Origin of the sequence: Paraburkholderia sp. EG304 (assembly GCF_046543485.1) — a bacterium.
GTDB lineage: Bacteria > Pseudomonadota > Gammaproteobacteria > Burkholderiales > Burkholderiaceae > Paraburkholderia > Paraburkholderia youngii.
Genome location: NZ_JBKGUA010000005.1, coordinates 56,314 through 111,809 on the forward strand (window position 1 = coordinate 56,314; position 55,496 = coordinate 111,809).

The window sequence follows — 55,496 nt, forward strand, 5'->3', positions numbered from 1 at the left end:
GGTCCTAGCGGCGCGGTGTGTCCCAGCCGCGCGCTCGCGCCGCCCAAGCGTAGGAGGCCACGCCATGCCCAACGCGATCCAGATTCAGGTTGCCGACTCGCATCTTTATCCGGGCTGCGCGGTGCGCATCGCCGATCTTCCCGAACCGGCCGGCGCGCCGAACCTCGCCGAGGCGCGCGTCGAGTTCGCGGATGGCTCCGGGGCGCACGCCATTTGTCATCGGCGCGCGCATGACGAACTCGAATTGACCGTCGACCGTTACGCGACGCAAAAGCGTCATCCGATCGACGCACGGCACTGGCTACTATTGGCTGTCGATGCCACGCATCACAGCTGGCGCGTGAAGCGTCGGCTGCCGTAAAGCCGCGAGGCCTGCCGGCCTCGGCGGTTCCATAACCGGTGTCGCGCGCGCCGCCTGCAGCGGCGCCGAAGCGACCGTCACGTCTCCTTCGGAACTCACCGATGACCGACCACGATCCTCACCTGCCGCCGAAACTGGACAACCCCGATTCAATCGACAACACCAACGACGCCCCCGACGATCCCGAACGCCGGCGCGTCCTGACCGGTCTCGCGGCAGTCGGGCTCGGCCTCGCGCTGCCCGGCTGCAAAACGGGCGAGGAACTCGCGGGCAACGGCCCGCCGCGCAGCGCCGCCGACTTGCGGCTCGACGCTGCGCTGCACGATCAGGTGAAGAACATCGTGGTGATTTACGCGGAGAACCGCAGCTTCGCGAACCTGTACGGCAACTACCCGGGTGTCCAGCATCCGCTCGACGCGGTCACCGCCGAGCAGTACGTCCAGCTCGACCGCGATGGCAAGACGCCGCTGCCGCGGCTGCCTGCGATTTGGGGCGGGCTCGTGCCGCAGGCGCAGGAAGTGGACGGCAAGCGCTACATGATCGGCGAAAAAGATCTCGATCATCTGCGCAACCGGCCGTTCCAGATCGTCGATGCTCACGGCGCACCGTTGCCGACCGGCGTGATCACCCGCGATCTGATCCATCGCTTCTATCAGAATCAGATGCAGATCAACGCGGGGCGCAACAACCAGTTCGCCGCGTGGGGCGATTCGGGCGGCCTCGTGATGGGGCACTACCGCAATTCCGCCGACTCGCTGCGTCTCTGGAATCTGGCGCAGCAGTACACGCTGTGCGACAACTTCTTCATGGCCGCTTTCGGCGGCTCGTGGCTGAACCACATCTTCCTGATCTCGGCGCAAGCGCCGTACTACCCGGACATCCACAACAGCCCGGCCAGGAAGATGGTGTCGGTCGTGGAAGGCGACGATCCGACCGGCACCCGTTTGAAGCTCGCGCCCAATTCACCCGCGTCGGCGCTCGACGGTCCGCCGAAGTTCGTCAATGACGGCGCTTTCACCGCCGACGGCTATGCAGTCAACACGATGGCGCCGCCGTATCAGCCGAGCAGCGTGCGTCCGGCCGAAGGCGGCGACCCGGCCTTGGCTGATCCGTCCGACCCGCGCGTTATGCCGCCGCAGCACTACGCAACGATCGGCGACCGGCTGACCGCCAAGGGCATCGACTGGGCGTGGTACAGCGGCGCATGGCAATTCGCGCTCGATCATCGCGATACGGGATCGATGCCCGACTTTCAGTATCACCATCAGCCGTTTAACTACTTCGCCAATTACGCGCCGGGCACGGCCGCGCGCCGCCGCTATCTGCGCGACGGCGGGATGGGCAACGACGCGTCGACCAATCGCCTGATCGCCGAAATCGACGCGGGACGTTTGCCGACCGTCACGTTCTACAAACCGCAGGGCGACCTGAACATGCACGCGGGCTATGCCGACGTCGCCTCGGGCGACCGTCACATCGCGACGCTGATCGAGCATATTCAGCGTGGCCCGCAATGGCAGAACACGGTCGTGATCGTCACCGTCGACGAGAACGGCGGTTGGTGGGACCACGTCGCGCCACCGGTCGGCGATCGCTGGGGGCCGGGTTCGCGCGTCCCCGCGCTGGTGATCTCGCCGCTCGCGAAGAAGGGTTACGTCGATCACACGGTGTACGACACGAACTCAATCCTGCGTTTCATTAGTCGTGTGCATGGACTCGCTCCGCTCGATGGCGTGGTCGCGCGCGACAAGGCATTCGCCAGCAACGGACTCGCGCCGCTCGGCGATCTGACCGCTTCGCTCGATCTCGCTTGAACGCCTGTCGGCTGCGTTGATTTGCCGCGGCTCGCGATGTGCATGTGGTCGTTACAGCATGCATATCGCGTCCGCCGCGCCGCGGTGAGCATGCACCGTTCCTTCCCCACGGTTTGGAGAATTATTTTTCCATTCGCAAATCATGCCTTTGTCTTGCATAAAGCGCCGCGCCGCCTAGACTGGTAAAGCCCTTCGCAATTTATGAACGGAACTGCTATGCGACTGACCATCCTGATCAACGGTTCCGATCCCACCGTAAGCCATGATTACGCTGTGCTCTGGCTCGATACCGATGAACATCGGTGGTCGAGAGAAGCGCATCAAGGGATCGACTTGCCCCCTTGGGGTGAGCTGCGCGACGAGAACGGCGTGACCACGCTGTGCGCACCGAGCGCCGACGCGCCGCTCTGTACGTTGCGCGGTCTGCACGTCGATCGCAAGGAAAGAGTGAGCGCCGCACAGGGCGCCGCAGCATGGACCGCGCTGCGAACCCGCAAGGCGACTAGCGGCTTCTGGCGTTTGCAGGCGGTGGATCGTCAAAAAACTCGCGCTGAAAACAGCGTGTTCGGTAATTAATCTCTGGCGCGCTTCGCCGCGCTTCTCTTTTCCGGTCGAAACTTCCGGCTCGTTGCGCGAGCACTGCTCGAACTCGTAAATCTGTTCGTGCGCAAACGAACATAACGTACCGCCATATCGCGAGCCTTAAGACCTTCTTAAGCTTGCGTGAGTAGAGTCGGAAGTCCACGCATTCGGGTCGCTGCAAAGCGGCCCACTTTTTTGTGCGGCGCACGCCGCCTCTTCTGTTTCCCATCCCCTTTCTTTGATTCGCATGGTGCGGTCGCTCGATGCGGGCCGCGACGCTATACTTGCGTCCCCTTTCATCGAACCACCGACACATGAAGAAGTGGCTTGCCTGTCTGTTCGTCGCCGCTCATGCGGGCGCGGCGCCCCCCTGCACCAGTTTCACGCCGAATGCGCAATGGCCCGTCCTCACCAACCAGAAGATGGCGCCCAAAACGCGCATGCTTTGTTATAGCGATTTCGCGGTGCTGCATTCGGGTATCACGCACGGTCCGCTGTGGTCGGCCGAACATCTGACACGCGCGCACATCGAAGAAGCGAAGGACATGGTGCGTACCAACAAGTTCTTCGAAGACGCGCGTCTGCCCGAAGGCGAAGGCGCGACACTCGCCGACTACAAACGCAGCGGCTTCGATCGCGGTCATATGAGTCCGGCGGGCAATCGCTGGAACAATGAGGCGATGGCGCAATCGTTCTCGCTCGCGAACATCGTGCCGCAAGACCGTCAGAACAACCAACGATTGTGGGCGCGCATCGAAACCGCGGTGCGTAAGATCGCACTCGCCTACGACGACACGTACGTCGTCACCGGACCGCTATTCACCGGTCAGCAATTGCAGACGATCGGACCGACCCGCGTGTTCGTGCCGACCCAGTTGTACAAGGTCGTCTATGTGCCGTCGCGTCAACTGGCATTCGCAGTCGTGGTTGATAATGTAGCGACCAACCGCTACGACATGCGCACGATTCACGAACTCGAAGCGATGTCGGGCATCCGCTTTCCGGGCATTCCGGATAACCTGAAGGACCAGCGGCCAGGAGGACTAAAAGGTGTTTAAGCCCTACTCGAACGATGACGATGTGCTCAACATTCAGGGCGATGCGCTCACGCTCAGCAACGGCACGACGCGTGTCGTGCTGAACGGCACGCTCGAATTGACGCGCGATCAACGCGGATTGAAGGCGGCGCTCGCGCTGAAGGAAGCGCTCGATGCGATCGTCGCGAGTCTGCAGGCGCAGAAAGATCTGCCGGCGAAGGTGCAGGACGAGCCGGATGCCAAGCCGGGTGTCGTGCAGAATCCGTTTGAATAACTGGACCGTCGACGTTGCATTTGCGCAACCTCGCAACTCGCAAGTTTTACTGATGTCGGTCACGCAAACCTTTGCGTGACCACGCGTTTTCCAATCTCGCGCCAATCGGGCGGAGCGCCTCCGCTCTGTCACATAACGTACATAGAGAAACCTTAGCGTGCGAGGTTTCTTCATACATCGACTGGCGTCGCCATGCATCCAGCGTTCTCGAGGTTTCGCCGTTCTTCCGCACAGGGGAATCCGCGCACAGCCGGAGACTTGTGCCAGGAAGTTCCATCCGTAGACGTTGAAGATCCCAACTCCGTGGTCATGGAGATCTTCTCGGCGCGCCGCGACATGCAGAGTCTCGCTGTCATCAATCACCAGCGTCCCATCGGCCTGATCAATCGCGATATCTTCATGTCGCAGATGAGCAAGCCGTTCCATCGCGAGCTTTACGACAAGAAGAGTTGCATCGCGTTCATGGACAAGGACCCGCTCATCGTCGATGCCGGCGTGAGCATCGAGGCACTGACGTTCAGGACCGTCGAGGCCGGAGAAAAAGCACTGGTCGATGGTTTCATCGTGACGCGCGACGGACTCTTCTCAGGTCTCGGCAGCGGTTTGCAGCTGATCAGCGCGGTCGCTGAAATGCAGGCGGAGAAGAACCGCCAGATCATGCAGAGTATCGAGTACGCCAGCGTGATCCAGCGCGCCATGTTGCGCGCTTCCAGCGAGACGCTGTCGATGAAGCTGCGCGACGCGGCGATGGTCTGGGAACCTCGCGACGTGGTCGGCGGCGACTTCTATCATTTCGCGGCCTTTCCGAACGGCTGGTTCGGCGCCGTTGCCGATTGCACCGGACATGGCGTGCCCGGCGCCTTCATGACCTTGCTTGCTTCGGCGTCATTGTCGAAGGCGCTCGAACAGATCGGTCCGCGCGACCCCGCCGCGCTGCTGGCTGCCGTCAATCGCAACGTCAAGGCCTTGCTGGGGCAAGTGAACGGTGCCGACGAAGGAACCCAATCCAACGACGGCCTGGACACGGCACTCTTCTGGTTCGATGCCACCGAGAGCGTGCTGCATTTTGCTGGCGCGAGGATCGCGCTGCACATCCTGTCACCCGATGCCGGGGCGTTCGAAACGATCAGCGCCGACCGCATGGGTGTCGGCTACGTGGACAGTCGCGCCGACTATGCGTGGAGCTTGCGCTCGGTTCCGGTGACGGCGGGTAGCCTGCTGTTCGTCTATACCGACGGCCTCGCCGATCAGATCGGCGGCCCGCGCAACATTTCTTTCGGCCGGCGCCGTGCGCTCGACCTGATCCTCGAGAACCGCGCCGAAACCCCAGCGACGATTTGCGAGCGCGTCCGGCTCGCGCTCGCGGAGTGGCAAGGCAATCAACCGCGCCGTGACGACGTCACGCTTTTCTGTGCCCGCATTTAGTGAATTCCCAGAATGTCTCAACTACTAGAACAAGACAGCGCTTTTTTCGAACTCGCGCAGCGGCGCAACGTGCTCTTCTATCACAAGGGCTACTTCTCCCATAACATCGTCGCGTCGATGGGCGAAGTCGTGAAACTGCAACTCGAAGTCGCCGGCGTCAGCGGTCCTACCCGCCGCAAACTTTTCTCGTCTTTTATCGAGCTGGCACAGAACATCGTTCATTACTCGTCGAACGCGCTGGAGCCCGGCGGCGAACGGGCAGGCGCGATACGCGAGGGCGCGGTGTGCATCTCCAGGCACGGCGAGCATCATGTGATGCTGTGCGTCAATCCCATCGCGACCGCCGAGGTCGAGGGCCTGCGCAACCGGTTGGAGCCTCTGCGCAACATGTCGCTCGAAGAAATCAAGCAGGCGTACAAGGTGACATTGCGTGCCGACGCTCCGAAGGACAGCAAGGGCGCCGGCCTCGGCTTCCTGACGATGGCGCGCGACGCGAGCGCGCCCCTCGAATTCGCTTTTCATCCGCGTGCCGACGAACCCGGCACCACGCTGTTTTGCCTCATGGCCATCATCTGAGCAGGAAGGCACAAGAACAATGGAAAACCTACACATCCCCGCGACGACGACGTCGCCCGAAGTCGACTTTCGCTTCGACCAACACGCGTTGTCGATCAAGGGTGAGTCCTACCCGGAAAACGCAGCCGCTTTTTACGCGCCGATCATCGAGCAGATGCGTAAGTACCTCGCCGCGAACACCGGGGCCGAAATCACCATCGACGTCGCGCTAACGTACTTCAACAGCTCGAGCACCAAGATGCTGTTCAGCATCTTCGACGCGCTCGATCAGGCGGCGGAATCGGGAAGCCGCGTGTCGATGAACTGGTATCGCGACGAGGAAGACGAGACCATCGCCGAATTCGGCGAAGAACTGAAGGCCGATTTCCGCTCGATCGAGTTCACCGATCGTCCCATCGCGCAGCAGGGAAAATAAGGTGCGTTCGACCTCTTCCCGTGACGTGTCCTCGGGCGGCGCACCCGATCTGTTCCAGAACGAGAGCACGGCGCTGGCAAAGGCCCGCGCAATGCATTCGATCATCGATGCGGATGCCGCGGAATATCGCCAGTCGCTGGGCGAACTGATCGAGCACTTCCAGCGCCTGATGCGCGAAACACGGCGCCTGATCGGCCGCAGCGACCGGGCCGAACGCGAGATGCAGGTGCTGGCCCAGCAGTTGGCGTATCGCGCCTCGCACGACGCGTTGACGGGCGTACTGAACCGCAGCGCCGTAATCGAGCGGACCACCAAGGTTTTGCGCACCAGCAGCGCGGTGATGATCATCCTCGACATCGACGAATTCAAGCGGATCAACGACGACTACGGCCACCCCACTGGAGATGCGGTCATTTCGGGGGTCGTAGACTGTCTGCGCGGAATCGTCGGGGAACAAGGCTTCATCGGGCGAGTGGGCGGTGAGGAGTTCACCGTGCTGCTGCCCGGTCATGAACCGGCCAGTGGCGCCATTCTTGCCGAGCGCATGCGGGAAGCCATCAGTGACTCGCTGGTCGTTCCACCGGTCGAGCGCCGCATCACGGCCAGCTTTGGCGTCAGCATCAACGCAGTCGGAACCTGTTTCGACACCGCATACGGTCTCGCGGATGCGGCTCTGTACCGCGCCAAGCGAAGCGGACGCAACCGCGTGGAATTTGCCGATCAATAGGCGGATAAGCAGAGCCATAGCGCGCCATTACCGGGGTAGATCCCCAGCGCCCTAAGGCAAGTCATGCAGCCACCTGAACATTCACTATCCGGGCGGGCCGGTTTTCGCCCGCGCTGGGTTGACGCAAAGGAAGCGCCTTGGGACAGGAAGCAACGCGCAAAGCCGGTACTGTCATCGCCGTGCTTGCCATCCTCGCTGTCATTGCGACGAGTACCTTCCTCGCAATCCGCCAGAGCAGCGAGCAGGACAGTTCGCTTCGGACGATCCAGGCTTCCGGGCGGCTGCGCCACGACCTCGACCAGGTTCAGCATGCCATGCTCGATGAGCATGCGACGCTCTACACCTCGATAGCCACGGTGCCGCTCTACAACCGCGCGGCCTATACCTTTCCGATGCTGGAACTGCTCGCGTTGACGCGCGACGCGCGCGAGAGCTGCAGCGAGAATCAGGAATGCGTATCGCGGCTATCGGACCTGGACGACATGATCGGCAGACTCAGCGAGCTGAGCTTCGGTCTCGCGCGCACGATCGCGGAGCATCCCGGCAGCGTGGCAGTGGGCGACCCCAGACTCGAGGAAATCGACGCGTATTTCTATAGCGTCCTCGAACGGGTAGTCGACGTACGACTCGCGGCCGATGCCAAGGTCGCTTCAGTCGTCAGCAAATCCTCGCTCGACGGGAAGTGGTTTACGCGCGTGCTGTTGGGCTGCGGCGTCGCTTCGGCCTTGCTGCTGCTTTCGCTGATTCACTGGAACGGCCGCATCGGAGCGCATCTGCGCCGCTCGCTCAAAAGCCTCGAACATCAAGCCAGATACGATGCCCTGACCGAGCTGCCGAACCGGGTGCTGCTCGGCGAACACCTTTCGGAGTCGCTGGTGCGCGCGCAAGCGACTGGCCAGAACGTTTCCGTCCTTTTTCTCGATCTCGACCGTTTCAAGGACGTCAACGATTCGCTCGGACACCGCGTTGGCGATTTGCTGCTGCAAGCCGTGGCGCGAAGGCTTCAGCGCCTGCTGCGCGCGACGGATTTCGTCGCGCGCTACGGGGGCGATGAATTCGTCATCGTCGCGGAACGGGCCGACGCGACGCAACTCACCGAAATGCTGGAGACGCTGATTCACGAGATGAGCGAGCCGTATAGCATCGGCGAGCACGAGCTTTATCTCGAAGCAAGCATCGGCGTCAGTACGTTTCCACAAGACGGCGCGCAGCCTGAACTGCTCACGCGCAATGCCGATGCCGCGTTGTACGTGGCGAAATCGCGCGGGCGAAACGGCTATCAATTCTACGAACCGGAGCTGAGCCGGGCGGCCGCCGAGAAGTTGCGGCTCACGACGCGACTGCGGCGCGCGGCGAAAGCCAATGAGTTGTATCTCGCGTATCAGCCGCAGATCGATATGAAAACCGGATGCATCGTCGGTGCCGAGGCGCTGTTGCGCTGGCACGATGACGAACTCGGTGAGGTGTCGCCGGCCGTCTTCATTCCGCTTGCCGAAGAAACCGGTCTGATTCAGAGCATCGGCACATGGGTATTGCGGCAGGCGTGCCTGCAGGCGAGCGCGTGGGTACGCTCGGGGCTTCCGCCCGTGCGCATCTCGGTCAATGTTTCGCCACTTCAACTCGAACGGGCGGACCTTCCCGGCGTAGTGCGCTCGGCACTCGAGGAGGCCAACTGGCCCGCCGAACTGCTGGAACTCGAAGTCACCGAGGGCACGCTGATGCGCAACGCCGAAGAAGCGCAGCGGGCTTTTCGCGAGCTGCGCGAACTCGGTGTGTCCATCGCCATCGACGACTTCGGCACCGGCTATTCGAGCCTCAGCTATCTGAAACGCTTTAGCGTCGATCGCATCAAGATCGATCGCGCCTTCGTTTGCGAGATCGGCAGAGACAAGGAGCTCGAAGCGCTATCGCTTGCGATCATCGCGATTGCTGAAACGCTGAGCTTCGATGTGATCGCTGAAGGGGTCGAGCTCGAGGTCCAGCGCGAGTTTCTGGTCCGCCACGGATGCACGGTGGCCCAGGGTTTCCTGTTTAGCCGAGCGGTCTCGCCGGAAGCTTTAGCGCAATTGCTCGGCAAATCCCCGGTCGCGTCTTCATTGAGCGTGGCGACTTTCCGTGGATTCACTTTCTGAGCCGCAACATGTATCCGCGCTGACGCACTACTTACGTTTTGTCACCAGCGCAGCGTCAACTCCTGTATTCCGCCCTACGTTAAACCGGCAGCGCTGAAATGATTCAGCCGCGACAAACGAATCCACCGATTCAACCAGGAGTCACATCATGAAGACGCTTTTCGCCGCTGTTGCTTCCGCACTGCTCGTGTCGACCGCATTTGCTCAAACGGCCGCACCGTCCGCCGCACAACCCGCACAACCCGCGCAAGCCACGCAGCTGCCGACTGCCGGCCACGCGAATCTGAAAGCAAGCACCGCGGTACAAGCCGGCGCGACCGACGACAGCGCGACCGCAGCGAAAGCGCCCGCCGAAGCCGCCGCGCAAAAGCACGTGAAAAAGACTTCCGCCCATACGAAGAAGGTCCACAAGTCCACGAGCAAGCATGCCGTAGAAACGAGCGCCGCGAAGACTAAAACGGAGAGTGCGAAAGAGGCCAGCACTGCCCCGGCGAAAGCCGACGGCGCACAAGCCGACACGACCAAAACGCAATAACACGTGATCGGTTTCGGCGCTGACCGGCCATGCAGGTGCTGTTCAAATAGAAGCTGATCGAAGCCGGACCGTGCCGTTCAGGGAGGGCGAGTCTTGTGACTCGCCTTTTTTTATTCCGCGCGCGATGCCGTGTCGTATCTTTTTGTCGACAGACGCGCGAATTTTTGCACCGTCTTTACTCGCGGGCGATTACTCTCGAATTGTTCCAATTCACCCTCGCGTTACACGAACGCCGCATCACATGGCTCTCACGCAATCGCTCGACACGCTCTCTGCGCAACCTGCCAGCAAGCAGGTTCAACCCAGCAACGTCATTCCTTTTCCGTCGGCGCGTTCGCTTCTGCTCGTGACGCTGCCGCAGCCTCACTTGCGCGCACTGCTTCATTCGCCGCTCGGCGTCTATGTCATCAACACGGAGCCGGTGCGCGGAGAAGTCCGCGTGCAACTCGACATCGCTCGCGAAGATCTCGACTTCACGCTGCACATGCTGCTCACCTCGTTGCCCGCCGCGACGATCGGCCCATTGAAACGTCGCGCCGGTCACCCGAGTGCGCGTTAAACGCGCTCGACGAGCACAGTACGAACCATGGACAGCATCAGGGGGCGATCGTCGCTGATCGTCGGCTACCCTATGGTTTGAAAATCCGCTCCGCGCGATTATGCTGACGTTGACACAGGAGCGGCATTCATGAGAACGCTGACGCAGCAACTGACGCAATACGCGGCCTACCATCGCGACCGGCGCAATATCGCCACGCACTTCGTCGGCATTCCGATGATCGTGCTCGCGCTCGCGGTGTTGCTGAGCCGCCCGTCGTTCGGTGCCGGGATGTTCCCGGTCACGATGTCGCCAGCGTGGCTGTTGTTCGTCGCGGCGACCGTCTATTACCTCGCGCTCGACGTGCCGCTCGGCGTGCTGATGGCGTGCATCTCGGCGCTCTGCCTGAGGTTCGGCGAGTGGTTGGCCGCCCAAACGACGCTCGTGTGGCTCGCGACCGGCATTGGACTCTTCGTGATCGGCTGGTTGTTCCAATTCGTCGGTCACGTCGCGTACGAACATCGCAAGCCGGCCTTCGTCGACGACGTGATCGGCCTGTTGGTCGGCCCGCTATTCGTGCTCGCCGAAGCGCTGTTCGGGGTCGGCTGGCGTCCCGAACTGCGCGACGCGATCGAGGCGCAGGTAGGCCCGACTCGCATCAATCCACAGCGGACCGAAGCGCATCGCTGAGCGCGCGTCGCCGTTCAGCTCGACGCAAACCGAACGAAGCGCACGCTGTGCAGTGCGGTCAGCGCAACGGCGATCCAGATCGGCACATAGGTCGCGAGTTGCGCGACGCTCAGCGTTTCGCGCAGCAGCGTGATCGATACGAACACGAGCAGCACCGGCTCGACGTAGCCGAGGATGCCGAACAACGCGACCGGCAACAGGCGGCTCGCCTTCAGATACGAAGCGAGCGCGAGCGTGCTCAACGCGCCGAGGCCCGGCAACAGCAGAAACCACATTTCCGCGCGTCCGGCGATCGCTTGCAGCGAACCGCCGACGAGAATGGACACGATCGCCACCGGCAGCAGCAAGGTCATTTCGACGGTGAACATCGCGAGCGAATCCTGATTGATCTGGCGGCGCAGCATGAAATAAGGCGGATAGCCGAGCGCGACGACGAGCGTCGGCCACGAAAACGCGCCGGTCACCCACAGCTCGTGCGCGACGCCAACCGCAGCGCAGGCGACCGCAACCCACTGCAACGCGTCGAGCCGCTCGTGATAGTGGAAGCGCCCGACCAGCACCATCACGAGCGGCAGCAGGAAATAACCGAGCGACACTTCGAGCATGCGCCCATGCAGCGGCGCCCACAGAAACAGCCATAGCTGCACGCCGAGCAAGCCCGCGGCCACGCTCATCGCGATCCCGAGCTTCGGCTGCTTCATCATTCGGACAACGAGCGCGCGCAGAATCGGCAGACGCTTGCGCACCGCGACGAGCAGGACCGCGCCGGGCACGGTCCATACGATGCGCCACGCGAAGATGTCGAGGCCCGAAAGCGGTTTCAGCAGCGTCGCGTAAGCGGAGAGCAATGCGAACATCGCCGACGCCCCGACCGACAATGCGATCCCGCGCCTGAAGTCGTTGGGGTTCATTGCGCGGTCCGGAATCGGTGTGACGCTTGGCGTTGTGGCGCGCGACGCAGGCTTGCGGCGTTCGTTGTCGTCATGAATATGATGTCTCGTGAGCAGGCGGGCATGGGTGCAAAGCGGCCGGCCCTGCATTGTTGTTCTGAAGCGGCGCTGCAAAAAACTCAGAAAACGGGCATTCTAGACGGGTTGGTCGCCGACGGGCCTGCGCTTTTTCGTCAATCGGCTGCAATTAGTCGTGCGCATTGCGCGTCAATGCACTAGAACATAACTTCATGTGCGCGGCCGGCGAACCCATTTCCGGTTCGTCATCGTCGTGCGCGAATCTTGCTACCAGGTTTTGCACGCTGTGGCCCCGTCGCCCGCGACAACGACAGCCACAGTGGCACGAAACGAGCAGCACCCACGAGCCGGGTCGGCGAATGCAACTCCGAGCGTAGTCTCGGAGCCCGTCACCAACCGACGTCCGCGCATCTCGCCCACGGCACGCGTCAACCGCTTTTCATCGCGCATGCCACCACCCGGCAGCAATCCCGCTCATCGAATGTGACTACTGGAGCCAGCATGACCCAGCCAGCCCTATCGCTTAGCAACTCGCCTTCCGAACTGCGCCGCGCCTTCGCCGCCGACGTATACGCCGGCCTCACCCACACGCCGCAAAAAGAGCTGCCGTCAAAGTATCTGTACGACGAAGTCGGCTCCGCACTTTTTGAAGTGATTACCGTATTGCCCGAATACGGCGTCACGCGCGCCGAAGAGCGGCTGCTGACGAAGCACGCGGCCGATATCGTCGAGCATTTGCCGCATGACGTGACGGTCGCCGAACTCGGCAGCGGCAGCGGCCGCAAAACGCGGCGCATTCTCGAGGCGCTGTGTAAAAAGCGCCCCACTTCTTACTGCCCGATTGAAATATCGCGCAGTGCTTTGCAGTTGTGCCGGCGCGAACTCGGCGACATCGAGCGGATTTCGATCGTCGGTTATGAGCGTGACTATCTGGCCGGTCTCGCCGAGGTGAGCCGGCAGCGCGCACCCGGCGACCGCTTGCTCGTGCTGTTTCTCGGCAGCACGATCGGCAACTTCGGCCGGCTCGCGGCAACGCGTTTTCTGCGCGACATCCGCAACATGCTCGCGCCCGGCGACGCGCTGCTGCTCGGCACCGATCTGATCAAACCGACCCCCGTGCTGATCGCCGCGTACGACGACGCGGTAGGCGTGACCGCGTCGTTCAATCTGAACCTGCTCGCGCGCATCAACCGCGAACTCGACGGCGACTTTCCGCTCGATGAGTTCGAGCACGTGGCGCGCTTCAATCCGGACGCGCGCAGCATCGAGATGCATCTGCGCGCAAAGCGCGATATCACCGCTCACGTGCGCGCCGCAAAGCTGACGGTGTCGCTGAAGGAAGGTGAGACGATCTGGACCGAAAGCAGCCACAAGTATCGCGCGGAAGAATTGCCCGCGATTGCCGATGACGCCGGCTTCGTGTGCAGCCATCAATGGATCGAGGATGAGTGGGGATTCGCGGAGAGTTTGCTGGTGGCGCGCTAAGCGCTGACCTCGCGGCGAATCACCGCCGATAAAGGCCATCAACGAAAAGCGGCGAGCCCTCCTCTGGACGGCGCGCCGCTTTTTTTAACCCGCGTAGCTCGAACTCAATGCTGCTCGAAGCGCTCGTACCGCTTGTCGGTCGCGCGCTCCTCGCCGCTCACCTCGGTCACACGCGCCGCCGGCGGTCCGTGACGCAGCCACGACAGCATCCGGTCGATCTGATTGGCCGGTCCCTGCAGCATCGCTTCGACCGAACCGTCGTCGAGATTCGCGACCCATCCCTTGATGCCAAGGGCGTGCGCCTGGCGCACCGTCGCCAGGCGAAAGCCAACGCCCTGCACGGTGCCGCGCACCCGCGCGTAATACGTTTCGATCCGCTCATCCAGATCCGGGGCCATGCCGCTACCTCCTTTTAATGCCTGACAGTCTTTCAAGCCGGCATTCTAGTCGTGTCCCGGCGAGCGTGCTCGACAACACCCATCCCTCGCGCGCGCCACGTACAATCCGTCGACCGTCACGCAGGAAATGGAAACAGAATGACCGAACAGAATCGCGATCTCGTGCTCGTGACCGGCGCGTCCGGCTTCGTCGGCTCGTCGGTGGCGCGCATCGCGCAAAGCAAGGGCTTTCGTGTACGCGTGCTGGTGCGCGCGACGAGTCCGCGCAAGAACGTCGAATCGCTCGATGCGGAAATCGTCGTCGGCGACATGCGCGACGAAGCATCGATGCGCAACGCGCTGCGCGGCGTGCGCTATCTGCTGCACGTGGCCGCCGATTATCGGCTGTGGGCACCGGACCCCGGCGAGATCGAACGCGCGAACCTCGAAGGCACCGAGGCGACGATGCGCGCGGCGTTGAAGGAAGGCGTCGAGCGCATCGTATACACGAGCAGCGTTGCGACTCTGAAGGTGACGAGCTCCGGCCAGTCCGCCGACGAAACCTCGCCGCTGCGCGCCGATCAGGCGATCGGCGTCTACAAGCGCAGCAAGGTGCTCGCCGAGCGCGCTGTCGAGCGCATGATCGCCGAGGACGGTCTGCCCGCGGTGATCGTCAATCCGTCCACGCCGATCGGCCCGCGCGACGTAAAGCCGACGCCGACCGGCCGCATCATTCTGGAGGCGGCGCTCGGCAAGATTCCCGCATTCGTCGATACCGGGCTGAACCTCGTGCACGTCGACGATGTCGCCGCCGGCCACTTCCTTGCGCTCGAACGCGGGAAGATCGGCGAGCGCTATATTCTCGGCGGCGAAAATCTGCCGCTGCAGCAGATGCTCGCCGACATCGCGGCGTTGACCGGTCGCAAGGCACCGACACTGAGCCTGCCGCGCTGGCCTTTGTATCCGCTCGCGATGGGCGCGGAAGCGGTCGCCAAGTTCACGAAGCGCGAACCGTTCGTCACCGTCGACGGACTGAAGATGTCGAAGAACAAGATGTATTTCACGTCGGCGAAGGCGGAACGCGAACTGGGGTATCGCGCGCGGCCATATCGCGAGGGTCTCGCCGATGCGCTCGAATGGTTCCGGCAGGCGGGGTATCTGAAGCGGTAAGCGACAGCCGTAAGCAATTTGTTACAAGTCCCGCGCCGGCGACGGGTCCAAGCCCGCGCGCAGCAGGTAAAATCGCGGGTCCTACCTGAGAAACCTCGCATGAATCTTCACGAACAGCTCGGCGCGCTGGAAACGGGCGTCGATCAGCTCATTCAGGCTGTCGTGGCCACGCAGGCCGAGAACACTCCCCAGACAAACGCTGACGCGGCGGCATCGCCCGCGGCGGCGGAGCACGCCGCGCACGACATAGCAGCGGAACAGCCCGCGAGCCCCGCAGCAACCGCCGCAGCGATCGATAAGCCGGCCGCCCCGCAATTGCAGCCGACGCTCGAGATCAACCGCCCCGCCCGTGACGAAATCACGATGACGATCGGCAACCAGACCGTCGCGCTGCGCCCGGAGCAGATCAGCCGGCTGATCGAGGAACTGTCGAACGCGCGCGCGTCGATGACGCCGGAGCAGCCGCAGGGCATCCCGCCGGGCTGGCAATTCGTGTCGACGAAGAATCCGATGATGGCCGTGCAGAAGCAGTCGAGCGGCGACCGTTTGCTCGTGATGCGCCACACCGGCCACGGCTGGGTGCCGTTCACGTTCTCGCCGGACGTCGTGATCCAGATGTACATGATGCTGACGAACGCGTGACGAGAAGCGCGTGACGAAAAAAAAAGCGGCCAGGAGCCGCTTTTTTTTTCGTCTGCATTCTGCCGGCAGCATCATTGGCCATCGCCAAACGAATTCACCTCTCCTGCACCGGCGCCTGCACGCGCGCCTTCCACTGTCCACCCTTGCCACGCCAGTAACGCACCGCAGATGCGAACGTTGCGCCGACATAGAACAGTGCCACGAGCGGCAGAAACGGCGCCCACAGTGGCGCGCGCCGGTAATAGACGAGCATCGGCGCATACGCGCAGCACATCGCGGCCCACGCGATCCAGGCCGGCCAGCCGAGCGGCCCGAGAATCAACGCCGCGACCGGCGGCAACAGATAGATGATCGCCATACCGACGAGCGTGCCCGCGAGCAGCAGCGGCGAGTAGCGCAACTGCGTGAACGCGGTACGGGCGATCATGTTCCAGATGTCGCGCCAGCTATCGTACGGACGCAGCGACACGCTCTTCGCCGCCACGTCGAGGCGGATCGGATGACGCCCGCTGCCGCGATGCTTGATGCGCGCCGCGAGACTGCAATCGTCGATCAGCTCGGCGCGGATCGACTCGATGCCCCCCGCCTCCTCGAGCGCCGCGCGGCGCACCAGCATGCAGCCGCCCGCCGCGGCCGCGGTACGGTTGCGCGGATTGTTGACCCACGCGAACGGATACAGCTTCGCGAAGAAGAATACGAAGGCCGGAATCAGCGCCTTTTCCCAGAACGAATCGCAGCGTAGCCTGACCATCAGCGAGACGAGGTCGCGCTTTTCGGCATCCGCGCGCGCGACGAGCTGCGTCAACGCGTCGGCGGGATGGCCGATGTCGGCATCGGTCAGCAGCAGGAACTCGGCTGGCAAATCGAGCGTGCGCACCGCCTCGATGCCCTGCGACTGCGCCCACACCTTGCCGGACCAGCCCGGCGGCAACGGCTTCGCGCCCAGCACGGTGAGGCGCTCCGGACATTGCAGCTGCAGCGCGGCGGCCCGCACGGCGTCGGCGGTGCCGTCGGTGCTGTGATCGTCGACGACGATCACGTGGAACGCGCCCGGATAGTCCTGCTTGAGCAGCGACGTCACCGCCTCGGCGATCACGTCGACTTCATTGCGCGCCGGTACGACAGCCGCGACGGCCGGCCATGCTTCGCGCGCCGCGATGGTCAGCGGCGCGGCGGGACGCGCGCGCCAGAAGCCGCCGCGCGCGAACAGCAGCACGCACCAGATCAGCAGAGAAACACACGAAAGAATGAACAGGACCGCCGCCATTAAGCATTTCCCTCGATTGAGCGCGCCGCCATGCCGACGCGCCTGGATAGTTGCATTGTCAGGGTGCGTGCCGCCACCACGCACCAGTCGAACAGATTGAGCACCGGGCGCTTGCGGAACACATCGTAGTCCGCGCGTTCGATGCGCTCGAGATACCGCAGTCCGGCATGCACCGCGCCGCTCAGCTCGATGCCGAGCCGCCCCGGCGTGCGCAGCGCGAGCGGCGCGCCGCTGATCAGCGTGGCACGCACGAACGCGATTTCGTGTGCCATCAGCGCGCGCCACGCGTCATCGACGACCCCCTCGGCAATCTGCGCCTCGGTCACGCCGAAGCGCAGCAAATCGGCTTGCGGCAGGTATACGTGCTGTCGTTGCCAATCCGCAGCGACGTCGAGCCAGAAGCTGATCAGCTGCGAGGCCGTGCAGATCGCGTCGGCGTCGGCGAGGTTGTCCGGCGTCGCCGCGCCGACCAGATGCAGCAGCAGATGCCCGACCGGATGCGCCGAACGGCGGCAATAGTCGACGAGCGCGGCGCGATCCGCATAGCGATTCGTATCGATGTCCTGTGCGCAGCCGTCGAGCAGATCGTAGAACGGTTCGAGCGGCAGCTCGTATTGCGCGATCACGCCAGCCAGCTTGCCGAACAGCAGCGCATGCACGGGCGCTGCGCGCCGTTGCGCGATCGCGTCGAGCCCGGCGCGGAAATCGGCCAGACGGGCGTGCCGCTCGGCGGCGTTCCACTGACCTTCGGCGGAGATATCGGCCGCGGTGCGCACGACCTGATAGATAATACCGACAGGCGCGCGTAGCGCCTTCGGCAGCAACACGCTCGCGATCGGAAAGTTTTCGTGTTGATCGACGTCCATCCAGCGAGCCTCGAAACCATTCTGTAATACAGCGCGATGTCCGCGCAGCAAGGATCGGTAGTTTAAGGGTTCCGCCGTGACGGTGCAGTGTGCGGTCATGGCCGGGCGCGTTACGAGGCGATCTGGCGCTGGCTCGTTACATCGTGGTAACGCTCGTAGCCCCGGTCCTCCGCAAGGCCCGGCAGATGCGGCAAGCGCCCAACACACGGGCCGCACCAGAAAGCAAAGCGGCCCCGATAGCGTTAGAATGCGCGTTTGGTTTTGCTGTACCGGCCGGTCGCCGGGGCTCAAGACGTCAACTAATCAAGATGAGCGCGGCGATAAAGTCAGTTTCACGACTTCTTCGAAACCCGCGTTAGTCGGAGTTCGCCAACTTATGCGAGTCATCCTTGCCCAGCCGCGCGGCTTTTGTGCGGGCGTTGTCCGCGCGATCGAAATCGTCGATCGTGCGTTACAGCAACACGGCGCTCCCGTGTATGTCCGTCACGAGATTGTCCATAACCGTCATGTGGTCGACAATCTGCGCCAGAAGGGCGCGCGTTTCGTCGAGGAGCTCGATGAAGTGCCGCAAGGTGCCGTCGCGATATTCAGCGCGCATGGGGTTGCGCAAACCGTCGAACGCGATGCCGAAGCGCGCGGCCTCGACGTGCTCGATGCCACCTGCCCGCTCGTGACCAAGGTGCATGTGCAGGGTCGCCAGTACGTGGCCGCCGGCCGCACGCTGATCCTGATCGGCCACGCCGGCCATCCCGAAGTGGAAGGCACGATCGGCCAGATTCCCGGCACGGTGCTGCTGGTGCAGAGCGAGGCAGAGGTCGCGAAGCTCCAGTTGCCGGTCGATGCGCCGCTCGCCTACGTGACGCAAACCACGCTGTCGGTCGACGACACGCGCGGCATCATCGACGCGCTGCTGCGCCGCTTTAGCGACATCGTCGGTCCCGACACGCGCGACATCTGCTATGCAACGCAGAACCGCCAGGCTGCAGTGCGCGAGCTGAGCAAACAGGTCGACGTGCTGCTGGTGGTCGGCGCAACCAACAGCTCGAACTCGAACCGGTTGCGCGAAATCGGCAGTGAGAGTGGCGTGGCGAGCTACCTCGTCGCCGACGGCTCCGAAGTGAAGCCGGAATGGTTCGCTAACGTGCACACGGTCGGCATCACGGCCGGCGCGTCGGCACCCGAAGAAATGGTCGAAAACGTAATCGATGCGCTGCGCGCATTGGGGCCCGTCGATGTCACGACGATGGCGGGCCGTGAAGAAAAAGTCGAATTCAAGTTGCCATCGAAACTGATGCAACCACTCGCTGCACGCGAAGTTTAAGGAGGACGCCTTGTCTATTCCGCTGCTACAGAAAGTCCGCGTCGGCGCATACATCATGCGCCAGCATCTCTCCGGCAACAAACGCTATCCGCTCGCCCTGATGCTGGAGCCGCTGTTCCGCTGCAATCTCGCCTGCAATGGCTGCGGCAAGATCGACTATCCGGATCCGATCCTGAACCAGCGTCTGTCGCTCGAAGAATGCCTTCAGGCAGTCGACGAATGCGGCGCGCCGGTCGTGTCGATCGCCGGTGGCGAGCCGCTGCTGCACAAGGAAATGCCGCAGATCGTCAAGGGCATCATGGCGCGCAAGAAGTTCGTATACCTGTGCACGAACGCGCTGCTGATGGAAAAGAAGATGGACGACTACGAGCCGAATCCGTACTTCGTGTGGTCGGTTCACCTCGACGGCGACAAGGAAGCGCACGATCACTCGGTGTCGCAGGAAGGCGTGTACGAGAAGGCCGTCGCCGCAATTCGCGAAGCGAAGCGCCGCGGCTTCCGCGTGAACATCAACTGCACGCTGTTCAACGACGCGCAGCCGGAACGTGTGGCGAAGTTCTTCGACACGCTTGGCCCGATGGGCGTCGACGGCATCACGGTGTCGCCGGGTTATGCGTATGAGCGCGCGCCGGATCAGCAGCACTTCCTGAATCGCGACAAGACCAAGCAGCTGTTCCGCGAAATCTTCAAGCGCGGCAACAACGGCAAGAACTGGTCGTTCAGCCAGTCGGCGATGTTCCTCGACTTCCTCGCGGGCAACCAGACCTACGAATGCACGCCGTGGGGCAACCCGGCGCGTACCGTGTTCGGCTGGCAAAAGCCTTGCTACCTGGTCGGCGAAGGCTACGTGAAGACCTTCAAGGAACTGATGGAAACCACGGACTGGGACAAGTACGGCACCGGCAACTACGAGAAGTGCGCCGACTGTATGGTCCACTGTGGTTTCGAAGCGACGGCCGTGATGGACACGGTTGCGCATCCGCTGAAGGCGCTGAAGGTCAGCATGCGCGGTCCTAAGACCACGGGCGCGTTCGCGCAGGACATCCCGCTCGACAAGCAGCGTCCCGCCGAGTACGTGTTCTCGCGTCACGTCGAGATCAAGCTCGAAGAAATCACGCGCGCCGGCAAGGGCAAGAAGGTGGAGACCGCGACGGCGACGCACTAACGCGTTCCACAGGAGGCGGCCGGGCGCCGCCTATGAAGGATGAAAAAAGCGCAGTGGCCAATCAAGGCCACCGCGCTTTTCTTTTACCGACTAACGCTTCTGTCGACCGACCCGCTTACGCGCCGCGCGCATTATGCTCGGTCAGGAATTTGATCAGCCCGTCGATGCCGCCTTTGGCGATCTGATCGGCGAACTGCGTCTGATACACCTGGATGAGCCACGCGCCCATCATGTTGATGTCGTAGATCTTCCAGCCCGACGGCCCCTTGGTGAGCCGGTAGTCGATCGCATCGTCGCCGCCGGTGCTGATTACGTGCGATTGCACGACGATGTCGGTCGCGCCGGCGGGCGCGCTGACCGGTGCAAACTGGAACTTCACTTCCTGGTCGCGCAATTGCGATAGCGATGCGGCGTAGGTACGCGTGAGCAGCAGCGTAAACTGCTCGTACAGTTGCTTCTGCTGTTCCGGCGTCGCGGTCGCCCACGGCTTGCCGACCGCGATACGCGTGGTGCGCTGGAAGTCGGTGGCGGGCAGGAAGTGCGTCTGGACGACCTGGGTGATCTTCGCCATGTCGCCGCCGCGCGCCTGCGGGTCAGCCTTCATTGCAGTCACCGTGCCCTGGACTGCACTTTTTACCACCGCGTCGGGTGCGCTCTGCGCAAACGCCGCCGTGGATACCACGGCCGCAGCCACAAAAGCAGTCAGATATCGTTTCATACGCTTGTCATGACTCGAAAGAAGTAGCGCCGGCGGGCCGCAGCCCCGCGGCTAAAGAGGGTAGACCAGTATAGCGGGGATTACGTTCCCATCCTGGCGAAGCTGTCAGGAGTCGTACTTGCTACCGAAGTCGGGCTTGCTTGCCCGGGCTCTGTATACTTATGCACCTTCGTCAAAAACAACACCCGTGATAAGGCCACGTCCGCCTACATGCTGAAGCCATACATCGTCCGTCTCGTCGCGTACTCGGTGCGTCATCCGCTCAGGATCATCGCGCTGTCGATCGTGCTCGCTGTCCTGAGCGGCATATACGTCGCGCATAACTTCAGGATCAACACGGACATCAGCCGTCTCGTCGAGACCGACAAGCAATGGGCGGCAGCCCAGAATGCGATCGACGCAGCCTTCCCCGACCGCGGCGGCACCATGCTGGTGGTGGTCGAGGCGCGCGCGCCCGAATTCGCCGACGCCGCGGCCAACGCTCTGACCGCCGCGCTCAGAGCCGATCCCAAAGAGTTCACGTCGGTCTCGCAACCCTCCGGGGGCCCGTTCTTCGAACACAACGGCCTGCTGTTTCCGTCCACCGACGAGGTGATGTCCACCACCTCGCAACTCGTACAGTCGCGCCCGCTCGTCAATCAGCTTGCGCATGATCCGAGCCTGACCGGTCTCGCCGGCACGCTGACCACGAGCTTGCTGCTGCCGCTGCAACTGGGCCAGGTCAAACTCTCCGACATGAGCCGTCTACTTGCGCAAAGCGCGAACACGCTCGATCGCGTGCTGGCCGGCCAGCCCGCCGCGTTTTCATGGCGCGCGCTCGTCGATAAGAGCGCCGCCACCGATCCGGCGCGTTCGTTCGTGGTCGTGCAGCCGGTCGTCAACTACGACGCGCTGGAGCCGGGTGCAAGCGCATCGAGGGCAATTCGCGCGACCGCGGTGTCGCTGCATCTTCAGGAGCGCTACGGCGCGACGATCCGCCTGACCGGCGAACAGCCGCTCGCAGACGAGGAGTTCGCGTCGGTGCAGGACGGCGCCGTGCTGAACGGCATCGGCACTTTCATGGTCGTGCTGATCATTCTGTGGCTCGCGCTGCGCTCGGGCCGCATGATCGCGGCCGTGTTCATCACGCTGTTCGTCGGCCTCGCGATCACGGCCGCGCTCGGCCTGTTGATGGTCGGCGCGCTGAACATGATTTCGGTCGCGTTCATGGTGCTGTTCGTCGGGCTCGGCGTCGATTTCGGCGTGCAGTTCGGCGTCAAGTATCGCGAGGAGCGCAACCGCGACGACCGGCTATCGGCCGCGCTGATGCACACCGCGCACAGCATCGGCGTGCCGCTCACGCTCGCGGCCGTGGCAGTGGCGCTGAGCTTCTTCTCGTTCCTGCCGACCGCGTATCGCGGCGTGTCGGAGCTTGGTCAGATCGCGGGCGTCGGCATGTTCGTCGCGTACTTCACCAACATGACGCTGCTGCCGGCGCTGCTGAAGATCTTCAATCCGCCGGGGGAAGTCGCATCGCCGGGTTTCAAGCAGCTCGAACCCGTCGACGACTTCCTCGATCGCAATCGCAAGCCGGTGCTGATCGGCACGCTGATCGTCGTGATCGGCGCGACGCCGCTGCTCGCGCACCTGCGTTTCGACTTCAATCCGCTGCATCTGAAGGACCCGCATACGGAGTCGATGGCGACATTGCTGTCTTTGAAGGATTCACCTGAAGCCGCGGTCAACAACGTGCAGGCGCTGGCGCCGTCGCTTGCCGACGCCGACGCGATGGCCGAGCGGCTGCGCAAGCTGCCGGAAGTGGGCCGCGTCAACACGCTGAGCACCTTCGTGCCGGCCGAGCAGCAGCAGAAGATGATGTTGATCGCAAGCGCCGCGCAGCAACTGCTGCCGGCGCTGCAACAGCAGCCTGCGCCGCAAGCCACCGACGCGGTGCGCGTCGCCGCCTTGAAGCGCGCGGCCAATCAGTTGTCGCTCGCCGCCGAGGACCACCCGGGCCCGGGCGCGGCGGAGGCACAGCATCTGTCGACGACCTTGCAAAAGCTCGCGGCCGCCGACGCCGCCACGCGCGACCGCGCCGAAGTCGCGATGTCCGACACGCTGCGCATCGCGTTGAAGCAGCTGGAGAACCTTCTGCAGCCGACCGAAATTACTCAGGAGACGCTGCCGCCAGGCATCACCGCGATGTGGATCGGCAAGGGCGGCCACTCGCTCGTCGATATCGCGCCGAAGGTGCCGCCCGGCGTCGACCCGAACGACGACCAGATGCTCGCCCGCTTCGCGCGCGCGGTGAAGCAGGCCGAGCCGGGCGCGATCGGCGGACCGATCTCGATCATCCATTCGGCCAACACGATCATCAAGGCGTTCCTGCAGGCGGCCGTCTATGCGCTGCTGTCCATCGCCGTGCTGCTGTGGATCGCGTTGCGCCGGATCGGCGACGTGCTGCGCACGCTGGTGCCGCTGCTGGTCTCCGCGTTGGTCACGCTCGAGCTGTGTGTGGTGTTCGGGATGCCGCTGAACTTCGCGAACATCATCGCGCTGCCGCTGATGCTCGGCGTCGGTGTCGCGTTCAAGATCTACTTCGTGATGGCGTGGCGCCACGGCCAGACCGGCCTGTTGCAGTCGAGCCTCACGCATGCGGTGCTGTTCAGCGCCGCCACAACGGCCACCGCGTTTGGTAGCCTGTGGCTGTCGCACCATCCGGGCACGTCCAGCATGGGGAGGCTGCTCGCGCTTTCGTTGTTCTGCACGCTGATCGGCGCGGTGGTTTTCCAGCCGGTGCTGATGGGCAAGCCGCGTCAACGTCGCGGGAAGCAAAAAGGAATATAAGCATGAAGCTGCGTAACACCGCGCTGGCGCTCACCGCCGCGGGTCTCATTTCGGGCTGCGCGACCGCCCCGGATCGCAAGCCGGGCGATCCGTTCGAGCCAGTGAACAGGGCGATCTTCACTTTCAACGACGGAGTCGATCGCTATATCGCGGTGCCGGTCGCGAAGGGCTATCAGAAGGTGACGCCGCAGCCGCTGCGCACCGCCGTCAGCAATTTCTTCTCGAACCTCGGCGATCTCACCAACGCCGCGAACGCGCTGCTGCAACTGAAGATCACCGACGCGACCGAAGACATCATGCGGTTCGCGTTCAACTCGGTGTTTGGTATCGGCGGCCTGCTCGACTGGGCGACGCCGGCCGGCCTGCCCAAGCATCATCAGGACTTCGGTCTGACGCTCGGGCATTGGGGCATTCCGTCGGGTCCGTATCTGGTGCTGCCGCTGTTCGGGCCGAGCACGGTGCGCGACAGCATGGGGCTCGTCGTCGATGTGAAGTTCAATCCGCTGAACTATGTCGAACCGGCGACCCGCAATCCGCTGTACGTGCTGCAGTTCGTCAGCACGCGGTCGGATCTGCTCGGCGCGACCAGCCTTCTGGAGCAGGCTGCACTCGACAAATACTCGTTCGTGCGTGATGCCTATGTGCAGCAGCGCCTCGCGCGTCTGCGCGGCACGGGCAATAACCCGGCGCCGCTGCCGGAGTACGACGATCACGGCGATACCGGTCCCGCTGCTGCCCCCGCAGCAGGCGCGCCGGGCGCGCTGCCGAACTACAACGATCCGGGTGAGTCCGCGCCGGCGCCCAATGGGGCTTCCGGCGGCGCGACCAAAGCGCCTGGCGCGGATCTGCCGAACTACGCCGATCCGGGGGACAGTGGCGCGGGTGCAATGCCGGCTGCGCCTGCGGCGCCGGCGTCGTCTCCGCAGTAATACGCGCTCCAAAGCACAGCGGGGCGCCCTCGATGGGCGCCCCGCGTGGAAGTCAACCGCCGCCCGACCAACCCGCGGGCCTTACTACAGCCCGCTCAGTGCAGGCTCTCGACCTCGCTGCGCGCCGCGACCCGATCTTCCTCCACCGTCGCGACTGATGCCGGTTGCGGCACCGGCTTGGAGTTCGCGCGATAGTGAGCGAACTGCTCGTCCGCGTAACGGATACGCGTGCGGCCGTGCGGCGCCGGGTCGCCGTTTTCGTCGAGATTGACGAACACCATTTTCTCGACCGTCAGAATGCTCTTGCGAGTGATCTTGTTGCGCACTTCGCAGCGCAGCGTGATCGACGTGCGGCCGAAATGCGTCGCGGTCATGCCCAGTTCGATGATGTCGCCCTGGCGCGCCGAGCTGACGAAGTTGATCTCTGACATGAACTTCGTCACGACACGCTGGTTGTCCAGCTGAGAGATCGCGTAGATCGCGGCTTCTTCGTCGATCCAGCGCAGCAGGCTGCCGCCGAACAACGTCCCGTTGGGATTCAGGTCTTCGGGCTTGACCCATTTTCTTGTGTGGAAATTCATTTGGTACTCCGTGTCTGAGGCTCCCGGGTAGCCGCGTCATGCGCCAGAACCTAGGGGTTAACGCTAGCATTGTCCCAAAGATAAGGGTTTTCCCTAGTATATCAACGATTGCATAATTAATCGTGCCGATAGTCGGCGGTTCTCTTAAAGGACTGGCGATGGTTGCGACCGACGGAAAAAGCCCGCTCGAGAGCGAGCGGGCAGGTCAGGGATGTACTGCCTAGTCCATCGGGTCATACCGGTGGAATCCTTGGTAGCCGGTTGTGTCCTCTACCTTGGTTATCCGCCAGTGTCCGTTTTCCATTGCGACGAACACGAGGAGATTCTGCTTTTCGGCTAAGCCGAACGTCACTGGAATTACCCCGGTCCCGCCGAGCGCGATTGCCGGGTGCAAAGTCATCGTTTTGAGCCATATCTGTGGATCAAGGTCTTGCGCCCGCGTGAAGTAGTCCGCGCCGCCTAGCAAGCGTTTGTGACGATAGTCAATCCCGCAGATTATCGACCGTTGGTTTTGCCACATAGTTGTAAATGTGGTTATCCGTCAATTGATAAACGCTGCCCTCCTGTTGAAAATACCGTGTGTAAAACGCCTTTACAACAGTTTCTGGTGTATCCGGAGTCGCTGGGCTAGCTACGCCCGGCTTGAGTGTCAACGAAAGCGCCAGTGAGGCAAAAACGCACAAAATAAATTGATCATAGTCATTCGCGCCGGAATATTTTGTATGCGGGTTTGATGGTTCGATAGGGCCGGCCCCCTGATAAGCAGTGTATTTTCGTCCAACATCGCCTGAAATTTAGCGGGACGCGCTGATCATGTCGATTAGTGAAAATTAATTTCACCATAATTTGCGATTAAATCCACCATTTCTATAGTCAAAACGTTATCTCAAATAAAAAGAGCATTCGTCAGCTAGAATTTCCTCGTTTTACAGACGGGAGAAAGCAGTGAGCGATAACGGTATTCGTTTGGCATACACAAAAATATTCGAGCCGTGGATTTGTTGACGTCCGTAGCGCTTGATGAAACGGCTAAACAATTCGGGATAAGCGACCTCACAGCTGCCGCAGTGGTCCTTTTAGGACAGGCGGATATACCGGTGTCGGGCAAGTAGCAGTTCGGATTGCTTTCACGCGGAATCTTGGTGCATTCGCCGGCCGGGTCCTAGTCATTGGGGAGATTTTTCTCGCTGCGGATGCGATACAGATCATGCGTCGCACCGTGACGACCTATAACCGTCTGGCGCTGCCCGAGGACAGGCTGCTGTGAATGACACGGATATCTGGGAACGCCTTGAGGCTTTCACTCGCGAAGAACTAGGACGGCCAATCTTTGGTGGCCCACTGAAGTTGACGCCCTCTACCAGGCTTGAACAGGACCTGGGGGTAACCGGACTTGATGGTGTCGAGTTTATCGACAGGTGAGCTCTCACGTTCAACGTGCAGGCGGACGGTTTTCCATACAGGCGCAAGAGGCCGGCGCGCCGACACTACGCCAGTCTGGCGCTCCACCGAACCGAACTGGTATGAACTGGATCGTCGATAAAGCGGCGCTTCTGCTCGCCGCTATCGCCGGTGCGGCGATCGCATGGACGCTGATTCGCTACAGCGGCCAGTGGTTTGCGCTGCTGCTGTTCACAGTGGCATTTGCCGGGCTTTTCGCGGACAACCAGCGGCTACGCAACCGCCTAAGGGACTTAGGCGAAGACCCGAGTCGCCGCTCCAAGTGCGGCTCCCGCACACGCTAGCGACTTGCTGCCATCGCCGTCGTTCAACCGGCGACACCCGTGAACCGCAGCGCGCCGCCCTCGCCCAACGCCTCCCGCGTCTCGACCAGCGTAGTCCGCGCGGCGCGCGCATCGCCGGCGAGCCGCAGCAGCGCACCCAGTTGCGATGGCTGCCGCAGCAATTCGAGCAGAATCGGCCCGAGCGCGGTGGTGCCGTCGTCGCGCAAACCCGCCGTCGCGGCCGGCGGCAGCGTGCGCCAGGCCGGGTCGACGACCGCTCGACACACGGCGAACGGCAGACCGTGCGCGGCAGCGGTCGCCCCCGCGATGTGCGATTCCATGTCCACCGCTAGCGCGCCGGTCGATTCGTGCAGCGCGCGTTTGTCTTCCGCGGTGATCAGCGGCGCGGCGACCGCCGCCGTCGCGCCACGACGCACACGTCCCGCGAGCCGTTCGGCCGTCCTGACGTCGGTTACCGCGGCGGCAATCCGCTCCGACCACCGCCGATCCGTGTCGATGCGTCCAAACGGTCCATGCACCGCATCCGCGACGATCAGCGCCCCTGGCTCCAGTTCCGGCGCGAGTCCACCCGCCGTGCCGAAACTGATGATCCCCGCCGCGCCGCGAGCGACCGCCGCGCTTAGCGCGCGCTCGAGCAGATCGGCCCGCGCCGCGTACACGACCTCGACGCGCTCGCTGCCGTCGCCGCGTGCGATGCGCGCCTCGAACGCCATGCCGGTCACGACGATCACTGGCAAACTGCTATCGCGCGTCCCGACGGACGGCGTCATCGACACGGACATCCGTCACATCCCGACCGTGACGCGCGTGAGCCCATTGCGCTTCAGATGACGGAAGCGCGCGAGCGCCCACAGCGGGAAGAACTTGCGATAGCCGTGGTAGCGCAGATAAAACACGCGCGGAAAGCCCGTCGCGGTAAAGCGCGTTTCGTCCCACAGCCCATGCTCGCGCTGCTCACGCTGCAGATAGTCGATCCCGCGCGCCACCGCATCGTGATCGACCTCGCCCGCGGCCATCAGCCCGAGCAGCGCCCAGGCGGTCTGCGACGCGGTGCTCGGCGCGCGCTCGTAGCCGCGATAGTCGAACTTGTAGCTCTCGCCGCCCTCGCCCCAACCGCCGTCCTCGTTCTGGATCGACACGAGCCATTGCACCGCGCGCCGCATACGCGGGTCGTCGTGCGCCATGCCGGCCGCGTTCAGCGAGCACAGCGCGGTCCATGTGCCGTAGATGTAGTTCAGGCCCCAGCGGCCGTACCAGCTGCCGTCCGACTCCTGCTCCTGCAGCATGTAGTCGAACGCGCGCTGCGCCGGCTCGCTGTTTTGCGGCAACTCACCGATCTGCGCGAACATCGACAGACAGCGGCCCGACACGTCCGCGGTCGGCGGATCGAGCAGCGCGCCGTGGTCCGAGAACGGGATGTTGTTCAGGTAGTACTGCGTGTTTTCCGGCTCGAATGCGCCCCAACCGCCTTCGCTGCTTTGCATGCCGACTACCCATTCGCGCGCGCGCGCAATCGCTTCGCGATCGACATCGGACTTCGTGAGCGCAGCCGAACGATGCATCGCCATCGCGACCACCGCGGTATCGTCGACGTCCGGGTAATGCGCGTTGTTGTACTGGAACGCCCAGCCGCCCGGCCGCACGTTCGGGCGGCGCGAAATCCAGTCGCCGCGCACGTCGAGAATCTGCAGCGGACGCAGCCACGCAAGCCCGCGTTCGGCCGCCTGTTCGGCACGTGCCTCGCCGGTTTCGAGCAAAGCGTGTGCAGCGAGCGACGTATCCCACACCGGCGACAGACACGGCTGGCAATACGCTTCGTCGTCCTTGATGACGAGCAGCTTGTCCAGCGACTTGCGAGCGATCGCGCGGTTCGGATGATCGGCCGGATAGCCGAGCACGTCGTACATCATCACCGAGTTGGCCATCGCCGGGAAAATGGCGCCGAGGCCGTCCTCGCCGTTCAGCCGTTCGTCGACGAACGCGACCGCCGCGCGGATCGCGCGTTCGCGGCTCGCCTTCGGCAGCAGGCCGTCGACCGCGCGCAGCACCGTATCGACACAGCGGAAAAAGCCGAACCAGCCCGCGTGCTGATGCGGCGCGCGCTCGTTCATGCCGGTGTTCACCGGCGCGCCGCGGAACAACTCGTCGATGCGCACCTTGCGCGGGTTGCGAGCGAGCGGCCGCTTCGCATTGAGCACGAGCAGCGGCACGATCACCGTGCGCGCCCAGTACGACACCTTCGACAGATGGAACGGGAACCACATCGGCAGCAGCATGATCTCGACCGGCATCATCGGCACCGCGCGCCACGACACCACGCCAAAGAGGGCAAGCAGAATTCGCGTGAACACGTTCGCGTGTTCCGCGCCGCCGTGCGCAAGGATCGCGTCGCGCGCGCGCACCATGTGCTCGGCGTCGACCGGGTCGCCGATCATCTTCAGCGCAAAGTACGCCTTCACGCTCGCGCTGATGTCGAGCGCGCCATCGGTGAAGAGCGGCCAGCCGCCATTCGGCAACTGGATGCGGCGCAGATAGCGCGCGATCTTCTGTTCGAGTTCGAGGTTCGGCGTCTCGCCGAGGTAGTGAACCAGCAGCACGTATTCGGCCGGAATCGTCGCGTCGGCTTCGAGTTCGTAGACCCAATGGCCGTCCGGCTGCTGCGCGGCCAGGATCGCATCGGTCGCGCGCGTGATCGACACGTCGAGCGGGCTCGCGCCGCCAGTTTGCATCGGCGACGGCGTTGCGGTTGCCAATGCGTCCGCCACGGCGGGCGCGTTGGCAACCACGGCAGCTTCGGCCAGGTTCGGCGCCGCGTCGGCGGCTTCGGGCAGCACCGCGTCGAGCGGCTGCGTTTGAGATAAGTCGTTCATCTGCGTTCCATCGGTTGATTCAGCAGCGTATCCGCGGCCTTCTGGCCGGAGCGGATCGCACCTTCCAGCATCGCGGGCAGGCCGGTGGACGTCCAGTCGCCTGCGAGCAGCAAATTGTTCCAGCGAGTGCGCGTGCCCGGTCGCAGCGTCTCCTGCGCGGGCAGCGCGGCGAACATCGCGCGCGGTTCGATCACGACCTGCCAGCGCGGTAGCGGCGCGAGCGGCAGATTCACCGCCGCTGCGACCTCCGCCCAAACGGTCGCCGCGAGCGCGTCGTGCGGCATGTCGATGAGCCGCTCGTCACCGTTGAGCGTCACCGACAGTCGGTCGTCGAACGCAAACAGCCATTCGGCCGTTCCGTTCAGCAGCGCCGTGATCTGCGGCAGATTGAACGGCGGCTCGAGCGCGAAATGCACGTTCAGTGCGGCCGCGAAACGCGTCGGCGCACGTAGTCCCGGCACCAGCGCAGCCGCGGCTTCGGGCGGCAGCGCCAGAATCACCGCCTCGTTCGCGCCGAGCGTGATGCTCTCATCGGCGAAATGCAGCGCCTGTACACGCGCCGGGTCGGCCGCGAACACGATGTCGCGCAGACGCGAACCGAGCCGGATCGTCGCGCCGCCATGTTGCAGGAGCCGCAGCGCCGGATCGACGAACGCACTGCCAAGACCGTTACGCGCGACGAGCGGCCGGCACGCGAGCCCGCCCGCGAGCAGCGTGTCGCGCACGAGCGCGCCGGTCAGTTCGGCCGAGGCGTCGCGCGGCTCCAGATTCAGCAGCACATGCAGCAGCGGCCGCAGCAGCCGGTCCCACAGCGGACCGTCACAGCGCATCGTCTGCGCGACGCTGCGGCCCGGCTTCGCGAACAGCAGCGGCACGAGCGACAGGTAGTCGGTCGGCACCGTGTTCGGCACGCGCGCATGCGCGTCGAAAATCCACCACGGCAAACGCCCCGGCGACAGACGCACGCTCCAGCGCGACCGCGTGGCCAGATCGACGAACGGATACTCGGGCTGCGCGGGGCCGACCAGTTCGTCGGCGGCGCCGATCGCGCGCACGTAGTTCAGCGTCGCGGCATTGGCCGACAGCACGATGTGATTGCCGCTGTCGAGCGTCGCACCGAGCTGCGTGTCGTAGTACGAACGGCAGCGGCCGCCCGCGTAATCCTGCGCTTCATGCAGCACGACCCGCGCGCCGCGCCGCTGCAACTGCACAGCGGCGGCGAGCCCGGCCACGCCCGCGCCGACCACGTGGACGAGCTTCGGCATCAGCTCAGAAAAGCGCGTAACGCGCGACGATCCACAGCAGGCGCAGCTTCGGCTTGCTGACCTTCGTGCGCGGAACGTCGAAGCCGCGCTCCAGCGTACGCTCGAGCAGCACGCGATAGACGCCCGACATGATGCGCGGCGCACGCACCTGCGCGCGCGGCTCGCGATCCATGATCGCATCGGATTCGGCGAAGTGCTGCTTCGCGCGCTCGGCGAGCGTCGCGCAGACGCGCGGCAGCGACGGGTCGTCGGCGATCTGCCGCGGGTTCGTGGCAGCGATGCCTTCGCGCGCGAGCAGTTCGCGCGGCAGATAGCAGCGGTTGATGTCGGCGTCTTCGTCGATATCGCGCAGGATATTGGTGAGCTGCAGCGCGCGGCCGAGATGGTGCGCGAGCTGCCGGCCCGGCTCCTCCCGCATCCCGAATATCCTCACCGACAGACGGCCGGCCGCGCTCGCGACGCGGTCGCAATACAGGTCGAGCGTGGCGTCGTCGGGCGCGCAGATGTCGGCGGCGGCGTCCATCGCCATGCCGTCGATCATCGCGTGAAAATCCTCGCGTTGCAGATGAAACATGTGAATGTGCCGCGTCAGCGCGCGCAGCGACGCGCGCGGCTGGCCGGCGTAGCAGGCGTCGATGTCGGCGCGCCATTGCTCGAGCCCGGCCGCGCGCTCGGCGGGCGGCAGGTTGCTGTCGGCGATGTCGTCGACGGCGCGGCAGAACGCGTAGACCTGATACATCGCATCGCGCTGCGCCGCCGGCAAGATGCGCATCGCGAGATAAAACGAGCTGCCGGACGTGGCGGCAGCCGCGTCGATTTCAGTATCGTCCACGACGAGATTGGAAACAGCCAAGACGATCTCCGCTGGAGGCGCCCGCTGAAAGGCGTTCAAAGAGGTTTTTATGCCGACCCGCAGGGCAGTGTGCCCGCGCGCGCGGACACGCGCGAAACATCCGGCTGGGCGGCCGGAAACGGCGAAAAGTATAGCAATCTTTGCCGGTGACCGCAGATTTGGCGGCCAATGAGGGACGAAAGAAAGGCCGCCGGGCGCGGCCGGCTGGAACCACGCCGCCCCCGCTAGCGAATCACGCCCCCGCGAGCCGGAACGCGACCGCGCAGTTGCGGCCCTGGCGCTTTGCTCTGTAGAGCGCCGCGTCGGCCTCGTTGATCAGCACGTCGTACGCGGGTACGCCCTCGCGCGCCGACGCGCCGCCGAGGCTCGCGGTGACCGGCACGCTGGTGCCGATCAGCTCGACCGGCGTTTCCTCGATCACGCGACGGATCTTCTCCGCCACCAGCATCGCGTCGTCGAGCGGTGTGCACGGCAGCAGCAGCGCGAACTCCTCGCCGCCGAAGCGCCCGAAGGTATCCTGCACGCGCACCACACCCGCGACACGCTGCGCCATTACGCGCAGCACCGTATCGCCGACGCCGTGACCGAACTGGTCGTTGATCTGCTTGAAATGATCGAGATCGAACAGCAGCATCGACATGTCGCCGCCATAGCGCTGCCAGCGCGTGAACTCGTCGCGCAGCCGCGCTTCGAAAAAACGCCGGTTCGCGATGCCGGTCAGCCCGTCGCGATTCGCATACTCCTGCAGCTTCGCAACCGCCTCCTCGCGTTCGCGCTGCACGATGCTCACATGCGTCACGTCGGAGATCGTCACGCACACGGCCACCACTTCGCGATCGCGCATCAGCGGCATGAACGTGCAGTCCTGCTGCATGAAGTCGACCCCGCCGGTGATCGGCCGGTCGTGATCGAACTTGAACAGGTACGGGCGCTGCTCCCACGAGCTGAACGCGAAGCTGCCGAGCTGAAACACGCTCTCGATCTTGCGCGACAGCCACACGCGCGGCAGCTCCGGAAAGTTCTGGTAGATCGAGCGGCCGACCACCTGCTCCGCCGACAGGCCGCTATGGTCCTGCATGAAGCGATTCCACATCAGCACGTTCAGTTCGCGATCGAGCACGAAGATGCCAAAACCGACCCGCTCGACTACGAGGTCGCTCAACGATTCCACTGGGACATTCATAGACTGGACAGCAGCGCATCGAGCGCTTCGTTCATGTGACGGATTGAGTCTTCGGCCATCAGCATCACCAGATGCGCGCGAAAACTATGATGTTCGAGCGCGAAGTTCACTTCGACGAGCAGCGCCACCCGCCATTGCAGCACGCCGGGCTGGAACACTTCGTCGAGCGTCAGCGTGTCGCCGAGCACGCCCGGCGCGGAAAACACCGGCGTGCGGCCAAGCTGGTCGAGTATCGACGACACGCAAGCACCCGACAGCAGGTTCGCGACGTCGAGCATCAGTTCGCGCTCGCCGATCGTCTCGTAGCTGGAACGCGCGTACGGGTCGCTGACCAGCGAACACAGCTGCGCGATGCTGTCGCTGCGACAGATCACCAGCACCTCGCCCTTGATGTCCGAGCGAAAGCCCTGACGCACCGCGCTGACCGTGTCGTCGATGTGGGTCATCTCGCGCAGCGTGCGCGCAGCATCGCTCACCGCGACCATCTTCACGCGCGGCACCGACAGCTCGATAAACGAATCGAGCAGTCCCGCGAGCCGCGTCGCGGCCCGGCCCATCGCAAGGTTGGCGATTTCCTGGAGCGCGTCGCGCTGGTCTTCGGTGAAGGCGGGCTCAGACATACAAGCCGTACTCCTTGAGGATGGGCAGGACCGCCTCCGGCGTCACCGGCTTGGCGATGAACGCGATCGCGCCGAGCTCGCGCACGCGCTCCTGGGCGAGCGGCTGCACGTCGGCGGATACGACGATCACGAAGGTGTTGAGGTCCTCGTGCTGCAACGCTTCGAGAACCTGGTAGCCGGTCATGTCCGGCATCGTCAGATCGAGGAACATCACCGAGGCCTTGCCGTCGCGATACAGCGCGAGCGCCTCGTGCCCGTTCGTCGCGTAGGACACGTCGACGGCCCAGTCGGGCGGCAGAGCCTTCGTGAGCAACTTGCGGGCGAGCAGCGAATCGTCGGCGATCACAATGGGCAGCATGGCAACGGCGGGTCGGGCGGTTTTTTAGGCGGGTCGAATAAAGGAATCGGCTCGTTCGTATGCGCGCTTTCCGCGCCTGGTCGTTTGCGTTTTGTTCGTCCCGACAGCGGAGGACGGCACGCCTTCGCGTGATGCCGACCGATGCGCGACCAGGTACAGTGGCGCCTGTCGAATTGCAATTGCCTATGGCGAGAGGAGTGCGAATGCGGCAGGACGCGTTTTGGCGGACCTCGACGATCCGGCGCACAGAGGTGGCAACGGCCTTTTATCGTGGCGAGGATTGTCGAAGCAAAGCCGCGCAAAAGCAACTCGCCGAAATCGCTGACCGTAACGTTCTGTTTCCACGCTAGGCTAATTTGAGAAATAGTTTTATCGTCTGAGCCAGCATTCTTTTAGCTTTATCCTTTTGTGTACGTTTGCGCTTCCCGATTCGTCGCTGTTTTAAAGCCGCTCTTAAAGAACGGCCGGTCCGGTGGACGCTCGTCCCCGACGCTTTGCGGCGAGTTTTTCCGCGCTGCGTCTATGCTTGTTCTGAAGGCGGCATGATGCCGGCAATGGCCCGATACGGGGCTGCCACATTCGAACGACTTTTCGCGTCAACGACAATGACATCAGACCAGGTCGACTCCGTGCGAGCGGGCCGCCTTTCGGGTCGTCCTGCCCGCGAGCAGGACGACGCGTCGTTTCCCGCCGTGCCGGAACAGAACTTCCAGGTACGTCGCATCACCCTGATCGCGCTGCTGGTCGTGGCGATCGTGCTGCCGTTCGTCTACGTCGCCGCGATGGCTTTCAGCGATCTGCGCACGCGCGAGGCCGACGCGACCGAGCTGGCGCTGCGCACGGTGCGGGTCGCCGAAGAACACGCGTTGAAAGTGTTCGACATGAACGAGACGCTGAACTCGCGCATCGTCGATCTGACCGAGGGCCTCGACGACGACGGCATCCGCGCGCGCGAACACACGATTCACGACAAGTTGCGCACGATGGGCGGCGGCTATCCGCAGGTCGCCTCAGTGTCGATCTACGGCGCACAGGGCGCGCTGCTGGCGAGCAGCCGCGTCTATCCGTCGCCTGCGAGCTCGATCGAACAGCGCGCCGATTTCGTCGGCATCCGCGGCGGCAATGCGCTCGAACATGTGTCGAAAGTGACGACGGGACACGTGAGCGGCGAGCAGGTGTTCAACATGGGCGTCGAGCGTCAGGCACCCAACGGCTCGTTCGCGGGCGTCGTGTCCATCGCGCTGCGGCCCAGCTATTTCGATGCGTTCTATCGCGAGCTGCTCGGCAACAGCGACGACACGCCGATCATCATGAGTCTCGTGCGCACCGACGGCGCGGTCCTCGCGCATTACCCACGCGGCCCGCGCGAGCCGACCGCGCTCGCATCGGATTCGCCGTTCGCCGAAGCGGTCTCGCGCGGGCAGCGCTCCGGCGTCGTGCGGATGCACTCGAGCTTCGCCGACGGCAACCTGATCGTCGCGTTCCGGCACGTCGGCTCGTATCCGGTCTACGTGCTGTGCGGCTATCGCACGTCCGCGATCTGGGCCGCCTGGTACAGGCACCTGAGCGTGCTGATCCTGTCCATGTTCACACCGTCGATAGTGCTGTGGTGCGTGATCTGGCTGTCGCTGCGCCGCCTCGGCGCCGAAGAGGAAGCGTGGCAGCGCTGGCAGGCCGAGGCATCGATGCGCCGCTCGATCGAATCCGCGTACCGCCAGTCGCGCAAGATGGAAGCGCTCGGCACGCTGGTCGGCAGCGTCGCGCACGACTTCAACAACCTGCTGATGATCCTGTCGGCCAACGTGCAGATCGTGCGACGGCGCGGCGTCGGCGGACTGGAGCGCGAACTGTCGGCGATGGAGCGCGCGTTGAAGAGCGGCCAGTCGCTGACGCGGCAGCTGCTCGGCGTCGCGCGCAAGCAGCCGCTGCGCACCGAGACGCTCTCGCTCGAACGCTGGCTGCCGTCGTGCCGCGAGCTGCTGCGCGCGTCGCTCGGCGCGAAGGTGTCGCTCGTGATCGATAGCGGCGTCGATACCTGGCCGGTGCGTGTGGACGTCGCCGAGCTCGAGCTCGCGCTGATCAACGTCGCCGTCAACGCGCGCGATGCGATGCCCAACGGCGGGCGCTTCACCGCGCGCGCGAGCAACGTCGTGTTCCGCCGCGAGGACGGCTTTCCGCTGACCGGCGAGTTCGTGCAGCTGTCGCTCGAGGACACCGGCGCCGGCATGGCGCCCGAGGTGCTTGCGCACGCGTTCGAGCCGCTTTACACGACCAAGTCCAAAGGCATGGGCACGGGGCTCGGGTTGCCGCAGGTGTTTGCGTTCTGCGAGGGCTCGGGCGGGCTCGCGGCAATCGACAGCGCGATCGGCGCGGGGACCGCGGTGCGGCTCTATCTGCCGCGCGCGTCGAGCGAGCCGCAGACGGCTGGACCCGCCGAAGCGCTCGCGCCCGCGAGCGACGCGCCGCACGGTCTGCGCGTGCTGCTGGTCGAGGACAACGAAGAAGTCGCCGCCGGCACCGAGGCGCTGCTGCAGATGATGGGCCACCAGGTGAGCTGCGTGTTCAACGCCGACACGGCGCTGCGCGTGCTCGACGATGCCCGCGCGAAGCGTGCGGACACCGGCGAGCCGCTGCCGTTCGATCTGCTGCTGTCGGACATTCACATGCCGGGCAAGCTGAACGGCATCGACCTGGCCGAAGCGGTGCTCGGATTCGACCCGCCGCTGCCGGTGATTCTCGTCACCGGCTACGCGGAAGAGCTCGACCGCGCGCGGCACGTGAACGTGCATGTGCTGTCCAAACCGTTCGATATCGGACTGCTCGAACAGCTGCTCGAAACGATCCAGCGCAACGCCGTGCAGACGAGCGCCGATACCGCCACGGATCCGGCCGATACCTGACGTCCGCGACGTCCCGGCGTCATTTACCAGAACTTGTAAAAAGCGCGGCGCTCACACGCAGCGCCTCGTTCGTCGCGAGTCCGCGCGATGCGTAGCGCGGCGGGCATCGCGGCCGTGCACGGGACGCAGCGCCGTCGCGCGTCGGTGCGGGGGCATGATCGTTGCGTGCCCGAAGACGGCAAGGGGACGGCGCCTCGGGTGCCGCCCGTTCCAGCACAACATGTCGGGAGACAACCATGCAACATCTCGTGATTGGTTTATTCGACACTTACGTGCAGGCTGAAACCGCCCGCGACACGCTCGTGCAAACCGGTTTTGCGCGCGAGAAGATCGAGTTGCAGGCGAACGCCGAACCATCGGTTGGCTCGGCCACCAGCGAAGTCGCCAACGCGGGCGTACTCGCGAATATCGAGCGCTTTCTCGCCAGCCTGTTCTCGACTGGGCCGCGTCCGTCGGACACCGCCCGTTATGCCGAGGCGATGCGGCGTGGAGCGGTGCTCGTGTGCGTTCATGCCGCGAGCCAGTCGCATGCGGAATTGGCGCGCAACACGCTCGTGCGGCTCGGCGCGACCGATATCGGCGACCGCCTGCCCGAGGCGGACACCCCAGTCGCCTCCAGCCGCGACCACTCGGTGCTCGATGAGCTGGGCATCGGCGCGGTGATGCCGGGTACGCCGCGTACCTCGAGCGTGACCACCGAGGCGGGTGCGACGCCGGGCATGCGGGACACCAGGGCAACACCGGGGGCAAGTGTGAGTTCGAGTAGCGGCGCAACGGGTGCGGCGGGCATCAGCGAATCGACCGGAATCGCCGGCGCCACGAGCGCCACTTCGGCAACCGGTACGAGCGCGCCCGACACCGTGCCTCCTCCTGCTCCTCCGCGCCCCGATCCGCTGACCGCCATGCCGCCGGCGGACATCGGCGCGGCCGCCGAGCCGTTCGCGCCGCCGCCGATCAGCGATCGGCCGACGAGCGATCCGGTCAACGAACCCATCGCCGATCCTCTCACCGGCGATGTGGGACGCGGCGCGATCGCCGCCGGCTCCGTGCCGGGTTCGGGCGCGGTGATGCAGCCCCAGCCGTCCGACATCGTCCCGGAAGGCGGACAGCCGGGCACCGGTCCCGGCGCGCAGATGCCGAACGAATATCTGGAGTATGAAGAAGACTTCCGCACGCACTACGACGAGCAGTACGCAGCCGCGAACGCGCGCTACGAAGACTATGTGCCGGCCTATCGCTACGGCGCGGAGATCGGTCGCGACGCGCGCTTCCGCGATCGTCCGTGGGAAGAGATCGAGCCCGAAGCTCGCCGCCATTGGGAAACCACGTCTCCGGAGAGCACGTGGGAGCGCTTCAAGCTCGCGGTGCGGCATGGGTGGGAGCGGGTGACCGGGCATCACCACGTATAGGTGATGCCGCGGGCGAGACGGGCGCGGCCGCCTCGCGCGGCGCGCGCCGTGTCCTCGTTGCTTCGGCGGATGGTCAGGGCGCGGTCAGCGCCGCTAAGTCTCGATTACGCCACCGCCCCATGCCGCTTGATCCACGTGACGTAGCGGTCCATGAACGATTGCAGGAACTTGCGCGTGCCTTCGTTGACGATCTCGCCTTTTTCGTTGATCACCGACGGATCGTGCTTGATGAACACCTCTGGCTGCCCCATCGTCGCGACGTCGAGATAGGCGAGCACGTTGCGCAGATGCTGTTGCGCGAGCGCCGTACCGGTGGCGCCGACCGAGGTGCCGATCACCGCGCCCGGCTTGTTGCCCCACGAGTTCGTGCCCCACGGCCGCGAGCCCCAGTCGAGCGCGTTTTTCAGCACGCCCGGCATCGAGCGGTTGTATTCGGGCGTCACGAACAGCAGACCGTCCGCGGCTTGCACGCGCTCCTTGAGCTTCTTGCCGGCTTCCGGATAGTCGGCGTCGTAGTCCTGTGAGTACAGCGGCAGGGAGCCGATATCGATGTATTCGAAGGTGAAATCGGCTGGAGCGAGAGAAATCACCGCCTGAGCCAGTTGGCGATTGAACGAATCCCGCCGCAGGCTGCCGACGACCACTGCAATGTGATAGGCCATGTTCGCTTCCTCGGTTAGTGCGCTCGACGCGCAGAGAGTAGGACTGTTCATGATAGGCAAAAGCCGCGCGAAACGCCTGGTCACTGGCGGATTTGGCGAGGCGATAACGGATCGGGAAGGGTTCTTGCGGCACCTTTCGGTGGATAACCTCGCAACTCGAAAAGTTATCCACAGAATCGCTGAATAACCTTGTGGATAAGTAGAACTTTTGCCTTGTCAATCAAGCATGCCTTCGGGCCAGGGCGATCTGAGGCAAATGGACACCACCGACCTTCTGGAGGACCGGATCATGAGTCTCGACTACGCAGGAAAATCCCACGACGAAGCGGTCGCCGCGCGCAAGAAAGCGCTTCAGCGCGCGCAGGAGCCGGCGGGTGGCAAGATGGCCGTCGACGGCGTCGAAGCCGATGCCACGCATAGCTGCGGCGAGCTGTCGGAACAAGGCAAACAGGTGTGGCGTACGGGCGCCGGGCTCGATGGCGGAGGCAAGGCGCCGAGCCGCTAGGGGTTGATCGCTGAATGCAAAAAGGGCGCCGTTGCCGGCGCCCTTTTCTTTTGCTTGCGTGTTGCGTATGTCGACGTGCGATCAGTTGCCGAAAAATACGTTGCAGTACGACTTCGGGCCGTTGCAGGTCGAAGCCGGAGCGTCGGCATGAGCGACGCTCGAAGCGGCTGCGAACAGTGCGGCCGAAGCGATCAGGGCGGAGAAAATGCGTTTCATGGTCGGGACCTCGTTTGCGTATCGTTGCGCGATCTGATGCGATCGATGGCGTGAAGAATAGCGAGCGGGTCCGCGTCCACAAACAGCGAAGATGAGAAGATATTTTTTTATAAACTGAAATAATCGCTACTGCCTGAGCGCGCGGAACTGGTGAGCGACCGCGACGCGTTGATTGAGCGATAGTCCGAGTCCAAGCTTGCTGGCGCGGAGGCTCGACTTATCATTTCTTGCAACAATTAATTGCCGCTGTCATAAGCCGCCGCGCCGCGCGACCAAGTTCCTTCGGGACATCGATTGCCAAGGGTATATGTTCAATACCGCTTCGTTAGGGCACGAACGTGAGAGAGAATGGCGCACGCATCCGCAAATCGCGCGAGGACGACCATCCGCTCATGAATCACGACGTTTCAAGGCAACACCCACAGCCGGCAGCGCAGCGACGGGGCACGCCGTGACGCAGCCAGGCGGCCCATCGCTCGACGATCCCATCTATCTCGCGCAATTGCGGCGCGACCTCGTGCGCTTCGCCCGTCTGCAATTGCGCGATGCCGCAGCCGCCGAGGACGCCGTGCAGGAAGCGCTGACCGCCGCGTGGATGCAGGCCGCGCGTTTCGCCGCGCAGTCGGAGCACAAGACCTGGGTGTTCGGCATCCTGCGCCACAAGCTCGTCGACACGCTGCGGGCGCGCCAGAGGACGGTCAATCTGTCGTCGCTCGAAGCGGAGATCGATGGCGAAGCGTTACTCGATCGCGAGCTTTTCAAGGACAACGGCCACTGGTCGCGCGAGACCAAACCGCGTCCATGGCCGACACCGGAAACCGCACTGCGCCAGCAGCAGTTCTGGACGCTGTTCGAAATGTGCCTCGAGCATTTGCCCGAGCACATCGGACGCGTGTTCATGATGCGGGAGTTTCTCGACCTCGACATCGCGGCGATCTGTGCCGAGCTGCAAATCAACGCGAATCATTGCAGCGTGCTGATCTATCGCGCGCGGCTGCGGCTGCGCACGTGCCTGAGCGAAAAGGGCCTATCCAGCGAGGACGCGAATGGGGAAGTGTAAAGACATCACGCGGCTGCTATCCGACGCGCTCGACCGCTCGCTGTCGACTGGCGAATGGCTCGCGATCCGCCTGCATCTGCCGACCTGCAGCGGGTGCCGGAACTATCGCAAACAGATCCGCCTGCTGCGGATCGCCGCGCATGTGGCGAGCGGAATCGCGAGCGCCGATGGAGCGGTGAGCGGCGACGAGTGATTTGCCGCTTTGCCTTCGCGGTTCAGCGCTCGCCGGGCGGTACGTCGCGATAGCGTTCGAAAAAGCGGGCGTGCGACGCTTCGTCGACGCCGACGGGATGCGCATCGGCACGCGCGGGATGTTTCGCGAGTTGCGCACGGGTGCGGATTGGCCGAGGCGCGAAATTGCCGCCGCAATTCGGACACACGTTGCGCAGCTTGGTCAGCGCGCAGACCTCGCAGAACGTGCACTCGTAGGTGCAAATCATCGCGTCGGGCGCGTTCGGCGGAAGTGACTTGCCGCAGCCTTCGCAGGTCGGTCGCAATTCAAGCATGACGGGGTGCTCCTGTCGTTGGCAACGCGGGGCGCGGTTTTCCTGCCTGGCGTCGCGAGAGGATCGATGCAGCCGCGCGTTGCTGGCCGCTGCCGCTGTAATGCCGGTCGATTGTAGCGGGAGGGGATGGGGCGCGCACTCGGCGCTAGACAATGCTTCGCTACTGCCGAATGATTTGCTTATGCGAATTTATCGGTTCGTCCAGGCGGGCGGACGAATTATCGTCGGAGCCAATCGGACCAGCCTTGGTGTCCGTCAAATTCTCTTTCGACGAGTATTCTCATGTCCCGTGATCCGCTGCTGACGCGCCGTACGTTTCTCGCCGGCGTAGGTGCAACGCTGGCCGCCGCCGCGTTGCCGGTCTTCTCCACCACCGCATTTGCCGCCGATGAACATGCGAAAGAACTTCGCATCGGATATCAGAAAGCCGCTAGCACCCTGGTATTGCTGAAGGCGCACGGCACACTCGAAAAGCGGCTCGCGCCACTCGGCATCACGGTCAAATGGACGGAGTTTCCGGCGGGGCCGCAACTGCTGGAGGGGCTGAACGTCGGCGCGATCGACTTCGGCTATGTGGGCGAAGCGCCGCCCGTGTTCGCGCAAGCCGCCGGCGCCAATTTCGTCTATACCGCGTATGAAATTCCGACGCCGCACGCCGAAGGCATTCTCGTGCATCCGGACGCGCCGATCAGAACCTTGGCCGATCTGAAGGGAAAGAAGGTTGCACTGAACAAGGGCTCCGATGTGCACTGGTTTCTCGTCGCCGCGTTGCAAAAAAACGGCGTGAAGTTCAGCGAGATCCAACCCGTGTATTTGCCGCCCGCCGATGCACGCGCGGCCTTCGAGCGCGGTGCGGTCGATGCGTGGGCTATCTGGGATCCGTTTCTCGAAGCCGCCAAAAGGCAGACGAACGCGCGGCTGCTTGCCGATGCCGAAGGTATCGTTAGTCACCACCAGTTCTTTCTGAGCGCGCGACCCTTCGCGCAACAGAACGGCGACGTTCTTGCGATCGTGATCGATGAAGTCGGCAAGGAAGGGGAGTGGGTGCGCGGCCATTACAGCGAGGCCGCCGCACAACTCGCGCCGATTCAAGGGCTCGACGCGAGCGTGATTGAATCAGGCTTGCGCCATTACGCGCACATCTATAAGCCCGTCGACGCGAACGTGCTTGCGGAACAACAACGCATTGCGGACACGTTCACCGAACTGCGCCTGATCCCGACGAAAATCGTGACCAAGGATGCCGCGCTGTCGGGCAAAGCCTAGCTCAGCAGTTCGAGGTCGTATTGCGCACGTCGGTTGACTTTGAAGCTCGCGCGATCAGGGGAAAAGCGCGGCGACACTTTCGGGCGGGCGGCCGATCACGGCACGCCCGTTTCTCACGACGATCGGTCGTTGCAACAGAATAGGATGCTTCGCCAATGCTTCATAGAGCTGGGCGTCAGTCAGCGACGGGTCGGCGAGATTGAGTTCTTTATATTCGGCCTCGGTGTCGCGGATCATTTCGCGGACCGGACAGCCAAGTTGAGCATTGAGATTCTTGAGCTCTGCGACGGTCAGCGGCCTCTTCAGATATTCGACGATTTCCGTCGCTTCATTTGCGGGGTTGTAGGTGTTCGCGACGAGTTCGCAGGTGGCGCGCGATTTGGAGCAGCGTGGGTTGTGGTAGATGGTGATCATGGCTTGGTTCAGGGCTTGCGCCGTTGAAGGTTGCTGTGACGGTTAGACGGGTTCGGGAATTTTAGCGGGTGACTTGGTGGCGTGGCGGGGGATGATTGCGCGGCATGCGCGTTGTTCGAACGAACGATGGGGTGGGTCGGTTTATGCGCATAAACCGATGCGCTCTTCCGGGGTGAGTCGGTATCGTTTAATGCTTGCAGCGTGAGCTCTCGTCACTCCTCTGACCCGCTTACGCGGGCGCGATACAAACGACGACCTATATGCCATTGCTGATGAACCGCCTGCGGCACGTTGGCCGCTCCTGCCATTCGGGGAGGAGCGGCGTCGGACGAATCCATGGTGAATGCTCCCCTGCAGGCCAATTTCCACGCGAGCTTTATGCGCATAAAGTCTGCGGCCCCTTGGTCGCTCTGATGCACGCGTTCCTTCTCAGCGAGATCAACTCAAGAATCACGCGACCAGTCGCCCGCGACTGAGCACGCAGTACTTGAGCGCTCATTCCTTTCCTCCCGTCCCCTCCGAGGGATAGCGATCAGCAACGCTTAGCCTCAGTCCGCGCTCTTATAGGCCGTAAGCCCTCGAGCACACCTTTGATGCCTCTTTATGCGCATAAACCCTCTGCCGAATGGCGTATTTCCGAATTTTGCTTACTCAAATCATTTGAAATAGCAATTCAACCAGGTAAAATCCATTTGCGTCTAAAAAGAGGAGGTGAAATTTGGCGGCAGAAATCATCGCGGTAACACAGCAGAAGGGCGGGGTCGGGAAGAGCACCATCGCGATGCATCTCGGCGCTGCATTTCACGAGAAAGGCAAACGCGTTCTCGTCGTCGACGCGGATGGCCAAAACACTCTGATCCACTGGGCGAGCGCTGCGTCCGACGGCGACATCGGTATTCCATTCGCCGTCGTCAACCTGTCCGAAGCAGGCAGCCAGATCCATCGCGAGATCAAGAAGTTCGTGGCTGACTACGACATCATCGTCGTCGACTGCCCGCCCTCCATTACCGAAAAAGTCTCCGGCGTCGTACTGCTTGCAGCGAGCGTCGCGGTGATCCCAACTTCGTCGTCCCCCGCCGACTACTGGTCGAGCATCGGCCTCGTCAAACTGGTTCAGCAGGCGCAGGTCATGAACGAAGACCTGCGTGCCGTGTTCCTGCTCAACAAGACAGAAGAGAAACGGATGCTGACGCGCGAACTGAAGCGCGCGCTCGAAGAACTCGGCTTCCCTCTCCTCAAGACCCAGATTCCCACGCGCGAAGCCTACAAGCAGGCAATGGCGTTGGGGCAAACGGTGCTTCAGATGAACGATCGCGGCGCCAAGCTCGCCGCGCTCGAAGTACGGGCGTGCGCCAACGAGATCGCCGCCTTGCTCCCGTGAATTTATGCGCATAAAGGACCCTGAATGAAACCGTCCCAATTCGCCAAAGGCTTTCAAGCACGTCCTGACACGACCAGCAGCGAAAAGCGCACAGCGCTCGACCGTCTGAATGCGATCGACGGCTTGGTTAAAAATGACGCGAAAAACTCCACGATCGCCGGGCGTCCGATTCCGGCCGTCGTACCGTCGCGTCTGCAGGATGCCGAGATCCCTGATCCGGATAACGAATCGGCGGCCTACCGCGCATGGCGGCTCGAGCACGGTTATCGTCCCGGCCAGGTCATCGAACTGGCGCTCAAGACCATCAAGCCGAGCCCGTTCAATCCACGGTATTTCTATGTGAAGTCGTCGATTGCGGAGCTTGCCGTCAATCTGGCGAAGCAGGGACAGCAGCAGGCGATTCACGTCATTCCCGACTACGACAACCCTGGCACCTACTTCGTCAGTGACGGCGGCCGACGCGTGCGCGCGCTGAAAGAAGCGAACAAGGAGTCGGTGAAGGCGATCGTCATCGATCTGCCGATCGGCATCCAGAGCTACAAACTCGGCTACGACCTCAACGTGCAGCGCGACTCGCAGACCGTGTTCGACAACGCGATCGTGTGGCGACGCTTTCTCGACGAGCGCCATTTCCAGAGCCAGAAGGAACTGGCCGAACATCTCGGGCTCGACGAATCGACGGTCGCAGTCGCGCTGTCCATCGCCAAGCTGCCGGAAACCGTGATGCAGGAGATGGTCGCGCGCCCTGACCGCTTCGGCTCGAACATGGCGTATCAGGTCGGCCGCTATCACACCGCTCGCGGCGCGGACGCGACGCTGCGACTGATCAACCGGATCCTTTCCGACGATCTGAGCACACGACAGGTCGCCGACATCGTCAAAGGGCGCGCGACCGCGCAGGAAAGCGCCAAACCGGCTGGCCGGCAGCGCTATGCGCAACGTCTGGAAATCAAGCTTGGTGGTGTGTCGGTCGGCGATCTGAAGTCATATGGGGACGACCGACTCGAGTTGCGCCTGAAAGGCCTCACGCGTGAAAAGCGTGACGACATCCTGCGGCAGATTGAGAAGATGCTGAAGTAAGACGTGAGAGGCGGTGCGCCCGCACCGCCCCTTTCCTTTCAAAGGCCGTTTCGACCCATCAGGCCGCGCGCGACTGGTTAAGGGTGAAGGCGAGCAGATCGCCATCGGTAGGTTCGCCCCAGGTCCTGCGCGCGAGCCAGTCAAAGAACGCCGTTTCCACGATCTTCGAATCGAGCCCGCGACGCCGCCAGTCGTCGCGCATGTGCGTGCCGAGCCCCGGCAATTCTTCTTCCTCGAACGACTGCCGCGCGATATCGCGCTCCGACTCGCCCTGTTCGTTGTACAACTCGTAGGCCTGCTTGCGACGGTAAGCCGAGTATTCGCCGAGCAGACGCGCCTTCAGATCGTCGGCCGGCGACGCCACCGACTTGCTGGTGCCGCCACTTGCCGGCAGCGCCTCGACCGGCGGCGCATAGCCCTTCTTCAACGCATCCTTGAACAGCGCCGGCGCGCTACGCACCGGCGGCAGCGACGTGCTGCGCATCCGCTGCTCGGTCATCTGCAACGCGGCGCGGATCCGGTTCTCTTCGCTGTCCGCGTAAAGCGTCTGCGCTTCTTTCAGCGGAATGCCGAGCTTCACCATCCGGTCGACCAACGTGCTGTCGAACACGTTCGGATGTTCGTCGAGCGCGAGCATCGGCTGCTTGCGCTCGGTCACGCGGAACTGGATTTCGGCGACGCGCCGACCCTCGCGATGCTCGATCAGCTCGACAAAAATGTTCGTGACCGCGTTGACCTCGGCGATGGCCGGGCGCAGATAGTCGCGCTTGAAATACTTGTACTCGCGCTTCGCCTCGTCGCCGGCTTCGGTATCCGGCGTGCCCGATAGAATCGGCCGCCACCATTCCCAGGTCTCGCGCATCGTCAGATGGCTCGGGTTGGTCAGGTAGCGCACGCAGATCTCGTAGAGCGCGAGGCCCGCGCTGCTGCGCAGCTGGCTCTGGAACTGCAGACTCAGCCGCGCATACTGAACGGGATCGAGCAGTTTCTTCTTGATCTTCGGCGCGAACGAAAACTCGACCCAGACGCGACGCGTGGTCGGATCTTCGAGAATTTCCGCGTCCGCGATCAGCGTCGAAATACCCCATTTGCGGCCGGGCTTCTGACTCGAGGTGCCGGTGCTCCACTCGACCTGCACCGACACCATGCGGCGCAGGTGTTCCTTGACCAGCGCGGTGTCATTGGAATCGAACGCGGAATTGGCGACGATGTCGGACAGCAGCGCCCGATAGGTGTCGCCCGATTCATCCGCTTGCTGGGCCACCGCGAGCAACACGTTAAAGAGCTTGCGCGTGAGCAACGTGATCTTGCCGCTCTTGGGCTGGATCGCGATTGCCTCGACGGCTTTGCGCAGCTCAGCCGAGCTCGGGCTGACAACATCGGTCTTTTTCGCGCGCTTCGTGGCCATGCGTCGGGGTGAGGGAGGGGATTTCGCGAGAGCATACCGGCTGTGGTGATACGCGTCTATAGCGTGCATCTCACCATTGCCGGTGAAGCGAGTTTACGAAGCGCACCTCACCTCGAGCAAGTCCCGAAAACCCTCACCTCAGCTGCGTGTCACCAGGATCGGGCTATCCTTGCCGGTCGCGGCGTTTGCGAATCGGGCCCGTTTCGCTGCATACCGGAACGGGGAGCACTTGATCCCGAATCTTCTCACCTCAAAAATTTTCGCTGGTTTTTTCGGGACGTCATGTAAACGGACGATGTCTGGGCAGCCGAGGACTTCGTCGTGCGGCCTTGCGACGGTTTCGTCGATTCTCGCGGGCTGCCGGGCGACGCAAAATCCGGATCAATTGATGTAATCCGTGCCCGGTATCGGACTCGAAGCGCGGTGCAGGCCAGCGCCAAGCGCTTCGTGAGCCTTACTGACAGTGCATCAGGCTTGCTATCGCCGGGCGCGACGTACGACTGCGTGGCGCCTCTACTGACGACTCACCCCTCACCGCCGCGAACCCTGCCGCCGCTAACCACCGTTTGCGACTTTGAGCTTCGTCCGAGCTGCCGTAAAAGGGGAGGTCGAGCCGCAGGCAAATCCTCACCACTCTGGTGCTCCCGAAAACTCTCACCGTAGCACCGCGACACGGGACAACACGATACGCGTTTGGGCCGCGCCAGTACCGCATTTCCCCAATGTGACCTCCTGAAAAGCCTCACCTTTGAGGTTTCTGAAGGCCCAAACGCCCGTGTACTGAGACCTCCTGAAAACCCTCACCTTTGCTGCCGAAAAGGAAAAATTCCCATAATTTCAATGACTTGCGCCAACGCCTCCGAACGTTCGAGGGATGGGTACCCCCGTAAAATCTCACCTTAAGCCGGCTTTTTCGCACCGCAGCACTTTTCACCGCCTTCCACGAGCTTCCCAAAAAAACTCACCTTTGTGATCAGAGACCTGGTTCACCCACCCCCGCGAATCGCCATCAGGCGGGCATCTCCGGCCCACAGCCTTCATTTGGGTCCCGAATTTCCTCACCTTAACGCCCAGAACCCTAGCCAGAGCGTCCCGAAAAGTCTCACCTTTGGGGAAATCGCCGCCCAAACCAGCTCGCAGAGCTGGCTTATCAGCCGGCGCCCTGAATCCCCTCACCTTTCGAATCGCGAGCGATTCCAGCCAGGCAGTCTCTCGGGTAGTCGACGCATGACAATCCATCTTCGCTCCCGTAAATCCTCACCTCAGCCGTCTGGATGCTCAAAAACAAAGCAAAATTGGCCAGCGAGCCCCGAAAAATCTCACCCCCGTTTCGCGTTTTCTCCCGCCACGGCTCACCAAAGCGGTTAACCACGTTAGAAAAGTCCCGAAAAACCCCGCTCGCGAGCTTCCCGAAAACCCTCACCTCGGTGTCGCTCCAACCGAACGAGTACTTATGAGGGCTGTCGGGTGCTTCGCGGCCATGAAGTCCCGCAAAACCTCACCTTTGCCCGAACCCCGCGTATACGGTGTTTCCTGAACCCGCTCACGTTCCGTCCCGGACCCGCTCACCGAGCCCCCCGAACCTCATCACTCGAGTTTCCCGCAGACTCTCACCAAGTCTCCCGCAAAGCTTCACCTTGCCGGGCTGAAAGCCCCGCCAGACAAGGGTTTGCCGCGGCGTTAACGTTTTTAACAAGGGTTCAAAGGTGTTTACTTTTATTACTCTCAACCCATGCACCCCGCGAGTCCCGTGAAACACCGGGCCTACAACCCACAGCCATTGGAGATCTATCGTGAAACACCGCGTGATCCCCGTAGAATCAAACAAAGCGCTTCTAATACAATGGCTTATTGGCTATTCTTCGTTTTGTTTCACGGAAAAAAATTGCACCGACGTGTTTACTATCGCGATTTGCCTGAAAAACTCCGTCTGTAAACGCCAATCCGTTCGCCACTGATGAATCGGTAGCAAACACTACGTAACTTGTTATGATCCATCCAATTCGAGCCACATCGAGGTAAACATGAATCTGGATCAGGAGCGGCAATCCATTCGCAATGAGCTTGAATCAATGCGTGCGCAGGGCGTGCGCCGCCAGGATCTGTCACTGCATGCCTGCAAGCGGCTCTTTTTCGACCTCGGCATCCGGCCATCGATGGCGGCCGTGCGCGATCTCACGCAAACCGGTAGCGCGAGCGACATCCCGAAAGACATCGATCATTTCTGGGAGCGCATCCGCCACGTTTCGCGGGTCAAAGTTGGCGCAGGCGCGATACCGAAGGCACTCGAAGATCGCGCCGGCGAACTGCTGGGCGCGCTATTCGAAGAAGCGGTCGTGCAGGCCAAAGCGTCGCTCGATGCCGAACGCGAAGAGATCCGCGCGCAGATCAGCGCGGCCGAACTTCGCGTACGCGACGCCGAGATTCGTCGGGATGCGGCCGACGAATCCATCAGGCGCAGCGAAGCGCGCGCCGAAGCCGCATGGGAGCGGGTTCGCGCGCTCGAAGGCCAGTTATTGAGCGCGACGACGCACGGCAGCGTTCATCTCGAAGGTATGCAGGCAACCACGCGCCGGCTCGACCAGGAAAACGAGGCGCTGCGGCAACGGCTCGAAAACGAGCAGGCCACCAATGCGGCGTTGCGCGACCGGATCGACGCGTTGCACGTCGAATTGCGGCAAAGCACCGAGCACTATGCGCAGCAGATCAAGGATGCGGTCGCCGAAGCGGAGCGGCGCGTCAAGCCGATGCTGGTCGAACTCGATTCGCTTCGCAGCATGGCCGCGACGTATCAGTCCGGCGTGCGCGACGCGAGCCGCAAGGAATTCGAGTTCATTCAGCAGATTGCCGCCGCCAAGGCGCGCGGCGACCGGCTTGACGCGCAGCTGCGCGAGCAGTCGGACGAAGTCGATGCGCTGACCAAAGAAGTCGCCGCCTTGCGTGGCCAGCAGGGCATCGATCCGGCCATCGCCGTGCTGCTTTGCTCACTGGTCACCGAGGGGCGGCTCACGAGCAAAGAGTTGAGCATGATCGGCACCGCGGCCGACGGCCACGTGACGCTGCCCGCGCGATGCCCGAAATGCGAGGAAGGTGAGCCGGAGCTGTCGCAGGTCGATCACCGTTTCGAATTGTTGTGCCCGGAATGCGAGCACTCTTCCGGCCTCGGCGAATCGCGGCTCGCGGCGGTAAACCAGTTTCTGTCGAACGATGCGTCCACCGCGCCGTCGTCCCGCTCCTTGCAGACGATGCGTTAACCAGAAACGGCCAATCCAACGGAAAAAACGTCAAAGGTGAGGAAATTCGGGAGCGTCACGGTGAGGTCTTTCAGGGCTCGCCGGCTCCCGTTTTCCTCGTAAAACGCCCGTCACGCCGGGGCTCGGCCAACGGCGCCGCCGCCGGATCGGGCTCCTGTGCCGCGGGCGAATCCTGCTGATCAATCCAAGTTTGCCACGCGCGATACAGCCGGTTCGCGGACACCGCCTGCACGAAGCCGAGCCATTGACCGACCTGTTCGGCCTCCACTCCGCTTTCGAAAAGGTCTGCCGCAAACGTGTTGCGCAAGGTTTGCGGACTCGCGCGCGATTGGCGCGAGGCGGCAATTCCCGCTGCGTCCACGAGCGCATCCACCGCGCGCAGCATCGTGGCCTTGTGCATCGGCCTGCCGGAAGGCGACGCGGGAAACACGAGGTTGCCGGCCAACTCCGTTACCCGACGTTCGGCGAGCCAGGCGTCGAGAATCGCCGTTGCGAACGGCGCGAGACGTGTGCGCCGCGTCAGCATCGGATTCGGCGACTCGATCGTGACCCACGGCGAGCCCTCTCTCACGCAACTAACCGTAAGTGCTCCCGCTTCGCCCGTCTTCAGTCCTCCGCCCAGAAACACGGCGATCAGTGCGCGGTCGCGTCGCTCTCTCCAGCGCTGCGCGGTCGACAAGGCCGGCAACGGCGCGAACAATCGCGCGATCAACGCAGTGCGTTCCGCATGCGTGAGAAACCCGGTCGGCTCGTTGTCGCGAGCATTGCGCCACGCGGCTTGCCCATCCTGAGCAATGAAACGCGCCGGGTTGATCGACGCCGATTCGATCTCGCGCACGTGGTCGAGCACCCGCTCAATAAGCCGTAAATAGCGGACCCGTTGCGTTTTGCGAATCTCGAGGCTGGCGACGAATTCGGCGATCGCGGGCGTGTCGACCGTCGCGAGGTTTTGGTGCCGCGCGTCGAGCCAATCGAGAAACTGCCCCCACTGCGCCTGATAGACCAACGCCGAAGAGCGACGGAAATGCTGCTTCGCGAGCCACGCATCGAACGCGACCTGCGGGTCGCGACGCCAGTCTTCGCGTTGCTGATCGAACAGATCGGTAGACGGCGCGGGACGGGGAACGGGGTCGGACAGATGGGGTGGTGACATGGGCATTCCTTCGGTTAGTTGCACCGTTCGGTCCGCGTATTGTAGGCGCCCACCGCGGCACGGCCGACTTCGAGGAACGGATCACAATCCGAGCCATCCCGACCTGGCGCCACCATCAGCCGCCCCACGCCCTGGCGCGCTTCAAAGGCGCATCGACCGGCCGTGGCAGCGCCGCCCGGCGCGCGGCTTCCTCGTACGCATTGACGGCAAACGCAAAAACGGCGGGCAATGCATTGGACGTACCGAAATCCACGCCGTCATCCGTTTCGGGATAAGGCAGATCGGACGGGCGCTGGAACAGCCCGAGCATCAGCGCGTCGTGCCGGCTGGCAAAACCGAGATCGGCCAGCGCCTCGGCTTCGATGGCATGGAGCAGACGCCACGTGAGCGGCACCTGTTTGACGATGTAGCGCCCAGCGATGCTGCGCACGATATGTTCGAGATCGCGCGCGGCGGTCTGGTAGCGAAGCGCGGCGAGCGTTTGATCGGTAGGGTCGGTTTTCAGGTTGTTCATTCTCGGCTCCAATCGACACGTGATACTGTACAAACATACAGTATCAGGCGCAACCTGGCCGAACGGCCTAGCCGTGAATCACCACCAGCAGCGCTTTCGCCTCGCTCTTGCCGACGTTGCGGATCGCGTGCGGTTCATCCGCGACATAGCGCGCGGTGTCCGCGACCTTGAGCCGCTTCGTCGCGCCGGCCGCGTCGATTTCGATCGAGCCGTGCAGCACGGTCAAATGCTCGCGCGTGCCAGGCTCGTGCGCGTTCGACACCAGCGCCCCGCCAGGCTGCAGCGTCAGCTCGTACCACTCGAATTTGCCGGCCAGCTCGATGGGGCCCCACACACGCAACTGGTATTTCGCTTCATGACCGCTTAGCGTAGGAATATCGTGCGGTCCCGAAACGGCGATCGCCTCTGGCGACTTCGGCGGCGCAAACAGCGAATCCAGGCTCACGCCGAGCGCGTTGGTCAGCCGCCAGGCAACCGCTATCGTCGGATTGGCCTTGTCGCGCTCGATTTCCGACAGCATCGATTTCGACACGCCGGCCGCGCGCGACAGATCGTCGAGCGTCATGCGCCGCTCGGCGCGCAGCCGCTGAATCTGCTCGCCGACGCGCGGCGGCGCCGCAATCGCCGCGTTCGGCGTTATTGCCGCGCTAGCGGAGGTGGGCGCCGCAGTGGCCGCGGCGCGGCGTGAACCCGAACTTGCCATTTCCTGACCCATCGTTTAGAGTTGTTCGATATACCGGATTTTAGTTCGGAAAAACGAAAAAATCCGATAAAGCTGACAACCGACTATAACAGGCCACCCTTCGCGCTCCCATGCGAACGCGGGCGCCGTCACCCTCAGGAGTCCCGTTCATGCGTGACCAATACCTTGCCCATCTGCGCGGCACCCTCGACCAGATCCGCGCCGACGGCTTCTACAAGAGCGAGCGAGTGATCGCGAGCCCGCAGTCGGCCGACGTACGTCTCGCCGATGGCAGCGATGTGCTGAACTTCTGCGCGAACAACTATCTAGGGCTCGCCGACGACGCGCGGCTGATCGAAGCCGCCAAGCAGGGCCTCGATAACGACGGCTTCGGCATGGCGTCGGTGCGCTTCATCTGCGGCACGCAAACCGTGCACAAGCAACTCGAGGCGGCGCTCGCCGCGTTCCTGCAAACCGACGACTGCATTCTCTATTCGAGCTGCTTCGACGCGAACGGCGGCCTGTTCGAAACGCTGCTCGACGAAAACGACGCGATCATCAGCGACGAGCTGAATCACGCGAGCATCATCGACGGCGTGCGGCTGTCGAAGGCGAAGCGCTTTCGCTACCGGAACAACGACCTCGCCGATCTCGAAGCGCGTCTGCAGGAAGCCGATGCGGCGGGCGCGCGCTTCAAGCTGATCGCGACCGACGGCGTGTTCTCGATGGACGGCATCATCGCGAACCTCGCCGGCATCTGCGACCTGGCCGACCGGTACGGCGCGCTGGTGATGGTCGACGATTCGCACGCGGTCGGCTTCATTGGCGAACACGGCCGCGGCACGCCCGAGCATTGCGGGGTGCTGGCGCGCGTCGACATCATTACCGGCACGCTCGGCAAGGCGCTCGGCGGCGCATCGGGCGGCTATGTCGCGGCGCGCAAGGAGATCGTCGAACTGCTGCGGCAGCGCTCGCGCCCATACCTGTTTTCGAACACGCTAACGCCGAGCATCGCCGCGGCGTCGCTCAAGGTACTCGAATTGCTCGCCAGTGATGAAGGCGCGCAACTGCGCGCACGCGTGCGCGAAAACGGCGCGCATTTCCGCCGCGCGATGAGCGCGCTCGGCTTCACGCTCGTACCGGGCGAACATCCGATCATTCCGGTGATGCTCGGCGACGCGCAACTCGCCGGAAAAATGGCCGATGCGCTGCTCAAGCAAGGCGTCTACGTGATCGGTTTTTCGTTTCCGGTGGTGCCGCGAGGCCGCGCGCGCATCCGCACGCAGATGAGCGCCGCGCATACGCCGGAGCAGATCGATCGCGCCGTCGACGCATTCGCGCGAGTCGGCCGCGAACTCGGCGTGATCCAGGCATAGTCGCCGCGTGATTGGAACGGAGAAGCAGATGAAAGCATTGGCAAAACTCGAACGGGGGCCGGGCCTCACGCTGACCGACGTGAAGAAGCCCGAAGTCGGCCATAACGACGTGATGATCCGGATCACGCGCACCGCGATTTGCGGCACCGACATTCATATCTGGAAGTGGGACGACTGGGCGCAAAAGACGATTCCGGTGCCGATGCACGTCGGCCATGAATACGTCGGCGAAATCGTCGAGATGGGGCAGGAAGTGCGCGGCTTTGCGATCGGCGATCGCGTGTCGGGCGAAGGACACATCACCTGCGGATTCTGCCGCAACTGTCGCGCGGGGCGCCGGCATTTGTGCCGCAACACCATCGGCGTCGGTGTGAATCGCGAGGGCGCGTTCGCCGAATACCTGGTGATTCCGGCATTCAACGCGTTCAAGATTCCGCCCGAAATCTCCGACGATCTGGCCGCGATCTTCGATCCGTTCGGCAACGCGACGCATACGGCGCTGTCGTTCAACCTCGTCGGCGAGGACGTGCTGATTACCGGCGCGGGGCCGATCGGCATCATGGCGGTCGCGATCGCGAAGCACGTCGGCGCGCGCAACGTCGTGATCACCGACGTCAACGACTATCGCCTCGACCTCGCGCGCAAGATGGGCGCGACGCGCGCGGTGAACGTGTCGCGCGAATCGTTGCGCGACGTGATGCACGATCTGCACATGGCCGAGGGCTTCGACGTCGGCCTCGAAATGTCGGGCGTGCCGAGCGCGTTTACCGACATGCTCGAAGCGATGAACCACGGCGGCAAGATCGCGCTGCTCGGCATTCCGCCCGCGCAAACCGCGATCGACTGGACCCAGGTGATCTTCAAGGGCCTCGAAATCAAGGGCATCTATGGACGCGAGATGTTCGAGACCTGGTACAAGATGGTCGCGATGCTGCAAAGCGGCCTCGATCTTTCGCCGATCCTCACGCACCATTTCAAGGTCGACGACTATCAGGAAGCCTTCGCGACGATGCTCTCCGGCGAGAGCGGCAAGGTGATTCTTGACTGGACCGCTGCCTGAGCCGGCGCCTCACCGTCTGAACGACAACGCCCGCAGCGCGCTTACGCGCCTGCGGGCGTTTTCACGAACTCGGCCTGGATGCGCACGTGAACATCGTCGCCGACGGCCGGATACCAGGTCGTCAGACCGAACTTCGCGCGGCTGAAATGACCGTCGGCGGAAAAGCCGAGCGTGTCTTTCTTGGTCAGCGGATCGGGCGCGAAGCCGTTGAAGGTGACGTCGAGCGTGACCGGCTGCGTGACGCCGCGGATCGTCAGGTCGCCGCTCAGCGTGCCGCGCGCTTCGCCGGTGCGCTCGAAACGGGTGCTCGCAAAGCGGATCTGCGGATAGCGCGC

The 55,496-nt window shown here is 63.3% G+C and carries 55 protein-coding genes and 2 pseudogenes (1 of these 57 running past the window's edge); 34 read left to right on the forward strand and 23 right to left on the reverse strand.

The window, feature by feature from the left end; all coding sequences use genetic code 11:
- Positions 1 to 64 precede the first annotated feature (64 nt).
- The 13 genes from ACLFKU_RS07985 (at position 65) to ACLFKU_RS08045 (ending at position 11,106) form a co-directional block, all read left to right on the forward strand.
- Complete coding sequence (locus ACLFKU_RS07985; protein WP_368583422.1) at positions 65 to 361, forward strand: hypothetical protein; 297 nt, start codon at positions 65 to 67, stop codon at positions 359 to 361.
- A 101-nt stretch (positions 362 to 462) separates the two neighbouring features.
- Positions 463 to 2,175 carry an acid phosphatase gene (locus ACLFKU_RS07990; RefSeq protein WP_410848706.1) on the forward strand — a complete coding sequence of 571 codons (1,713 nt, stop codon included), beginning with the start codon at positions 463 to 465 and terminating at the stop codon, positions 2,173 to 2,175.
- 216 nt (positions 2,176 to 2,391) lie between these two features.
- Positions 2,392 to 2,751, forward strand: coding sequence for a DUF3564 domain-containing protein (locus tag ACLFKU_RS07995; protein ID WP_013092796.1), 360 nt, complete (start codon positions 2,392 to 2,394; stop codon positions 2,749 to 2,751).
- A 320-nt stretch (positions 2,752 to 3,071) separates the two neighbouring features.
- Positions 3,072 to 3,815 carry a DNA/RNA non-specific endonuclease gene (locus ACLFKU_RS08000; protein WP_410848707.1) on the forward strand — a complete coding sequence of 248 codons (744 nt, stop codon included), beginning with the start codon at positions 3,072 to 3,074 and terminating at the stop codon, positions 3,813 to 3,815.
- The gene (locus tag ACLFKU_RS08005) at positions 3,808 to 4,068 is read left to right on the forward strand and encodes a hypothetical protein (RefSeq protein WP_176107048.1); all 261 of its coding nucleotides are present in this window, start codon (positions 3,808 to 3,810) and stop codon (positions 4,066 to 4,068) included. The genes ACLFKU_RS08000 and ACLFKU_RS08005 overlap by 8 nt, the downstream gene beginning before the upstream one ends.
- A gap of 309 nt (positions 4,069 to 4,377) precedes the next feature.
- Positions 4,378 to 5,493, forward strand: a complete 1,116-nt coding sequence (locus tag ACLFKU_RS08010; RefSeq protein WP_410848708.1) for a SpoIIE family protein phosphatase — start codon at positions 4,378 to 4,380, stop codon at positions 5,491 to 5,493.
- 12 nt (positions 5,494 to 5,505) lie between these two features.
- A complete protein-coding gene (locus ACLFKU_RS08015) occupies positions 5,506 to 6,069 on the forward strand; it encodes a SiaB family protein kinase (RefSeq protein ID WP_410848709.1) in 564 nt (187 codons plus the stop codon).
- A 19-nt stretch (positions 6,070 to 6,088) separates the two neighbouring features.
- Positions 6,089 to 6,484, forward strand: a complete 396-nt coding sequence (locus ACLFKU_RS08020; protein ID WP_410848710.1) for a DUF1987 domain-containing protein — start codon at positions 6,089 to 6,091, stop codon at positions 6,482 to 6,484.
- A 1-nt stretch (position 6,485) separates the two neighbouring features.
- Complete coding sequence (locus ACLFKU_RS08025) at positions 6,486 to 7,211, forward strand: GGDEF domain-containing protein (protein WP_410848711.1); 726 nt, start codon at positions 6,486 to 6,488, stop codon at positions 7,209 to 7,211.
- A 137-nt stretch (positions 7,212 to 7,348) separates the two neighbouring features.
- Complete coding sequence (locus ACLFKU_RS08030; protein ID WP_368583430.1) at positions 7,349 to 9,343, forward strand: putative bifunctional diguanylate cyclase/phosphodiesterase; 1,995 nt, start codon at positions 7,349 to 7,351, stop codon at positions 9,341 to 9,343.
- Positions 9,344 to 9,491: 148 nt separating this feature from the next.
- Entirely contained in the window at positions 9,492 to 9,878 is a 387-nt protein-coding gene (locus ACLFKU_RS08035; RefSeq protein ID WP_368583431.1) for a hypothetical protein, read from the forward strand.
- A gap of 241 nt (positions 9,879 to 10,119) precedes the next feature.
- Positions 10,120 to 10,437 carry a hypothetical protein gene (locus ACLFKU_RS08040; protein WP_368583432.1) on the forward strand — a complete coding sequence of 106 codons (318 nt, stop codon included), beginning with the start codon at positions 10,120 to 10,122 and terminating at the stop codon, positions 10,435 to 10,437.
- Positions 10,438 to 10,566: 129 nt separating this feature from the next.
- Positions 10,567 to 11,106, forward strand: a complete 540-nt coding sequence (locus ACLFKU_RS08045; RefSeq protein WP_410848712.1) for a DUF962 domain-containing protein — start codon at positions 10,567 to 10,569, stop codon at positions 11,104 to 11,106.
- 14 nt (positions 11,107 to 11,120) lie between these two features.
- Here the strand turns inward: ACLFKU_RS08045 and rarD are convergent, their stop codons facing one another.
- Positions 11,121 to 12,017, reverse strand: coding sequence for an EamA family transporter RarD (gene rarD, locus ACLFKU_RS08050; RefSeq protein ID WP_410848713.1), 897 nt, complete (start codon positions 12,015 to 12,017; stop codon positions 11,121 to 11,123).
- Positions 12,018 to 12,575: 558 nt separating this feature from the next.
- Between rarD and egtD the strand changes: the two genes are divergently transcribed.
- Positions 12,576 to 13,559: an L-histidine N(alpha)-methyltransferase gene (gene egtD, locus ACLFKU_RS08055; RefSeq protein WP_410848714.1), complete on the forward strand. Its 984-nt coding sequence runs from the start codon at positions 12,576 to 12,578 to the stop codon at positions 13,557 to 13,559.
- Positions 13,560 to 13,663: 104 nt separating this feature from the next.
- Here egtD and ACLFKU_RS08060 read toward each other — a convergent pair whose 3' ends face one another.
- Positions 13,664 to 13,957: an acylphosphatase gene (locus tag ACLFKU_RS08060; RefSeq protein ID WP_013092809.1), complete on the reverse strand. Its 294-nt coding sequence runs from the start codon at positions 13,955 to 13,957 to the stop codon at positions 13,664 to 13,666.
- 138 nt (positions 13,958 to 14,095) lie between these two features.
- Here ACLFKU_RS08060 and hpnA point away from each other — a divergent pair, with 138 nt between their 5' ends.
- Together hpnA and ACLFKU_RS08070 are read left to right on the forward strand one after the other, a co-directional pair.
- Positions 14,096 to 15,106, forward strand: a complete 1,011-nt coding sequence (hpnA, locus tag ACLFKU_RS08065; RefSeq protein ID WP_184057734.1) for a hopanoid-associated sugar epimerase — start codon at positions 14,096 to 14,098, stop codon at positions 15,104 to 15,106.
- A gap of 99 nt (positions 15,107 to 15,205) precedes the next feature.
- Positions 15,206 to 15,748 (forward strand): hypothetical protein, encoded by a 543-nt coding sequence (locus ACLFKU_RS08070; protein ID WP_410848715.1) that lies wholly within the window; start codon positions 15,206 to 15,208, stop codon positions 15,746 to 15,748.
- A 94-nt stretch (positions 15,749 to 15,842) separates the two neighbouring features.
- On the opposite strand, the gene ACLFKU_RS08075 is transcribed toward ACLFKU_RS08070, so the two are convergent.
- Both ACLFKU_RS08075 and hpnC read right to left on the reverse strand, forming a co-directional pair.
- On the reverse strand, positions 15,843 to 17,015 hold the full coding sequence (locus ACLFKU_RS08075; protein ID WP_410848716.1) for a glycosyltransferase: 1,173 nt from the start codon (positions 17,013 to 17,015) through the stop codon (positions 15,843 to 15,845).
- Positions 17,015 to 17,881, reverse strand: coding sequence for a squalene synthase HpnC (gene hpnC, locus ACLFKU_RS08080; RefSeq protein WP_410848717.1), 867 nt, complete (start codon positions 17,879 to 17,881; stop codon positions 17,015 to 17,017). The genes ACLFKU_RS08075 and hpnC overlap by 1 nt, the downstream gene beginning before the upstream one ends.
- A 376-nt stretch (positions 17,882 to 18,257) precedes the next feature.
- Here hpnC and ispH point away from each other — a divergent pair, with 376 nt between their 5' ends.
- Together ispH and hpnH are read left to right on the forward strand one after the other, a co-directional pair.
- The gene (gene ispH / locus ACLFKU_RS08085) at positions 18,258 to 19,202 is read left to right on the forward strand and encodes a 4-hydroxy-3-methylbut-2-enyl diphosphate reductase (protein WP_368583440.1); all 945 of its coding nucleotides are present in this window, start codon (positions 18,258 to 18,260) and stop codon (positions 19,200 to 19,202) included.
- A 10-nt stretch (positions 19,203 to 19,212) separates the two neighbouring features.
- On the forward strand, positions 19,213 to 20,367 hold the full coding sequence (gene hpnH / locus ACLFKU_RS08090; RefSeq protein WP_013092815.1) for an adenosyl-hopene transferase HpnH: 1,155 nt from the start codon (positions 19,213 to 19,215) through the stop codon (positions 20,365 to 20,367).
- A 115-nt stretch (positions 20,368 to 20,482) separates the two neighbouring features.
- On the opposite strand, the gene ACLFKU_RS08095 is transcribed toward hpnH, so the two are convergent.
- On the reverse strand, positions 20,483 to 21,085 hold the full coding sequence (locus tag ACLFKU_RS08095; RefSeq protein ID WP_176120875.1) for a phospholipid-binding protein MlaC: 603 nt from the start codon (positions 21,083 to 21,085) through the stop codon (positions 20,483 to 20,485).
- Between the two features lie 210 nt (positions 21,086 to 21,295).
- Here ACLFKU_RS08095 and ACLFKU_RS08100 point away from each other — a divergent pair, with 210 nt between their 5' ends.
- Both ACLFKU_RS08100 and ACLFKU_RS08105 read left to right on the forward strand, forming a co-directional pair.
- Positions 21,296 to 23,911 (forward strand): MMPL family transporter, encoded by a 2,616-nt coding sequence (locus ACLFKU_RS08100; protein WP_410848718.1) that lies wholly within the window; start codon positions 21,296 to 21,298, stop codon positions 23,909 to 23,911.
- Between the two features lie 2 nt (positions 23,912 to 23,913).
- Positions 23,914 to 24,840, forward strand: a complete 927-nt coding sequence (locus ACLFKU_RS08105) for a VacJ family lipoprotein (RefSeq protein WP_410848719.1) — start codon at positions 23,914 to 23,916, stop codon at positions 24,838 to 24,840.
- Between the two features lie 95 nt (positions 24,841 to 24,935).
- Here the strand turns inward: ACLFKU_RS08105 and ACLFKU_RS08110 are convergent, their stop codons facing one another.
- Positions 24,936 to 25,421, reverse strand: a complete 486-nt coding sequence (locus tag ACLFKU_RS08110) for an acyl-CoA thioesterase (protein ID WP_368583443.1) — start codon at positions 25,419 to 25,421, stop codon at positions 24,936 to 24,938.
- 220 nt (positions 25,422 to 25,641) lie between these two features.
- Positions 25,642 to 25,941, reverse strand: a complete 300-nt coding sequence (locus tag ACLFKU_RS08115) for a DUF3828 domain-containing protein (protein WP_410848720.1) — start codon at positions 25,939 to 25,941, stop codon at positions 25,642 to 25,644.
- A 451-nt stretch (positions 25,942 to 26,392) separates the two neighbouring features.
- Here ACLFKU_RS08115 and ACLFKU_RS08120 point away from each other — a divergent pair.
- From ACLFKU_RS08120 to ACLFKU_RS08130, 3 genes and pseudogenes are all read left to right on the forward strand, one after another.
- A pseudogene (locus ACLFKU_RS08120) lies at positions 26,393 to 26,688 on the forward strand (hypothetical protein).
- Positions 26,685 to 26,840, forward strand: a pseudogene (locus ACLFKU_RS08125) (acyl carrier protein); the annotation flags it as partial. The pseudogenes ACLFKU_RS08120 and ACLFKU_RS08125, both read left to right, overlap by 4 nt.
- A gap of 104 nt (positions 26,841 to 26,944) precedes the next feature.
- The gene (locus ACLFKU_RS08130) at positions 26,945 to 27,166 is read left to right on the forward strand and encodes a hypothetical protein (protein ID WP_368583445.1); all 222 of its coding nucleotides are present in this window, start codon (positions 26,945 to 26,947) and stop codon (positions 27,164 to 27,166) included.
- Positions 27,167 to 27,189: 23 nt separating this feature from the next.
- Here the strand turns inward: ACLFKU_RS08130 and ACLFKU_RS08135 are convergent, their stop codons facing one another.
- The 7 genes from ACLFKU_RS08135 to ACLFKU_RS08165 form a co-directional block, all read right to left on the reverse strand.
- Complete coding sequence (locus ACLFKU_RS08135) at positions 27,190 to 27,948, reverse strand: phosphorylase (RefSeq protein ID WP_410848721.1); 759 nt, start codon at positions 27,946 to 27,948, stop codon at positions 27,190 to 27,192.
- A gap of 3 nt (positions 27,949 to 27,951) precedes the next feature.
- Positions 27,952 to 30,036, reverse strand: coding sequence for a squalene--hopene cyclase (gene shc, locus ACLFKU_RS08140; RefSeq protein WP_410848722.1), 2,085 nt, complete (start codon positions 30,034 to 30,036; stop codon positions 27,952 to 27,954).
- The gene (hpnE, locus tag ACLFKU_RS08145) at positions 30,033 to 31,301 is read right to left on the reverse strand and encodes a hydroxysqualene dehydroxylase HpnE (protein WP_410848723.1); all 1,269 of its coding nucleotides are present in this window, start codon (positions 31,299 to 31,301) and stop codon (positions 30,033 to 30,035) included. The genes shc and hpnE overlap by 4 nt, the downstream gene beginning before the upstream one ends.
- Positions 31,302 to 31,305: 4 nt before the next feature.
- A complete protein-coding gene (hpnD, locus tag ACLFKU_RS08150; protein ID WP_368583449.1) occupies positions 31,306 to 32,154 on the reverse strand; it encodes a presqualene diphosphate synthase HpnD in 849 nt (282 codons plus the stop codon).
- A gap of 232 nt (positions 32,155 to 32,386) precedes the next feature.
- A complete protein-coding gene (locus tag ACLFKU_RS08155; protein ID WP_410848724.1) occupies positions 32,387 to 33,337 on the reverse strand; it encodes a diguanylate cyclase in 951 nt (316 codons plus the stop codon).
- Positions 33,334 to 33,957, reverse strand: coding sequence for a chemotaxis protein CheC (locus tag ACLFKU_RS08160; protein ID WP_410848725.1), 624 nt, complete (start codon positions 33,955 to 33,957; stop codon positions 33,334 to 33,336). The genes ACLFKU_RS08155 and ACLFKU_RS08160 overlap by 4 nt, the downstream gene beginning before the upstream one ends.
- Positions 33,950 to 34,315 carry a response regulator gene (locus tag ACLFKU_RS08165; RefSeq protein ID WP_368583452.1) on the reverse strand — a complete coding sequence of 122 codons (366 nt, stop codon included), beginning with the start codon at positions 34,313 to 34,315 and terminating at the stop codon, positions 33,950 to 33,952. Before ACLFKU_RS08165 ends, ACLFKU_RS08160 begins: the two co-directional genes overlap by 8 nt.
- A gap of 605 nt (positions 34,316 to 34,920) precedes the next feature.
- Between ACLFKU_RS08165 and ACLFKU_RS08170 the strand changes: the two genes are divergently transcribed.
- Positions 34,921 to 37,215: an ATP-binding protein gene (locus tag ACLFKU_RS08170; RefSeq protein ID WP_410848726.1), complete on the forward strand. Its 2,295-nt coding sequence runs from the start codon at positions 34,921 to 34,923 to the stop codon at positions 37,213 to 37,215.
- Between the two features lie 236 nt (positions 37,216 to 37,451).
- Positions 37,452 to 38,624: a hypothetical protein gene (locus ACLFKU_RS08175; RefSeq protein WP_410848727.1), complete on the forward strand. Its 1,173-nt coding sequence runs from the start codon at positions 37,452 to 37,454 to the stop codon at positions 38,622 to 38,624.
- Positions 38,625 to 38,728: 104 nt separating this feature from the next.
- On the opposite strand, the gene ACLFKU_RS08180 is transcribed toward ACLFKU_RS08175, so the two are convergent.
- Positions 38,729 to 39,286: an NADPH-dependent FMN reductase gene (locus tag ACLFKU_RS08180; protein ID WP_368583518.1), complete on the reverse strand. Its 558-nt coding sequence runs from the start codon at positions 39,284 to 39,286 to the stop codon at positions 38,729 to 38,731.
- A gap of 289 nt (positions 39,287 to 39,575) precedes the next feature.
- Between ACLFKU_RS08180 and ACLFKU_RS08185 the strand changes: the two genes are divergently transcribed.
- Complete coding sequence (locus tag ACLFKU_RS08185; RefSeq protein WP_410848846.1) at positions 39,576 to 39,791, forward strand: hypothetical protein; 216 nt, start codon at positions 39,576 to 39,578, stop codon at positions 39,789 to 39,791.
- Between the two features lie 81 nt (positions 39,792 to 39,872).
- On the opposite strand, the gene ACLFKU_RS08190 is transcribed toward ACLFKU_RS08185, so the two are convergent.
- Positions 39,873 to 40,007 carry a hypothetical protein gene (locus ACLFKU_RS08190; RefSeq protein WP_368583456.1) on the reverse strand — a complete coding sequence of 45 codons (135 nt, stop codon included), beginning with the start codon at positions 40,005 to 40,007 and terminating at the stop codon, positions 39,873 to 39,875.
- A 451-nt stretch (positions 40,008 to 40,458) separates the two neighbouring features.
- Between ACLFKU_RS08190 and ACLFKU_RS08195 the strand changes: the two genes are divergently transcribed.
- On the forward strand, positions 40,459 to 41,067 hold the full coding sequence (locus ACLFKU_RS08195; RefSeq protein ID WP_368583457.1) for an RNA polymerase factor sigma-70: 609 nt from the start codon (positions 40,459 to 40,461) through the stop codon (positions 41,065 to 41,067).
- Entirely contained in the window at positions 41,054 to 41,260 is a 207-nt protein-coding gene (locus ACLFKU_RS08200) for a zf-HC2 domain-containing protein (RefSeq protein ID WP_410848728.1), read from the forward strand. Before ACLFKU_RS08195 ends, ACLFKU_RS08200 begins: the two co-directional genes overlap by 14 nt.
- 22 nt (positions 41,261 to 41,282) lie before the next feature.
- Here the strand turns inward: ACLFKU_RS08200 and ACLFKU_RS08205 are convergent, their stop codons facing one another.
- Complete coding sequence (locus tag ACLFKU_RS08205) at positions 41,283 to 41,573, reverse strand: DUF1272 domain-containing protein (protein WP_368583459.1); 291 nt, start codon at positions 41,571 to 41,573, stop codon at positions 41,283 to 41,285.
- Between the two features lie 282 nt (positions 41,574 to 41,855).
- Between ACLFKU_RS08205 and ACLFKU_RS08210 the strand changes: the two genes are divergently transcribed.
- Entirely contained in the window at positions 41,856 to 42,839 is a 984-nt protein-coding gene (locus ACLFKU_RS08210) for a sulfonate ABC transporter substrate-binding protein (protein WP_368583460.1), read from the forward strand.
- Positions 42,840 to 42,893: 54 nt separating this feature from the next.
- Here ACLFKU_RS08210 and arsC read toward each other — a convergent pair whose 3' ends face one another.
- Positions 42,894 to 43,253: an arsenate reductase (glutaredoxin) gene (gene arsC / locus ACLFKU_RS08215; RefSeq protein WP_410848729.1), complete on the reverse strand. Its 360-nt coding sequence runs from the start codon at positions 43,251 to 43,253 to the stop codon at positions 42,894 to 42,896.
- A gap of 718 nt (positions 43,254 to 43,971) precedes the next feature.
- On the opposite strand from arsC, the gene parA reads away from it, so the two are divergent.
- Positions 43,972 to 44,634 carry a ParA family partition ATPase gene (gene parA, locus ACLFKU_RS08220; protein WP_013092840.1) on the forward strand — a complete coding sequence of 221 codons (663 nt, stop codon included), beginning with the start codon at positions 43,972 to 43,974 and terminating at the stop codon, positions 44,632 to 44,634.
- 24 nt (positions 44,635 to 44,658) lie between these two features.
- Positions 44,659 to 45,714, forward strand: a complete 1,056-nt coding sequence (locus tag ACLFKU_RS08225; protein ID WP_368583462.1) for a ParB/RepB/Spo0J family partition protein — start codon at positions 44,659 to 44,661, stop codon at positions 45,712 to 45,714.
- A gap of 58 nt (positions 45,715 to 45,772) precedes the next feature.
- Here the strand turns inward: ACLFKU_RS08225 and ACLFKU_RS08230 are convergent, their stop codons facing one another.
- Complete coding sequence (locus ACLFKU_RS08230; RefSeq protein ID WP_410848730.1) at positions 45,773 to 47,122, reverse strand: replication initiation protein; 1,350 nt, start codon at positions 47,120 to 47,122, stop codon at positions 45,773 to 45,775.
- A 2,024-nt stretch (positions 47,123 to 49,146) separates the two neighbouring features.
- Here ACLFKU_RS08230 and ACLFKU_RS08235 point away from each other — a divergent pair.
- Positions 49,147 to 50,376, forward strand: a complete 1,230-nt coding sequence (locus tag ACLFKU_RS08235) for a DNA-binding protein (RefSeq protein ID WP_410848731.1) — start codon at positions 49,147 to 49,149, stop codon at positions 50,374 to 50,376.
- A 70-nt stretch (positions 50,377 to 50,446) separates the two neighbouring features.
- On the opposite strand, the gene ACLFKU_RS08240 is transcribed toward ACLFKU_RS08235, so the two are convergent.
- The 3 genes from ACLFKU_RS08240 to ACLFKU_RS08250 form a co-directional block, all read right to left on the reverse strand.
- A complete protein-coding gene (locus tag ACLFKU_RS08240; protein ID WP_410848732.1) occupies positions 50,447 to 51,529 on the reverse strand; it encodes a tyrosine-type recombinase/integrase in 1,083 nt (360 codons plus the stop codon).
- 115 nt (positions 51,530 to 51,644) lie between these two features.
- Entirely contained in the window at positions 51,645 to 52,043 is a 399-nt protein-coding gene (locus ACLFKU_RS08245) for a DUF2471 family protein (RefSeq protein WP_368583466.1), read from the reverse strand.
- Positions 52,044 to 52,110: 67 nt separating this feature from the next.
- A complete protein-coding gene (locus ACLFKU_RS08250; RefSeq protein ID WP_410848733.1) occupies positions 52,111 to 52,758 on the reverse strand; it encodes a helix-turn-helix domain-containing protein in 648 nt (215 codons plus the stop codon).
- Positions 52,759 to 52,895: 137 nt separating this feature from the next.
- Between ACLFKU_RS08250 and ACLFKU_RS08255 the strand changes: the two genes are divergently transcribed.
- Together ACLFKU_RS08255 and tdh are read left to right on the forward strand one after the other, a co-directional pair.
- On the forward strand, positions 52,896 to 54,101 hold the full coding sequence (locus tag ACLFKU_RS08255; protein WP_368583468.1) for a glycine C-acetyltransferase: 1,206 nt from the start codon (positions 52,896 to 52,898) through the stop codon (positions 54,099 to 54,101).
- Positions 54,102 to 54,129: 28 nt separating this feature from the next.
- Positions 54,130 to 55,161, forward strand: a complete 1,032-nt coding sequence (gene tdh, locus ACLFKU_RS08260) for an L-threonine 3-dehydrogenase (protein WP_176378814.1) — start codon at positions 54,130 to 54,132, stop codon at positions 55,159 to 55,161.
- Positions 55,162 to 55,202: 41 nt separating this feature from the next.
- Here tdh and ACLFKU_RS08265 read toward each other — a convergent pair whose 3' ends face one another.
- Positions 55,203 to 55,496, reverse strand: partial view of a YceI family protein gene (locus ACLFKU_RS08265; protein WP_410848734.1) — the 3' portion only. Its footprint extends 357 nt past the window's final position; only the last 294 of its 651 coding nucleotides appear in the window; its start codon lies off the right edge, out of view; the stop codon is at positions 55,203 to 55,205.

Bases quoted from the DNA above. Each gene is read 5' to 3' on its own strand.
- hpnC (WP_410848717.1), bottom strand. From the start codon at position 17,881: ATGGACGTCGATCAACACGAAAACTTTCCGATCGCGAGCGTGTTGCTG.
- egtD (WP_410848714.1), top strand. From the start codon at position 12,576: ATGACCCAGCCAGCCCTATCGCTTAGCAACTCGCCTTCCGAACTGCGC.
- ACLFKU_RS08240 (WP_410848732.1), bottom strand. From the start codon at position 51,529: ATGTCACCACCCCATCTGTCCGACCCCGTTCCCCGTCCCGCGCCGTCT.
- tdh (WP_176378814.1), top strand. From the start codon at position 54,130: ATGAAAGCATTGGCAAAACTCGAACGGGGGCCGGGCCTCACGCTGACC.
- ACLFKU_RS08135 (WP_410848721.1), bottom strand. From the start codon at position 27,948: ATGTCCGTGTCGATGACGCCGTCCGTCGGGACGCGCGATAGCAGTTTG.
- ACLFKU_RS08175 (WP_410848727.1), top strand. From the start codon at position 37,452: ATGCAACATCTCGTGATTGGTTTATTCGACACTTACGTGCAGGCTGAA.
- hpnA (WP_184057734.1), top strand. From the start codon at position 14,096: ATGACCGAACAGAATCGCGATCTCGTGCTCGTGACCGGCGCGTCCGGC.
- ACLFKU_RS08035 (WP_368583431.1), top strand. From the start codon at position 9,492: ATGAAGACGCTTTTCGCCGCTGTTGCTTCCGCACTGCTCGTGTCGACC.
- ACLFKU_RS08250 (WP_410848733.1), bottom strand. From the start codon at position 52,758: ATGGGTCAGGAAATGGCAAGTTCGGGTTCACGCCGCGCCGCGGCCACT.
- ACLFKU_RS08020 (WP_410848710.1), top strand. From the start codon at position 6,089: ATGGAAAACCTACACATCCCCGCGACGACGACGTCGCCCGAAGTCGAC.
- ACLFKU_RS07995 (WP_013092796.1), top strand. From the start codon at position 2,392: ATGCGACTGACCATCCTGATCAACGGTTCCGATCCCACCGTAAGCCAT.
- shc (WP_410848722.1), bottom strand. From the start codon at position 30,036: ATGAACGACTTATCTCAAACGCAGCCGCTCGACGCGGTGCTGCCCGAA.
- ACLFKU_RS08070 (WP_410848715.1), top strand. From the start codon at position 15,206: ATGAATCTTCACGAACAGCTCGGCGCGCTGGAAACGGGCGTCGATCAG.
- ACLFKU_RS08095 (WP_176120875.1), bottom strand. From the start codon at position 21,085: ATGAAACGATATCTGACTGCTTTTGTGGCTGCGGCCGTGGTATCCACG.
- ACLFKU_RS08230 (WP_410848730.1), bottom strand. From the start codon at position 47,122: ATGGCCACGAAGCGCGCGAAAAAGACCGATGTTGTCAGCCCGAGCTCG.
- ACLFKU_RS08000 (WP_410848707.1), top strand. From the start codon at position 3,072: ATGAAGAAGTGGCTTGCCTGTCTGTTCGTCGCCGCTCATGCGGGCGCG.
- hpnE (WP_410848723.1), bottom strand. From the start codon at position 31,301: ATGCCGAAGCTCGTCCACGTGGTCGGCGCGGGCGTGGCCGGGCTCGCC.
- ACLFKU_RS08075 (WP_410848716.1), bottom strand. From the start codon at position 17,015: ATGGCGGCGGTCCTGTTCATTCTTTCGTGTGTTTCTCTGCTGATCTGG.
- rarD (WP_410848713.1), bottom strand. From the start codon at position 12,017: ATGAACCCCAACGACTTCAGGCGCGGGATCGCATTGTCGGTCGGGGCG.
- ACLFKU_RS08115 (WP_410848720.1), bottom strand. From the start codon at position 25,941: ATGTGGCAAAACCAACGGTCGATAATCTGCGGGATTGACTATCGTCAC.
- ACLFKU_RS08110 (WP_368583443.1), bottom strand. From the start codon at position 25,421: ATGAATTTCCACACAAGAAAATGGGTCAAGCCCGAAGACCTGAATCCC.
- ACLFKU_RS08200 (WP_410848728.1), top strand. From the start codon at position 41,054: ATGGGGAAGTGTAAAGACATCACGCGGCTGCTATCCGACGCGCTCGAC.
- ACLFKU_RS08165 (WP_368583452.1), bottom strand. From the start codon at position 34,315: ATGCTGCCCATTGTGATCGCCGACGATTCGCTGCTCGCCCGCAAGTTG.
- ACLFKU_RS08170 (WP_410848726.1), top strand. From the start codon at position 34,921: ATGACATCAGACCAGGTCGACTCCGTGCGAGCGGGCCGCCTTTCGGGT.
- arsC (WP_410848729.1), bottom strand. From the start codon at position 43,253: ATGATCACCATCTACCACAACCCACGCTGCTCCAAATCGCGCGCCACC.
- ACLFKU_RS08225 (WP_368583462.1), top strand. From the start codon at position 44,659: ATGAAACCGTCCCAATTCGCCAAAGGCTTTCAAGCACGTCCTGACACG.
- ACLFKU_RS08010 (WP_410848708.1), top strand. From the start codon at position 4,378: ATGGAGATCTTCTCGGCGCGCCGCGACATGCAGAGTCTCGCTGTCATC.
- ACLFKU_RS08160 (WP_410848725.1), bottom strand. From the start codon at position 33,957: ATGTCTGAGCCCGCCTTCACCGAAGACCAGCGCGACGCGCTCCAGGAA.
- ACLFKU_RS08235 (WP_410848731.1), top strand. From the start codon at position 49,147: ATGAATCTGGATCAGGAGCGGCAATCCATTCGCAATGAGCTTGAATCA.
- ACLFKU_RS07990 (WP_410848706.1), top strand. From the start codon at position 463: ATGACCGACCACGATCCTCACCTGCCGCCGAAACTGGACAACCCCGAT.
- ACLFKU_RS08245 (WP_368583466.1), bottom strand. From the start codon at position 52,043: ATGAACAACCTGAAAACCGACCCTACCGATCAAACGCTCGCCGCGCTT.
- ACLFKU_RS08155 (WP_410848724.1), bottom strand. From the start codon at position 33,337: ATGAATGTCCCAGTGGAATCGTTGAGCGACCTCGTAGTCGAGCGGGTC.
- ACLFKU_RS08180 (WP_368583518.1), bottom strand. From the start codon at position 39,286: ATGGCCTATCACATTGCAGTGGTCGTCGGCAGCCTGCGGCGGGATTCG.
- ACLFKU_RS08255 (WP_368583468.1), top strand. From the start codon at position 52,896: ATGCGTGACCAATACCTTGCCCATCTGCGCGGCACCCTCGACCAGATC.
- ACLFKU_RS08130 (WP_368583445.1), top strand. From the start codon at position 26,945: ATGAACTGGATCGTCGATAAAGCGGCGCTTCTGCTCGCCGCTATCGCC.
- ACLFKU_RS08105 (WP_410848719.1), top strand. From the start codon at position 23,914: ATGAAGCTGCGTAACACCGCGCTGGCGCTCACCGCCGCGGGTCTCATT.
- ACLFKU_RS07985 (WP_368583422.1), top strand. From the start codon at position 65: ATGCCCAACGCGATCCAGATTCAGGTTGCCGACTCGCATCTTTATCCG.
- ACLFKU_RS08190 (WP_368583456.1), bottom strand. From the start codon at position 40,007: ATGAAACGCATTTTCTCCGCCCTGATCGCTTCGGCCGCACTGTTCGCA.
- ACLFKU_RS08045 (WP_410848712.1), top strand. From the start codon at position 10,567: ATGAGAACGCTGACGCAGCAACTGACGCAATACGCGGCCTACCATCGC.
- ispH (WP_368583440.1), top strand. From the start codon at position 18,258: ATGCGAGTCATCCTTGCCCAGCCGCGCGGCTTTTGTGCGGGCGTTGTC.
- ACLFKU_RS08060 (WP_013092809.1), bottom strand. From the start codon at position 13,957: ATGGCCCCGGATCTGGATGAGCGGATCGAAACGTATTACGCGCGGGTG.
- ACLFKU_RS08205 (WP_368583459.1), bottom strand. From the start codon at position 41,573: ATGCTTGAATTGCGACCGACCTGCGAAGGCTGCGGCAAGTCACTTCCG.
- ACLFKU_RS08015 (WP_410848709.1), top strand. From the start codon at position 5,506: ATGTCTCAACTACTAGAACAAGACAGCGCTTTTTTCGAACTCGCGCAG.
- ACLFKU_RS08100 (WP_410848718.1), top strand. From the start codon at position 21,296: ATGCTGAAGCCATACATCGTCCGTCTCGTCGCGTACTCGGTGCGTCAT.
- ACLFKU_RS08185 (WP_410848846.1), top strand. From the start codon at position 39,576: ATGAGTCTCGACTACGCAGGAAAATCCCACGACGAAGCGGTCGCCGCG.
- ACLFKU_RS08210 (WP_368583460.1), top strand. From the start codon at position 41,856: ATGTCCCGTGATCCGCTGCTGACGCGCCGTACGTTTCTCGCCGGCGTA.
- ACLFKU_RS08040 (WP_368583432.1), top strand. From the start codon at position 10,120: ATGGCTCTCACGCAATCGCTCGACACGCTCTCTGCGCAACCTGCCAGC.